General features: G+C 62.2%; 43 protein-coding genes and 1 tRNA gene. 12 read left to right on the forward strand and 32 right to left on the reverse strand.

The window, feature by feature from the left end; translation table 11 throughout:
- Positions 1-164 precede the first annotated feature (164 nt).
- The 15 genes from M3B90_RS08220 to M3B90_RS08290 form a co-directional block, all read right to left on the reverse strand.
- Positions 165-869 (reverse strand): class I SAM-dependent methyltransferase, encoded by a 705-nt coding sequence (locus tag M3B90_RS08220; RefSeq protein WP_259889772.1) that lies wholly within the window; start codon positions 867-869, stop codon positions 165-167.
- A 55-nt stretch (positions 870-924) separates the two neighbouring features.
- Positions 925-2,412, reverse strand: a complete 1,488-nt coding sequence (locus M3B90_RS08225; protein ID WP_259889773.1) for an NCS2 family permease — start codon at positions 2,410-2,412, stop codon at positions 925-927.
- Positions 2,413-2,492: 80 nt separating this feature from the next.
- Positions 2,493-3,266: a glucosamine-6-phosphate deaminase gene (gene nagB, locus M3B90_RS08230; protein ID WP_259889774.1), complete on the reverse strand. Its 774-nt coding sequence runs from the start codon at positions 3,264-3,266 to the stop codon at positions 2,493-2,495.
- Between the two features lie 190 nt (positions 3,267-3,456).
- Positions 3,457-4,809 carry an NAD(P)/FAD-dependent oxidoreductase gene (locus M3B90_RS08235; protein WP_259889776.1) on the reverse strand — a complete coding sequence of 451 codons (1,353 nt, stop codon included), beginning with the start codon at positions 4,807-4,809 and terminating at the stop codon, positions 3,457-3,459.
- 39 nt (positions 4,810-4,848) lie between these two features.
- Entirely contained in the window at positions 4,849-5,814 is a 966-nt protein-coding gene (locus tag M3B90_RS08240; RefSeq protein ID WP_259889777.1) for a Ppx/GppA phosphatase family protein, read from the reverse strand.
- Entirely contained in the window at positions 5,811-6,365 is a 555-nt protein-coding gene (locus tag M3B90_RS08245; RefSeq protein ID WP_259889778.1) for a DUF501 domain-containing protein, read from the reverse strand. The genes M3B90_RS08240 and M3B90_RS08245 overlap by 4 nt, the downstream gene beginning before the upstream one ends.
- A 34-nt stretch (positions 6,366-6,399) precedes the next feature.
- Positions 6,400-6,846 (reverse strand): septum formation initiator family protein, encoded by a 447-nt coding sequence (locus M3B90_RS08250; RefSeq protein ID WP_259889779.1) that lies wholly within the window; start codon positions 6,844-6,846, stop codon positions 6,400-6,402.
- Positions 6,847-7,045: 199 nt separating this feature from the next.
- Positions 7,046-8,326 carry a phosphopyruvate hydratase gene (gene eno / locus M3B90_RS08255; protein WP_259889780.1) on the reverse strand — a complete coding sequence of 427 codons (1,281 nt, stop codon included), beginning with the start codon at positions 8,324-8,326 and terminating at the stop codon, positions 7,046-7,048.
- 144 nt (positions 8,327-8,470) lie between these two features.
- Positions 8,471-9,487, reverse strand: coding sequence for a MazG nucleotide pyrophosphohydrolase domain-containing protein (locus M3B90_RS08260; protein ID WP_259889782.1), 1,017 nt, complete (start codon positions 9,485-9,487; stop codon positions 8,471-8,473).
- Positions 9,484-13,155, reverse strand: a complete 3,672-nt coding sequence (gene mfd / locus M3B90_RS08265; protein ID WP_259889783.1) for a transcription-repair coupling factor — start codon at positions 13,153-13,155, stop codon at positions 9,484-9,486. Before mfd ends, M3B90_RS08260 begins: the two co-directional genes overlap by 4 nt.
- Positions 13,152-13,754 (reverse strand): aminoacyl-tRNA hydrolase, encoded by a 603-nt coding sequence (gene pth, locus M3B90_RS08270; RefSeq protein WP_259889784.1) that lies wholly within the window; start codon positions 13,752-13,754, stop codon positions 13,152-13,154. The genes mfd and pth overlap by 4 nt, the downstream gene beginning before the upstream one ends.
- A gap of 149 nt (positions 13,755-13,903) precedes the next feature.
- Positions 13,904-14,530: a 50S ribosomal protein L25/general stress protein Ctc gene (locus tag M3B90_RS08275; RefSeq protein ID WP_259889785.1), complete on the reverse strand. Its 627-nt coding sequence runs from the start codon at positions 14,528-14,530 to the stop codon at positions 13,904-13,906.
- A gap of 223 nt (positions 14,531-14,753) precedes the next feature.
- Positions 14,754-15,734, reverse strand: a complete 981-nt coding sequence (locus M3B90_RS08280; protein WP_259889787.1) for a ribose-phosphate diphosphokinase — start codon at positions 15,732-15,734, stop codon at positions 14,754-14,756.
- A 4-nt stretch (positions 15,735-15,738) separates the two neighbouring features.
- Positions 15,739-17,199: a bifunctional UDP-N-acetylglucosamine diphosphorylase/glucosamine-1-phosphate N-acetyltransferase GlmU gene (glmU, locus tag M3B90_RS08285; protein ID WP_259889788.1), complete on the reverse strand. Its 1,461-nt coding sequence runs from the start codon at positions 17,197-17,199 to the stop codon at positions 15,739-15,741.
- 47 nt (positions 17,200-17,246) lie between these two features.
- A tRNA-Gln gene (locus M3B90_RS08290) sits at positions 17,247-17,318 on the reverse strand.
- A gap of 89 nt (positions 17,319-17,407) precedes the next feature.
- Here M3B90_RS08290 and M3B90_RS08295 point away from each other — a divergent pair.
- The 4 genes from M3B90_RS08295 (at position 17,408) to M3B90_RS08310 (ending at position 21,028) form a co-directional block, all read left to right on the forward strand.
- Complete coding sequence (locus M3B90_RS08295) at positions 17,408-18,067, forward strand: TetR/AcrR family transcriptional regulator (RefSeq protein WP_259889789.1); 660 nt, start codon at positions 17,408-17,410, stop codon at positions 18,065-18,067.
- A 71-nt stretch (positions 18,068-18,138) separates the two neighbouring features.
- Positions 18,139-19,356, forward strand: a complete 1,218-nt coding sequence (locus tag M3B90_RS08300) for an SPFH domain-containing protein (RefSeq protein ID WP_259889790.1) — start codon at positions 18,139-18,141, stop codon at positions 19,354-19,356.
- 68 nt (positions 19,357-19,424) lie between these two features.
- A complete protein-coding gene (locus M3B90_RS08305; RefSeq protein ID WP_259889791.1) occupies positions 19,425-20,699 on the forward strand; it encodes a TFIIB-type zinc ribbon-containing protein in 1,275 nt (424 codons plus the stop codon).
- Complete coding sequence (locus tag M3B90_RS08310; protein WP_259889792.1) at positions 20,696-21,028, forward strand: hypothetical protein; 333 nt, start codon at positions 20,696-20,698, stop codon at positions 21,026-21,028. The genes M3B90_RS08305 and M3B90_RS08310 overlap by 4 nt, the downstream gene beginning before the upstream one ends.
- Positions 21,029-21,034: 6 nt before the next feature.
- On the opposite strand, the gene M3B90_RS08315 is transcribed toward M3B90_RS08310, so the two are convergent.
- From M3B90_RS08315 to M3B90_RS08325, 3 genes are all read right to left on the reverse strand, one after another.
- Positions 21,035-22,837 carry an ABC-F family ATP-binding cassette domain-containing protein gene (locus M3B90_RS08315; RefSeq protein WP_259889793.1) on the reverse strand — a complete coding sequence of 601 codons (1,803 nt, stop codon included), beginning with the start codon at positions 22,835-22,837 and terminating at the stop codon, positions 21,035-21,037.
- A 61-nt stretch (positions 22,838-22,898) separates the two neighbouring features.
- Positions 22,899-23,798 carry a 16S rRNA (adenine(1518)-N(6)/adenine(1519)-N(6))-dimethyltransferase RsmA gene (gene rsmA, locus M3B90_RS08320; protein ID WP_259889794.1) on the reverse strand — a complete coding sequence of 300 codons (900 nt, stop codon included), beginning with the start codon at positions 23,796-23,798 and terminating at the stop codon, positions 22,899-22,901.
- On the reverse strand, positions 23,795-24,757 hold the full coding sequence (locus tag M3B90_RS08325) for a TatD family hydrolase (RefSeq protein ID WP_259889795.1): 963 nt from the start codon (positions 24,755-24,757) through the stop codon (positions 23,795-23,797). Before M3B90_RS08325 ends, rsmA begins: the two co-directional genes overlap by 4 nt.
- A 222-nt stretch (positions 24,758-24,979) precedes the next feature.
- Between M3B90_RS08325 and rpmF the strand changes: the two genes are divergently transcribed.
- A complete protein-coding gene (gene rpmF, locus M3B90_RS08330) occupies positions 24,980-25,150 on the forward strand; it encodes a 50S ribosomal protein L32 (RefSeq protein ID WP_074297124.1) in 171 nt (56 codons plus the stop codon).
- A 52-nt stretch (positions 25,151-25,202) separates the two neighbouring features.
- On the opposite strand, the gene rsmI is transcribed toward rpmF, so the two are convergent.
- Positions 25,203-26,069, reverse strand: a complete 867-nt coding sequence (rsmI, locus tag M3B90_RS08335; protein ID WP_259889796.1) for a 16S rRNA (cytidine(1402)-2'-O)-methyltransferase — start codon at positions 26,067-26,069, stop codon at positions 25,203-25,205.
- A gap of 37 nt (positions 26,070-26,106) precedes the next feature.
- Here rsmI and M3B90_RS08340 point away from each other — a divergent pair, with 37 nt between their 5' ends.
- Positions 26,107-27,696, forward strand: a complete 1,590-nt coding sequence (locus M3B90_RS08340; RefSeq protein ID WP_259889797.1) for a dolichyl-phosphate-mannose--protein mannosyltransferase — start codon at positions 26,107-26,109, stop codon at positions 27,694-27,696.
- Positions 27,697-27,715: 19 nt separating this feature from the next.
- Here the strand turns inward: M3B90_RS08340 and M3B90_RS08345 are convergent, their stop codons facing one another.
- The 11 genes from M3B90_RS08345 to M3B90_RS08395 all read right to left on the reverse strand — a co-directional run bounded on the left by M3B90_RS08345 (position 27,716) and on the right by M3B90_RS08395 (position 37,032).
- A complete protein-coding gene (locus M3B90_RS08345) occupies positions 27,716-28,183 on the reverse strand; it encodes an S-ribosylhomocysteine lyase (RefSeq protein WP_259889799.1) in 468 nt (155 codons plus the stop codon).
- A 39-nt stretch (positions 28,184-28,222) separates the two neighbouring features.
- On the reverse strand, positions 28,223-28,708 hold the full coding sequence (locus tag M3B90_RS08350; protein ID WP_259889801.1) for a LysR family transcriptional regulator: 486 nt from the start codon (positions 28,706-28,708) through the stop codon (positions 28,223-28,225).
- A gap of 119 nt (positions 28,709-28,827) precedes the next feature.
- A complete protein-coding gene (locus M3B90_RS08355; RefSeq protein ID WP_259889804.1) occupies positions 28,828-29,337 on the reverse strand; it encodes a DUF4870 domain-containing protein in 510 nt (169 codons plus the stop codon).
- Positions 29,330-30,229, reverse strand: coding sequence for an inositol monophosphatase (locus M3B90_RS08360; protein WP_259889806.1), 900 nt, complete (start codon positions 30,227-30,229; stop codon positions 29,330-29,332). Before M3B90_RS08360 ends, M3B90_RS08355 begins: the two co-directional genes overlap by 8 nt.
- Positions 30,230-30,301: 72 nt before the next feature.
- A complete protein-coding gene (locus M3B90_RS08365) occupies positions 30,302-31,321 on the reverse strand; it encodes an ABC transporter ATP-binding protein (protein WP_259889807.1) in 1,020 nt (339 codons plus the stop codon).
- Positions 31,318-32,130, reverse strand: a complete 813-nt coding sequence (gene modB, locus M3B90_RS08370; RefSeq protein WP_259889808.1) for a molybdate ABC transporter permease subunit — start codon at positions 32,128-32,130, stop codon at positions 31,318-31,320. Before modB ends, M3B90_RS08365 begins: the two co-directional genes overlap by 4 nt.
- A complete protein-coding gene (gene modA, locus M3B90_RS08375) occupies positions 32,127-32,924 on the reverse strand; it encodes a molybdate ABC transporter substrate-binding protein (RefSeq protein WP_259889809.1) in 798 nt (265 codons plus the stop codon). Before modA (M3B90_RS08375) ends, modB begins: the two co-directional genes overlap by 4 nt.
- A gap of 118 nt (positions 32,925-33,042) precedes the next feature.
- Positions 33,043-33,843, reverse strand: a complete 801-nt coding sequence (modA, locus tag M3B90_RS08380; protein ID WP_259889810.1) for a molybdate ABC transporter substrate-binding protein — start codon at positions 33,841-33,843, stop codon at positions 33,043-33,045.
- 4 nt (positions 33,844-33,847) lie between these two features.
- Complete coding sequence (locus tag M3B90_RS08385) at positions 33,848-35,176, reverse strand: D-arabinono-1,4-lactone oxidase (RefSeq protein ID WP_259889811.1); 1,329 nt, start codon at positions 35,174-35,176, stop codon at positions 33,848-33,850.
- A gap of 310 nt (positions 35,177-35,486) precedes the next feature.
- Complete coding sequence (locus tag M3B90_RS08390) at positions 35,487-36,377, reverse strand: hypothetical protein (RefSeq protein WP_259889812.1); 891 nt, start codon at positions 36,375-36,377, stop codon at positions 35,487-35,489.
- A gap of 73 nt (positions 36,378-36,450) precedes the next feature.
- Positions 36,451-37,032 (reverse strand): GNAT family N-acetyltransferase, encoded by a 582-nt coding sequence (locus M3B90_RS08395; RefSeq protein ID WP_259889813.1) that lies wholly within the window; start codon positions 37,030-37,032, stop codon positions 36,451-36,453.
- Positions 37,033-37,121: 89 nt separating this feature from the next.
- Here M3B90_RS08395 and M3B90_RS08400 point away from each other — a divergent pair, with 89 nt between their 5' ends.
- From M3B90_RS08400 to M3B90_RS08415, 4 genes are all read left to right on the forward strand, one after another.
- Positions 37,122-37,745, forward strand: coding sequence for a 5-formyltetrahydrofolate cyclo-ligase (locus tag M3B90_RS08400; RefSeq protein ID WP_259889814.1), 624 nt, complete (start codon positions 37,122-37,124; stop codon positions 37,743-37,745).
- A 95-nt stretch (positions 37,746-37,840) separates the two neighbouring features.
- Positions 37,841-38,518, forward strand: a complete 678-nt coding sequence (locus M3B90_RS08405) for an SAF domain-containing protein (protein ID WP_259889815.1) — start codon at positions 37,841-37,843, stop codon at positions 38,516-38,518.
- A 71-nt stretch (positions 38,519-38,589) separates the two neighbouring features.
- Complete coding sequence (gene mscL, locus M3B90_RS08410) at positions 38,590-38,988, forward strand: large conductance mechanosensitive channel protein MscL (RefSeq protein WP_259889816.1); 399 nt, start codon at positions 38,590-38,592, stop codon at positions 38,986-38,988.
- Positions 38,989-39,344: 356 nt separating this feature from the next.
- Complete coding sequence (locus tag M3B90_RS08415) at positions 39,345-40,139, forward strand: A/G-specific adenine glycosylase (RefSeq protein WP_259889817.1); 795 nt, start codon at positions 39,345-39,347, stop codon at positions 40,137-40,139.
- A gap of 26 nt (positions 40,140-40,165) precedes the next feature.
- Here the strand turns inward: M3B90_RS08415 and M3B90_RS08420 are convergent, their stop codons facing one another.
- Entirely contained in the window at positions 40,166-40,789 is a 624-nt protein-coding gene (locus M3B90_RS08420) for a DedA family protein (protein ID WP_259889818.1), read from the reverse strand.
- Between the two features lie 21 nt (positions 40,790-40,810).
- Positions 40,811-43,321: an ATP-dependent Clp protease ATP-binding subunit gene (locus tag M3B90_RS08425; protein WP_259889819.1), complete on the reverse strand. Its 2,511-nt coding sequence runs from the start codon at positions 43,319-43,321 to the stop codon at positions 40,811-40,813.
- Between the two features lie 175 nt (positions 43,322-43,496).
- Here M3B90_RS08425 and mqo point away from each other — a divergent pair, with 175 nt between their 5' ends.
- Together mqo and M3B90_RS08435 are read left to right on the forward strand one after the other, a co-directional pair.
- Complete coding sequence (gene mqo / locus M3B90_RS08430) at positions 43,497-44,987, forward strand: malate dehydrogenase (quinone) (protein ID WP_259889821.1); 1,491 nt, start codon at positions 43,497-43,499, stop codon at positions 44,985-44,987.
- 10 nt (positions 44,988-44,997) lie between these two features.
- Positions 44,998-45,912, forward strand: a complete 915-nt coding sequence (locus tag M3B90_RS08435; RefSeq protein WP_259889822.1) for an aldose 1-epimerase family protein — start codon at positions 44,998-45,000, stop codon at positions 45,910-45,912.
- Positions 45,913-45,999 lie beyond the last annotated feature (87 nt).

Raw genomic sequence — 45,999 nt, forward strand, 5'->3', positions numbered from 1 at the left:
ACAACGGGCGGTTCGGGACAAAAGGGCGGAAAGGCAACCGTGTCATTGATAGCGCGGAGCTCATGGGAGGGATGAGCTGTGCAAAGCAGTGGGAACACGAAAGCGCTAGTGAGAAAGGCGCGCTTGTGACGAAGTGCCGTGCAAAGAGGTGCGAGCACGAAGTGCTAGAGATCGGGCACGTAGCCCCTGTGAAGCGCGACAATGCCACCGGTGAGGTTTCGGTACTGCACGCGCTCGAGCCCCACCTCGAGAAACCACTCCCGCAGCCCCTCTTGATCGGGCCACGCGAGGATCGATTCGGCGAGATAACTGTAGGCCGCGCCGTTCGCCGAAACTTGCGACGCCACACGGGGAAGCATCCCCATGATGTAGCGGGAGTACACGTGCCTGAACGCGCGACTCTTCGGGGTCGAGAACTCGCACACGACCACCGATCCACCTGGCTTGACGACGCGCGCCATCTCGGCAATCGCCTTCTTCGGTTCTACGACATTGCGCAACCCGAAACTGATCACGGCCGCATCAAACGAATCCGGCTTAAATGGGAGGTTGGTGGCGTCGGCCCCTACGAACGGAATGTGTGGCTGCCGCTTGCGCCCCTCAGCCATCATGCCAGCCGAAAAATCCGAGGCGAGAACCTGAAGACCTTCGTTTGCGATTGCCGCGCTCGAGGTCCCGGTCCCCGCAGCGACGTCCAGTACACGAGCGCCGCTCCCCTTCTCCAGATCAAGCGCTTCGACCATCGCGGTGCGCCATCCGCGGTCCTGACCGAAGGCGAGGATGGTATTGAGGAGGTCGTAGCGCCCAGCGACGCCATCGAACATGGTCGAGACGTCTGCGGGCTTTTTCGTGAGATCGGCTCTGGTCATGGCTTCCATTGTGCCTGATCGGCAAACGGGAGGCGCTCAGCGGTTATCTGGCGCGTCAGAGCCCGAGCAGCCCCGCGAGGGCGTCGCGGAGGAAATACATGACGAAGAGCGCACTCACGACGTACATGAGCCAGTGCACCTTCTTTGCGTTGCCCACGACGATCTGGATGACCACGTACATGATGAAGCCAGCGCCCATTCCAACGGTAATCGAGTAGGCAAACGGCATGAGAATGATCGTGAGAAAGGCCGGGATGGCCTTCGTCAGGTCACTGAAGTCGATCTCGACGACCTGGCTCATCATAAGGAATCCGACGAGGACGAGGGCCGGCGTCGCTGCCTCGTAAGGCACGAGCGCGACGATCGGCGAGAGGAACATGGCGAAGAGGAAGCACAGACCCGTCACGATGGTCGCGAGGCCCGTGCGTGCGCCCTCTCCGACGCCGGTCGCGCTTTCCACGAAGCTCGTGTTGGAGGAGACACCACCAACACCACCCATGATCGCGCCAACGGAATCGGCGACGAGAACGCGCTGGCTGTTTTCGACGTCGCTGTTCTCGTCGACGAGGCCTGCTTCCGTTCCGATCGCGACCATCGTTCCCATCGTGTCGAAGAAGTCCGCGAGGAGGAGGGAGAACACGACGATGATGGCGCCGACAACTCCGATCGCACGTAAGCCGCCGATCGGATCTACCTGGAAAAGTGTGCCGAGATCGGGAAGCGCGAAGGCGTTCGCATTCAGGGCAGGGACGTTCATGGACCAGCCGTAAGGGTTCCCGGCATCGGCATCGGTCGCAGGGGCAAATTGGCCGATTCCGACGGTGTTCTCCACGACAATGGCGAGCACAGTTGCGGCGATGATCGCGATCAGGATCGCACCGGGAACTTTCCGTACCCAGAGAACAATCATGAGGATGAGGCCGAACACGAACACAGCCGTGGGCCAGCCAATGAGCGATCCCGAGTTACCGAGCTGCACAGGTGTGCCGCCGCCAGTTGTCACGAAACGTGCATTGATAAGGCCGATGAAGGCGATAAAAAGCCCCATGCCCACGGCAATGGCAGTCTTCAAGAACTGCGGAACCGCGCGGAACACCGCCCTACGGAATCCGGTGAGAACGAGCAGAAGAATGATCACACCTTCAATGAGGACGAGACCCATGGCACCGGCCCACGTCATGCCGGGCAGCGAAACGACGCCATAGGCCAGATAGGCGTTAAGTCCAAGACCCGCAGCCATCGCGAGGGGGAAGTTGGCCCAGGCACCCATGAAGATCGAGCAGACCGCGGCGACCAATGCCGTACCCGCGGCAACCGCGGGCATGTTCGGTTCGGTTCCGCCGCCGAGGTACATGCCTGTCGAATCCGGGACCGTGCCAATGATGAGCGGGTTGAGAACGATGATGTAGCACATTGCGAAGAACGTGACCATGCCGCCGCGAACTTCGCGACCCACGCTCGAACCGCGCTTCGAAATCGAGAAGAAAGAATCAAGGCGCGACGAAACCGCGCCCTTCGAGGGTGCATTTTGGGTTTGGGACATGCGGCCTATTGTAGGAAAAGCCCGGCCAAAGTGGCGCTTCGGGCCGGGCTAGGGAGACGAAGACCTCGCCTTGAGCGTACTTAGCTGCGGTTGGCGTCGATGAAGCGGTAATAGTCGAGATAGTCGAGCTTCGAGGCAGCGGCGCTATCTACGACGACGGTCGCATCTTCGTGCAGCTGGAGCGCGGTCGAGGTCCATCGCGCGCTCACTCCACCCTCGATCGTCTGCCTGATTGCTTCTGCCTTGTTCTCACCCGTAGCGATGAGGAGAAGCTTCTTGGCCTCGCGAATCGTGCCAACGCCCTGGCTGATCGCATGAACCGGAACGTCGTCCTTCGATTCGAAGAAGCGCGCGTTGTCGGCGATCGTTTTCGGAGTGAGAGTCACGAGGTGGGTTCGGGATGCGAGGGAGGTACCGGGCTCGTTGAAGCCGATATGTCCCGTCGCACCGACGCCGAGAAGCTGAAGATCCACGCCGCCAGCATCCTTAATCGCGGCGTCGTAACGCTCTGCCTCCGAAGCCGGATCCCCGGTGTCTCCGCGCGGGCAGAAGACCTTCTCGGGATCGAGATCAACCTTGTCCACAAGATGCTCGCGAATGAATCGCGCGTAACTCTGCGGGTGCTCGGGCGAAAGCCCCACGTACTCATCAAGCATGAAAACCGTGACGCCCGCAAAACTCAGCCCCTCCTCACGGTGACGGCGCGCAAGTTCGTCATAAGCGGCCACGGGTGAAGAGCCCGTCGCGAGACCAAGAGTGACCGGGCCCCCGTTTGCCTCACGGATCACCGCTTCAATGTGATCGGCAACGATCTGGCTCGCGTCTTCGGCATTGGGACGGATGTAAATCTCCATGGCTTCTCCGGCTCAGTTCGGGGGCGCGTGGGGTCCGACGCTTGCCGGCCCTCATCAACGCCCATGTTGTTCTCGCGCATGCGCTCTCACAAGCATAGATACTTCGCTTCGAGAGCGGCAAGGCCCGGCACCTGAGGGTGCCGGGCCTCGCTTCTCAGCGCGGGAAAACTAGGCGCTTATCCGAGAGAACTTACTTCTTCTTCGGCGTCGAAGCCGCCGCAAGCTCAAAGGCCTTGCGCGGTTCGCTCGTCTGCGCAATGCCAAGAATTTCGCGGTTGCCGAGGAGCGAGCTCGCCCAGCCTGCGACGACGCCAGCCTTGCGGCCAAGCGTGGGCATGGCGTAAACGTGGTAGGCGCGAGCGCCGAGCCATGCAGGCAGCCCCTTGAGTTCGACCTTCTTATCGCCGATGAAGAGCGTGCCAACGCCCTTGAACATGCCGAGGGTCGCCATCGTGCCGAGGTTTTTGTGGTAGTAGTCCACAAGCGGGCGCGAATCGATGGCTCGCGCGACGTTGTCGGCGAGGGTCTTGGCCTGGCGCACAGCGTGCTGCGCGTTCGGCGGGCACACCTTGCCCTCGCCCGAGGCGAGGTCCGGAACGGTCGTGCAGTCGCCCGCGGCGAAGACACCCTCGAGGGGGCCATCTTCGCTCTTGACGCGGAGGTCCGCGAGGCAGTCGAGACGCCCGGTCTGGTTGAGGGGCAGATCCGAGTTCTCGAGAACGGGGTTCGGCTTAATGCCGGCGCACCACACGATGAGGTCCGAAGCGAACTCGTCGCCATCGGAGGTCTTAACAATGCCGTTCTCGCACGAGTTGAGGAAGGTTTCGAGCTTAACCTCGATACCACGCTCGCGGAACTGCTTGAGGGCATACTTGCCGAGCTCTTCGCCAACCTCGGGGAGGATACGGCCCATGGCTTCGATCATGACGAAGCGGACGTCCGAAGGGTGGAGATCCGGGTAGTACTGGAGCGCCGCGGAGACCATGTCTTCCGCCTCTGCGATCGCTTCTGAGCCAGCGAAACCGCCACCCACGAAGGTGAAGGTCAAAAGGCGCTTGCGGGTTTCCGGGTCCTTGGTCGAGGCTGCCTCGGCAAGGTTGCTGAGGATTCGGTCGCGCACAGCAACGGCTTCCTCGACCCACTTGAAGCCGATCGCGTTCTCCGCGAGGCCAGGAATCGGAAGTGTGCGCGGAACGGAGCCAAGACCAACGACGAGGTAGTCGTAGCTGATCTCGATCGTCTCTTCGCCTTCAAGGGCTACGGTCACGACGCGCTCCGCGTGGGAGATCTTCTCCACCGCACCCGTCACAACCTTTGTGCCCTGCAGAACCTTACGGAGCGGAGCAAGGACGTTGCGCGGGTCGATCGCGCCTGCGCCAACCTCGGGCAGGAATGGCTGGTACGTGAGGTACGGTCGCGTATCCACGACCGTGATGGCAACGTTGTTGCCGGCCTTCTTTCGCAGCTCGGCTGCGACGTTCATGCCAACGCTTCCGCCGCCAAGAACGAGAACGTGCGGCTTATTTCCTGAATTGATGTTCATGTGTGTGAACTTGCCTTTCCACATCGCTAACGATGCAATTCAACCACGCTGGGGCTCTTCCAGTCTGAGTGAATCGAGCACGCTCATGGCGAGCCCGTCCAGGATGTCGTGTTCGCTTGTCGTGACGCGCTCAAGCCCGCCTTCGCGTGCCACGCGCTCAAGGATGCGCGCCCAAATAAGCGCCCCCGCGCCTATGACGTCGATCCGACCCGGGTGAATTGCAGGGAAAGCCGCAAGCTCCTCGGAAGTCGAACGCAGGATCCGATAGCTAAGCGCAGTGAAATCCTCGGCTTCGATACGTGCGCCATGACTCACCTCGGGCGTGTACTCCTCGAGCCCGAGGGCGACTGCGGTCAAAGTCGTCACCGTTCCCGCGACGCCAACGATGCCGCGGACCGATGCAAGATCGATAGTGCCCGCAGCCGAGTCGAGAAGCGCGTCGATATCGCGGGTCGCGGCCTCGATATCCCCCTCGCTTACGCGATCAGCGCTCAGATGCCGTTCAGTGAGGCGCACCGAGCCCATGTCGAGACTGATCTCAGCTCGGGGCTCGTCATCCCCGAATACGAGCTCGGTCGAGCCACCGCCGATGTCAACAATAAGGCGAGGCGACGGGCCCGGATCCGGCAGCGTTGCGACGGCGCCTCGGTAACTGAGACTCGCCTCTTCCGTCCCCTCGATCACCTCCGGCTCGATCCCGAGAATGTCTCTCACGCCATCGATAAACTCTGCGCGGTTCTCGGCATCACGGCTCGCGCTCGTCGCCGCGAAGCGAACGCCCTCGACTGCGCTCCCCTCGATGACCCGCGCGTATTCACGAGTGGCGGCGAGCGTACGCTCGATCGCCTCACGATCGAGTCGGCCGGTGCGATCAACCCCGTAGCCGAGGCGAACAATCTTCATGTCGCGCGCAATATCGCGCAGGGAACCGTCGGACTGCTCCTCCGCGATGAGGAGGCGAATCGAGTTTGTACCACAATCAATTGCGGCAACGCGGCGGCTCATGCGCCCTCCTCCTCGAGCATTGCGGGCGTGACCTCGCAGCGGCACTGCTCGATTGTCGTATCGGAAGCCGCCATCTCGAGGGCACGGTCGCCGAAGGGGTTCACGCCGGGGCCTTCGGCGAGAGCCTGGCCCACGACGGCATGGAGGCACTTCACGCGCGTAGGCATGCCGCCCGCGCTCACGCCTTCGATTTCTTCGGCACTACCGAGCTCGGCGCGACGCTCCAAGTAGCGCTCGTGAGCACGCGCATAGCTCTCTTGCAGCTCTTCGTTTCCCTCGAGCTCGGCCGTCCACTCGGCGAGCAGCCCGCGTGCCTCGAGCCGCGAACATGCCTCAACCATGGACGGCAGCGTGAGATAGAGACTCGTGGGAAACGGTGATCCGTCGGGAAGTCGCGGAGCAGTGCGGACAACAGCGGGAGCTCCGCACGCGCACCGCCGCGCGATCGAATGCACACCGCGCATGGTGCGACCAAGCTGCTGGGCCATGAGGGTGAGATCACGTTCGGATGCCTCGGTCTCGAACGGAAGCGGTTCAAGCGGTGTGGGCATGGAGCTCTATCGCCTTTCGATGATGTCGTGGCCCTCACGGGCCCAATTTATCGGCAGGATCCTCGGGCGGCGCTGCCTGGCTTGCGGCCACGAGAGAGTCCCACAGCGTACCGAACCACGCGGTCTTCGCACGCTGCTCCTCTTGGGCCGCCTGTTCCGTCTGGGGAACATCGGCGCCGCTCGAATCCGTCAAACGGTATTGCGTTTCCCCCGGGTACGCAAAAAGCAAACGTTCGCGCGCTTGAGCGGAGACAAACGTGGGGTCCTGCCAGCGCGCCACCTCGGCCTCGAGCCCCTCAACCTCACGTTCCTGCTCGGCGACTTGAGCCCGAAGGTTGCTGAGCCGCTGCTGCTGCATGACGTAGCCGTTGACGGTGGGAACGAGCGCTACGAGCGCGATGAGCGTAATCGCGAGCAGGACGAGTGAACGACCCGTAAGACCCGCGATTGGCGCAAGAGCCTTGCGCGCCCCGGCGCTCACCGCCCCCCTCGTTCGGAAAGCTGGCGAGGGCGAGGATTTCGCGCGCGCGGATGGCATGCGCCGCCGGTTTCGACGCGCAGCCGGTGCCGAAGGTGCGGCAGGTTTACGTCGCCGCGACGGCGAGGAGCGCCCCACCGGTGTAGGCGGGGCGCTCCTTCGGCTTCTTAGCGAATCAGGCATAAGCCCTATCGTAGATCGCTCACGCCTTGAAACGCGGGAATGCCGAGGCACCCGCGTACACGGCGGACTCACCGAGTTCATCCTCGATGCGGATGAGCTGGTTGTACTTGTTCACGCGTTCGCCTCGCGCGGGGGCGCCGGTCTTGATCTGGCCAGTGCCAAGCGCGACGGCGAGGTCGGCGATCGTCGTGTCTTCCGTCTCACCGGAACGGTGCGACATCATCGAGGCGAAGCCGTTGCGGGTCGCGAGATCCACGGCCTCGAACGTCTCGGTGAGGGTGCCGATCTGGTTGACCTTCACGAGGAGGGCGTTAGCAGCCCCCTTCTCGATGCCCTTGCCGAGGCGCACGGGGTTCGTCACGAAGAGGTCGTCGCCAACAAGCTGAACCTTCTCGCCGAGCTTCTCGGTGATGGCGACCCAGCCGTCCCAGTCTTCCTCGTCGAGCGGATCCTCGATCGAGACGAGCGGGTAGGCATCCACGAGCTCGCCGTAGTAGGCGATCATGTCCTCAGCCGACTTCTTCTCGCCCTCGAAGAGGTAGGAGCCATCCTCGAAGAACTCCGATGCGGCAACGTCAAGCGCGAGCGCGACATCCTTACCCGGGGTGAAGCCGGCCTTCTCGATGGCCTCAATGATGAGGTCGAGAGCAGCGCGGTTCGAGTCAAGGTTCGGGGCGAAGCCGCCCTCGTCGCCGAGACCGGTCGCGAGACCGCGGTCGTGGAGAACCTTCTTGAGGTTGTGGTAGACCTCGGCCCCCATGCGGACAGCCTCGACGAAAGTCGGGGCGCCGATCGGAGCGATCATGAACTCTTGGATGTCCACGTTCGAATCGGCGTGCGAGCCGCCGTTGAGAATGTTCATCATGGGAACGGGGAGCACGTGCGCATTCGGGCCGCCCACGTAGCGGTAGAGGGGAAGCTCGGCCTCAGCAGCGGCAGCCTTCGCCACAGCAATCGACACGCCGAGGATGGCGTTCGCGCCGATCTTGCCCTTGTTGTCAGTGCCGTCGGCCTCGATCATTGCGAGATCGATCGCACGCTGATCGGTGACGTCCATGCCCTCGATCTTCTCGGAAAGCTCCTCGGCGACGGCAGCAGCGGCCTGCGAGACGCCCTTGCCGAGGTAGCGGCCTTTGTCGCCATCGCGGCGTTCAACGGCCTCGAAGGCACCCGTCGAGGCGCCCGAGGGAACCTGGCCGAGGAACTGGTAGCCCTCGTCGGTCGTGAGAACGACCTCAACGGTGGGATTGCCGCGCGAGTCGAGAATCTCGCGACCGCGAACGTCGAAAATGAATGCCATGAGATGGCCTCCTTCGTCAGGATTTTCAAGTGGCGGGTCGCCTTTGACCTTCACCCTCAAGTCTAGTGTGAAATGTGTGATCTCTCTGAAGGGCCGCGCACACGTCGAGCGGAGCTCTTGAGTCCCAGGTCACAGGGTGGGACTTCAGTCGCCGCGCAACCGAGTGTCGATCTGAGCGAGGAGCGTACGCAGCGCCGATTCAGGATCCTCATCTCGTTTCGCTGCCGCAATCACAATTTCCATAAGCCGCGCCGCATCGCTTCCGGCCGAGGCGGTGTCCTCAAGAGCCTTGTGCAGTTCTGGCGCCCTTCCGGCTGCTTCGGCACGCGAGGCGATCTTGAAGGCGCGTTGGAGCGCAGGAAGCGCGAGCGGAATGCCCTCGCTGAGGGCGCGCCTCGGCTTTTCCTTTTTCTTGATCTCTTCCCATTGTGCCGTGATCTCCTCGACGCTTAGGTCCTCGCGCTCTGGCCCGAACACGTGAGGATTGCGCCGGTACATCTTCGCGTTGAGCGCACGCGCGACGGAGTCGAGAGTCCAGGGCTCCGCTTCTTCCATGCCGATGCGCGCGTGAAAGACGAGCTGAAAAAGTAGGTCACCACACTCATCGACGAGCGCAGGAGTGCGAAGATCCTCTCGCTCGAGCTCCTCGAGCACTTCGTGAGTCTCCTCGAGCAAGTAGCGTGCGAGCGAAGCGTGGGTCTGCTCGGCGCTCCACGGATCGCCTCCAGGGCTGCGCAGCTCATGCATGATGCGCACCGATTCCACGACAGCCGCACCGGGAGCCACGGGCGAGGCGAAAACAAAGTCGGCATCCACCCGGGCACCGATTTTCTCCTCGAGTGCGCGAAGGGTGTGCATCGGTGAGGGAAGGAAGGGGTGCTCGGAATCGCACAACCAGGCGCGATATTCCCCCGGGCAAGCGTCGGACCCCTCGAGCCACTCCCCCAGCGAGTGCATGAGTTCGTCGGCGCTCGCGCTCTCAAGCCGCACGCACTCGATCCCGGACTCGCGCACATGCGCCTCCCACGCCGGGTGCGCACACGAAAGCGCCACACTCGCGGCACCCCTGAGGGCATCCCAGCCTCGAGAGGTCATGAGCCCCGGTGCGTTGAGAGGTGAGACAGGGACAATTCGTAGCTCGCCCGCGAAGGCGCCGTTCATCGTGCATCACCCCGTCGGCCGAGCCCCGCCTGTCGGGTGCCCTGGGGCGCGTCGCGGCGCGAGCTCTCAAGTTTGCTTGAGCGCGGCGGGCGATTACCAAAGGAACGGGGGCGCGAGGGTTCCGACGGTTGCTCGGCCACCTCGATGCCGCGCTCTTTCGCCCATTCCGGCTTCAAGTGCGCAATCACGCCGCGGCAAAAGTCGAGCAGCTCCTCATCGGCAAGGGGGATACCGCCAATCCGCTGCGTGCGGGGGTGCGGGATGAGCACCTGGCGAAGGGCGGGCTTGAGCACTGTGCCCGGGTAGAGCCTGCGGAGCTTCAACTGGACGCTGTCCGTCACCTCGACGTGGGCAAAGCGGATCATCTTGCCCTGGACTTGCACCTCATCGATGCCGGCCTCGGAAGCATCGAGCCGGAAGAGCGCCACGTGAAAAAGCCGCTCGACTTCGGCCGGTGGCTTCCCGTAACGATCCTCGAACTCGGCACGCACACTCTCGAGCTCTTGCGCGTTCTTCGACGCAGAAATCTTGGAATAGGCCTCGAGGCGCAAACGCTCCGAGTCGATGTACTCGACCGGAATGTGGGCGTTGAGCGGAAGCTCCACTTTCGTTTCCTTTGTGACCTGGTCAAGTTCGCCCTTGAACGCGGCGACAGCCTCGCCGACCATACGCACGTAGAGGTCGAAGCCAACTCCGGCGATATGGCCCGACTGTTCTCCGCCGAGCAAGTTACCGGCGCCGCGGATTTCGAGATCTTTCATTGCCACCTGCATGCCGGCACCGAGCTCCGAATGCGTCGCAAGCGTCGTGAGGCGATCGTGCGCCGTTTCCGTGAGTGGCTTCGTAGGCGGGTACAGGAAGTAGGCATAGGCACGGTCGCGTGAGCGGCCCACGCGGCCGCGAAGCTGGTGAAGCTGCGAAAGACCAAAGCGGTCAGCGTTCTCGACGATGAGGGTGTTGGCGCTCGAAATATCGAGCCCCGTCTCCACGATCGTCGTACACACGAGTACGTCGAAACGCTTTTCCCAGAAATCGAGGATGACGCGCTCGAGCTGCGCTTCGTTGAGCTTCCCATGAGCGACTTCGACGCGTGCATCCGGCACAAGCTCGCGCAGGTGCTCGGCCGTGCGGTCGATGTCTTCAACGCGGTTGTGAATGTAGAAGACCTGGCCTTCTCGAAGAAGCTCACGCCTAATCGCAGCTTTGACCTGTGCATCTTCGTGCGCACCGACATAGGTGAGAACGGGGTGACGCTCCTCGGGCGCGGTTGCGAGGGTCGAGAGCTCCCTAATGCCTGTCACAGCCATCTCGAGAGTCCTCGGAATCGGAGTCGCCGACATCGAGAGCACGTCCACATTCGTTCGCAGCGCCTTGAGTGTCTCCTTATGCTCAACGCCGAAGCGCTGCTCTTCATCGACGATGATGAGGCCGAGGTCCTTGAAGCGCACCTGCCCCGTGATGAGCCGGTGGGTACCGATCACGACGTCAACTGAGCCATCCTTGAGCCCTTCGATAACGGCCTTCGACTCGGACGGGGTCTGGAATCGCGAAAGCCCTTTCACGTTCACGGGGAATCCCGCGTACCGCTCAGTGAACGTCTCGACGTGCTGCTGAGCGAGCAAAGTTGTGGGGCACAGCACCGCGACCTGCTTGCCATCCTGCACGGCCTTGAACGCCGCACGCACGGCAACTTCGGTTTTGCCGTAGCCCACGTCGCCGCACACGAGGCGGTCCATGGGCAAGGGCTTTTCCATATCGCGCTTGATGTCGTCAATTGTCGAAAGCTGGTCGGGTGTTTCCGTGTACTCGAAGGCATCCTCGAGCTCGTGCTGCCACGGCGTATCGGGAGAGAAGGCGAAACCAGAGCTGCGCTGGCGCTCGCTATAAAGCCTCACGAGCTCGTCGGCGATCTCCCGGATGGCCTTGCGTGCGCGCGATTTGGTCTTTGACCAGTCGCTACCGCCCATCTTGTTCACGCTTGGCGCTTCGCCACCGACGTACTTCGTGACCTGATCAAGCTGGTCGCTCGGCACGTAGAGCCGGTCCCCCGGCTGCCCTTTCTTCGAGCTTGCATACTCAATCACGAGATACTCACGAGTCGCGCGCTTGTCGCCCGTGCCCACTGTGCGGCTCGTCATCTCGACAAACCGGCCCACCCCGTGGTGATTATGAACTACGTAGTCTCCAGGCGACAGCTGAAGAGGATCAACACTGGCGCGCCTGCGGGAAGCAAGCTTCTTGGTGTGTGATCGTCGCGCGGCAGATTTGCCCGTCATGTCACGCTCGCACATGAGCATGAGCTTGACGTCCTCGAGGAGAACGCCCTCGGTAATCGGGCCGGTCGTGATATTGACGTGCGTGGACGAAAGCTCGTCATCGAGATCGGCGCTGAACCGCGCCGCCACCCCCGCCTCCGTGAGCGCATCGGCGATGTGGCGTCCGGTGCCCGCTCCCGCGGTCGTGAGCACGATCCGCCAGCCCTCGCCTATATGCTGCGCGAGGTCGCGCGCGGCGTTCGCAATGGAGCCACCGTAGCCCGGATGCGGCTTCGCACCCGATGAGAGGTCGGCATCAAGTCCAAACGGGGCGATGCGCGAAACCGGGATCCGTCGGATTTTGAGTTCCCCGAGCGTATCCTCAAGCGTTGCGAAGCTCGCTTGCGAGACGTCGATCGGAACCGCACCTCCCTGGGCGGCGCTCGACCAGGCTGCCTCGAGGAACTCATCAGTCGTGCGCACGAGCTCATCGACGCGAGCACGGATACGCTCGGGCTCGACAAGAACCACGCTTGACTCTTCCGGAAGCAGCTCCACAAGGCTCACCATCTCGCCCACGAGGAGCGGGGTAAGCGATTCCATTCCCTCGACCGCGATGCCCTCCGCAAGCCGTGCAAGGATATCGGCGGCGCCGGGAAGCTGATCGATCGCCTCGCGAGCCCTCTCGCGGACTTCAGCAGTGAGGAGAATTTCGCGGCATGCGGGTGCGTCAACCGCCTCGAGGGTCTCCTCCATGGAACGCTGATCTGCAACGGAGAAGTACCGGATCTCCTCGAGTTCATCCCCGAAGAAATCGAGGCGAACAGGGTGGGCGAGCGTCGGCGGGAACACGTCGACAATTCCGCCACGCACGGCGAACTCACCGCGAGCTGACACCATGTCCACACGTGAATATGCCGCCCCCACGAGCCGTTCGACGAGTTCGTCAATCTCGATGAATTCACCGCGTTCAAGGTGCACGGGCGCGAGGTTCTCGAGCCCCCGTGCCATGGGCTGCACGAGTGCCCTCACGGGCACCATGAGCACCTCCACCCCGCCTGTTTCCTCGGGATGCGCGAGCGTGTACAGGGTCGAAAGACGACGCGCAACCGTGTCGCTTCGTGGCGAAAGACGCTCGTGGGGCAGCGTTTCCCAGGCAGGGAATAGCGCCACCTTGGCACTCGGCACAAGGGACTCAATTTGAGCCGCGAGGTCTTCGGCTTCGCGTGTCGTGGCGGTCACTACGACGAGTGGGTCCGACGCCCCTCTGCGTGACGCCGCATCCGCGAGATAAAGGGGATGCATACCGCTTGGAGCAATAATCGAAAGGGCTTCGCCGGCGGAGCGAGCCTCAGCGAGCCGGGTGAGATCGTTTGACCGCGCGGCTGCGGCAAGAACGGGCGCGATGCTCACGGGCGAATCGCCTCTCGAGAGTGAAATTCTTGTTGCGTTTCCACGAGCCCCTTCTCCACGAGCATTTCGACGCACTGTCCCGCCGACGTCACGAGGTCCTCGAGAACCTTCCGCTCGGCCGCACTAAACGGCGCAAGAACGTAGTCGGCCGTGTCGCGGCCCTGCGGGGGCCGACCAACACCCACCCGTACGCGCAAGTAGTCCTTCGTGCCGAGCGTACGCGTAATGTCGCGCAGGCCGTTGTGGCCGCCCTCTCCCCCGCCGAATTTTGCCTTGATTGCGCCAAACTGCGTGTCGATTTCATCGTGCACAGCGACGATGTGTTCGGGATCGATGCCGTAATACTGCGCTAGGGCTGACACGGGTCCGCCAGACGTGTTCATATAGCAGCCGAGCTTCGCGAGAACCACCCTGCAGCCCGTGCCGGGAGGTCCCATGCGCCCTTCAATCACGGAAGCATTGGCCTTCTTGTGCCGTTTGAACGAAGCACCCGCCCAATCGGCAAGCCGATCGAGCACCATGTGCCCCACGTTGTGCCTCGTAGCCTCGTACTTGGGGCCCGGGTTCCCGAGGCCCACGATCAGCATCGTCTCGCTCACAGCTCCACTTTCACACCGTAATTAACGGAAACATTCCGTCGCGACGAAAGGCCGGCAACCGTCGGCCCCTCGACAGGCTACAGGGGCGCCGCACCTCGTGCGACGCCCCTGCCCCAAGTTTCACGATCCGCGTAGTCGCGGATCACTACTTACTCGTCGTCACCCTCCGACGACTTCTCGGCAGTCTCCTCTGCCTCTTCCTCGTCGTCCTCGGAGCCCGGGGTCTCGAGATCAGCCTCGTCAACCTGCGGCACCTGGATCGAAATAACGAGGTACTCGGGATCTGTCACGAGCTCGGCATCGCCAAGGTCGAGATCGCCGGCGTAAATCGCGTCGCCATCAACCTTGCCCTCAACGTCGACCACGATGTGCTCGGGCAGGCTGAGCGCGTCGGCAAGAATGGTGATCTCCTGGATGTCGACAACGGCGACGGCAGGCGACTGAGGCTCGCCCTCAACAATGACAGGAATATCAACCTCAACCTTTTCACCGCGCTTCACGATGAGGAGATCAACGTGAAGGATGTCGCGCGAAAGCGGGTGGCGCTGAATGTCCTTGATGATCGCGAGCTCATTTTCCGCATTCGGAATTTCGAGCTCGAGAAGAGCATTCGAGTTACGAGCCGCGAGAGCGGTCGCGTGATAGGGAAGCGCAAGGTGAACCGGCTCCGTGCCGTGGCCGTAGAGGACCGCGGGGATCTTGCTCTCAGCGCGAAGGCGACGAGCGTAACCCTTGCCGTAATCAGTGCGGATATCGACCTTGATGTTCTCGGCCATTGACAATCTCCTTGGGTGTGAAGCGGGGCGAGACGGCGCGCCCCGAGCACGCGCATGCATGCCCAAGGAAAGACCGCGTCGATAACGGAGTGGGCGCACGCCCCTCCCTCGCCGAAGTACCGTCCAAGCATAATGCACAGCCGCGCTCTCGGCAGGCTATGCAGGACGTGAAGCGAGGCACGTCACCTCATGCCGAAAGCGCGGCCGGTGAACGGGGAGCGATCTACGCGTCGCCGTCGAACAGCGACGTCACCGAGCCGTCGTCAAACACGGCTCGGATCGCGCGCGCCAGAAGCGGCGCGATCGAGAGGATGGTGAGTTTTTCAAACTGCTTCTCCTCGGGAACCGGGAGCGTGTTGGTCGCAATGACCTCACGTACGCCCGAGTTCTTGAGGCGCTCGACGGCTGGATCGGAAAAGATCGGGTGCGTCGTCGCGACGACGACAGACTTCGCGCCGTTCTTCGTGAGAGCTTCAACAGCCTGCACGATCGTGCCCGCCGTGTCGATCATGTCATCGACGAGGATGCAGGTCTTTCCTTCCACATCGCCGATGATGCGCTTCGCCACAGCTTGATTGGGCCGGCGAGGATCCCGCGACTTGTGCACGAAGGCGAGATTCACGCCACCGAGGCGCTTCGCCCACTTTTCGGCGACGCCGATGCGCCCGGCGTCCGGGGAAACGACGCACAGGTCTTCTTCGCCATAGGTCGACTCGACATACTTCGCGAGAATAGGCATCGCCATGAGGTGATCGACGGGACCGTCAAAGTAGCCCTGCACCTGCGGCGCGTGCAGGTCGACCGAAATGAGACGGTCAATGCCTGCAGTCTTGTAAAGATCCGCCACGAGGCGGGCCGAAATGGGCTCGCGACCGCGGTGCTTCTTGTCCTGACGCGCATACGGGTAACTCGGGGCGATGGCCGTGATGCGCTTGGCGGAAGCGCGCTTGAGCGCATCCACCATGATGAGGTGCTCCATGAGCCAATTGTTGATGGGCGCAGGATGGGACTGAAGCACGAAAACATCGGCACCTCGCACGCTTTCGCCGTAACGCACGTAAATCTCGCCGTTCGCGAAGTCCCAGGCGTCCATCGGAAGAAGCTCAACACCGAGTTCTTTTGCAACCTCCTCGGCGAGAACGGGGTGAGCACGCCCCGACACGAGAACGAGGTGCTTTTCTCCGCTAGTGATGATGCCACTCATCGTCTTAATTCTCCTCGGTGGTTGCGTTTCCAGGGTTGTGGTCAAGCGCGTCTTCGGCGGCTTCAGCCGCGGCGGTGCCCGCACGCTTGGTGAGCGTCCACCCCTCGATAATGCGAGGCTTCGTGTCGTTGACGGCAAGAGCGCCAGGTGGGACATCTTTCAGGACGACCGTCCCGGAGCCCGTCGCCGCTCCGTCTCCAATCGTTACGGGCGCGACAAGGATGCTGTCACTTCCCACGCGCACGTGTTTACCGACGACACTCTTGTGCTTCCTCACCCCATCGTAGTTCGCGAAAATAGTCGCCGCACCGATGTTCGTGCCTTCGCCAATCTCGGCGTCACCCACGTATGAGAGATGAGGAACTTTCGCTCCATCGCCAATATCCGCGTTCTTCGTTTCGCAAAAGCCGCCAATCTTGCCGGCTTTGCCGAGCACGGTTCCGGGGCGCACGTAGGTGAATGGCCCCACGGTTGCGCCTTCCCCGATCACGGCACCAAAGCCGTGGGTGCGCACGACCTCGGCCCGGTCGTGAATTCTCACGTCCGTCAAGGTGGTATCGGGCCCGACGATTGCCTCGCTACCAATGACGCAGTGCCCGTGAAGTTGCACGCCGGGGAGAATTGTCGTGTCCTGACCGATCTCGACATCGGGATCGATGAATGTCGAGCTCGGGTCAATAATGCTCACTCCCGCACGCATGTGGCGCACGAGGGTGCGTCGGTTCATCTCGGCACCAAGTTCGCTCAGCTGCACGCGATCGTTCGCACCTTCGACCTGGATCGCGTCGTCAGTGACGTAAGCGGTGACCTTCTTCCCTTCAGCGCGCGCGATGCCGGGGACGTCGGTCAGGTACATCTCGCCCTGCGAGTTATTCGTGCCGACCTTCGTGAGCGCTTCGCGCAGGAACTCGAGGTCAAAGGCGCAGATGCCCGAATTGATTTCGTTAATCCCGAGCTGTTCTTCACTCGCATCTTTGTGCTCGACGATGGCTTCAACCTGGGAGCCGTCGGCACTGCGCACGATTCGCCCGTAGCCCGTGGGATCCTCGACGCGCGCGGTAAGGATGGACACGCACGAACCGTTCTCTTCATGCGCCTCGACGAAAGCGCGAAGCGTGTCTCCTTCGAGAAGCGGCACGTCACCGTAGGTCACGAGAACAGTTCCGACGGCTGCTTTGACCTTTTCGAGACCACACTGCACGGCGCGGCCAGTACCGGGAATCTCGTCTTGGTCAGCGATCGTAACCCCGGGAGCGTTCTCCTCGAGGTGCGCCAGGACCTGCTCGCGCTTATGACGCACGACCGCAACGACTTCTCCAGCGCCGGTTGCGCGTGCCGCGGTGATCGCGTGCATGAGCATCGAGGTTCCGCACACGGGATGGAGAACCTTTGGCAGAGCGGATTTCATGCGGGTACCGGCTCCGGCCGCGAGGACGACGACGGCTGCGGGCGAATGAATTGCCACGGGAGGATGCTCCTTGTGTCCGGTGCGAGATTTCCGGTGATGGATCGTTCCGCGACCAGGACTCGAACCTGGAATACCAGAACCAAAAACTGGGGTGTTGCCGATTACACCATCGCGGATGGGCCCGAGGGCGCCGGGGACAAGCCTAGCCCCTCAAGCTGCGCGAAAGAAAACGACGCGTGTGTGATGTCGTGCGAAAATGTTGCACATGTCTGATTCTCGCTCTTCTCGCACTCGCTCGCCCCGGATGACGGGGCGGCAGCGCCGCGAGCAACTCCTCACCGTGGGCAGGTCGCTTTTCGCTCACAAGGGCTATGACGCAACGAGTGTCGAAGAAGTCGCATCGAAGGCGGGGGTTTCGAAACCAATCGTCTACGAGCACTTCGGGGGGAAAGAAGGGCTCTACGCCGTGATCGTGGATCGAGAAACGGATCACCTCCTGCGGGTTCTCGAGGACGCACTCAACGACGTCCATCAGCACCCGCGCGTCCTCGTCGAGAAAGCCGCGCTCGCCTTTCTTACCTATATCGAAGAAAACGAGGATGGGTTCCAGATCCTTGTACGTGACTCCCCGGCCTCGCAGACCTCTGGTACGTACTCCGCACTTCTCGTGGATGTCGCTAATCAGGTCGAAGACCTCCTCGTCAAGCACATGCGGGCACAGAAGTACACGTCGCTTTACGCCGCGATGTACGCGCAGATGCTCGTTGGAATCGTCTCCTACACCGGTCAATGGTGGCTCGAGGCAAGCCGCCCCTCGAAGGAGGTCGTAGCGAGCCACATCGTGAACCTCGCGTGGAATGGGCTCCGCGGCCTCGAAGCAAGCCCTCAGCTCCTCACGGTCGAGAAAAAGATCAAGGCGAAATAAACCCGGCCCACACCATTTTTCTGTGATCTACCCCCTATATGATTGGGGTGTCCCCTAGCAGAGGAGTTTTCGTGGGTTTCATCCAAGCTTTCAAGGACGCGCTCGGCGGCACCTTCGCCGATCAGTGGAAGGACTATCTCACCGTCCCCTCCGGTCTCGCGCCTACAGCCGCACTATTTCCCGCGGTTCCGCGCGGCACCAACGCCGGCCGCGGCTCGAACACGCGCGGCAGTGAGAACATCATCAGCAACGGTTCACGAATTGTCGTCCCCGCCGGGTATGGCCTCGTGACACTTCAGGACGGCCGCGTGACCGGCCTCGTCACCGAAGCCGGCGGCTACGAGTGGCGCTCAGACGACCCGAACTCGCGCACCATTTTCGCGAACGACGGAATCCTCGCCTCAACCCTCGGCACCTCGTGGGAGCGCTTCAAGTTCGGTGGCCAGCCCGGGTCTCAGCAGCTCGCGTTCTTCGTGAGCCTCAAGGAGCTTCCGAACAACCGCTTCGGCACGCAGTCCGAGATCTACTGGGACGACCAGTACATGAACGCCCAGGTTGGCGCCGTCGCACGCGGCACCTACACCATTCGCATCGTCGATCCGCTTCTTTTCATTCACAACTGGGTGCCTGCGGTCTACATTTCGGCAAATGCGCCGGTCTTCGACTTCACCGACACGGAAAATGACGCCGCGAACCAGCTGTTCCAGGAAGTCGTTTCCTCGCTCGCCCCGGCGTTCTCGCGCTACACGAACGATCCGGATAAGAACAATCGCATCACGAAGATCCAGTCGGATTCGCTCGGCCTCGCAGCCTCACTCTCGAGCGTCGTCGAGGAGAACTACCGCTGGACGACCGACCGTGGCCTCGTCATCGAAAAGGTCGCGATCGCTTCGATCGAATACGACGAAAACACGCGCAAGCTTCTCAAGGATGTCCAGGCTGCGGACGCACTTTCGGGCAACCGCAATCAGAGCTTCGTCAATCAAGCGGTCGCGCGCGGCGTGCAGTCGGCGGGCGAAAACGGTGGCGGGGGCACGGGACTCGCCATGATGGGGATGGGCGCCGGTGCCGTGGGAGGCTTCATGCAGCCTGCGCAAGCGTCGGGCCCCTTTGCCGCCCAGGGCCAATCCCCGCAGGGGCAGCAGAGCCAGCAGCCGGCTCACCAGAGTGCTCCCGGCGCCGAGGCGAGCCCCGCGGACAAGCTTGCCCAGTTCAAGGACATGCTCGACAAGGGCCTCATCACCGAAGAGGACTACGAGGCCGCGAAGAAGAAGGCACTCGGCCTTTGACATACGCACCAGGGTCAGGACCGGCCCCCATGCCTCACGAAGGCCGGGGGGCCGGTCCTGTGCGCCCGATGCCCGAAGGGGCGCCACATGTCAGCGGCCCCGACACAAACGACGCAAATGTCGTGAAGGGCCGCACCGCTTCCCACGACATTGTGAAAAGCCTCGTCGACCCGACAGCCGAACATGTGATCAACACCGCGAGCGGCAAATCCGACGGCTTCGATAAATGCCCGAGGTGCGGCTCCACCGACATCGGTTATTCACTCGAGCATCAAGCGCTCGTGTGCAGGTATTGCCGCTTTGAGTTCAACGAGAAAGTCGCCGAGCAAGCCTTCGGCCTCGACTCCCCCATCGAACAACTGCAGGGCGTCGTGCGCGGCTCGGGAACGCATGACATTGCCGTCGATGCGTCAGTTGTGACCCTCAAGTGTCAGGGCTGCGGCGCCGAGGTCGTGATCAAGGCGAACGAGTCACTCCAGGCGCGCTGCCACTGGTGTCGCCAAGTGCTCTCCATCAACCAGCAGATCCCGAACGGTGCTGTTCCCGACGCCGTTCTTCCTTTTGCGCTCACGCACGAGCAGGGCGTCGAGAAGGTGCGTGAGTTCGCGGGTGATCGCCGTTTCTTCGCGACCAGCCAGTTCAAGAAAAACTTCACCCCCGAAAACGTCGTGGGGGTCTATGTTCCCTACATGACCGTTGACGGCAACCTCACCGCGACAGTTGAGGGCCGCGGAGAAGTGACGCTTCGCCGCTACACGCGCCGCGTAAGCGAGGACCAAACCGAGCGAGTCTCCGATATTCGAGAGTACGCGCTTGGGCGCAAGTTCGATTTCACGGTCGACGATCTCATCGCCGAAACCAATAGCTCACGCGCGAACATGAACACGAGCGTGAATACCAACAACGTGCTCAACGCGATTCTGCCCTTCGACACGAAAAATGCGGTGGCGTACAACTCAAACTACCTCGCGGGTTTCACTTCGGAACGCCGCGATCTCGACATCGACGATATCGACGACACGGTCGAAAACAATTTCCTCTCGATAGCTCGTTCTCGCGCCGATCTCATGATTCGCGACTACGATCGCGGGGTGCGCTGGGAGAGTGAGGGCCTCGAAATTCACGGCACGCGCTGGGTCGCGCTCTATCTACCGATCTGGCTCTACAGCTACCAGGATGAGAACAACGGCATGATCCACTACATCGCGGTCAATGGTCGCAATGGCCGCACGATGGGGTCGGTGCCCGTCGATAAGCTCAAGCTTTTCGGCTGCGCAGCCATTGCTGCGGTCGCCACATTCGTGGTGACCTTCCCTCTCGCGATTGGAGCGGTTTTCGTATGAGCCACGCACTCACGGCAACGCACGAGGTACTCGCGTTCGGCCAGCTCCTCGCAGATTCGAGCTCCGGGAGCGAGGACGGGAGCGTTGCGGTCATTGCTGCGCCGTTCGTCCTCGCCTTCGTCGTCTTCACCTCGATCTATTCGTTCTTCTATTTGCGTTACCGCAACACCGACAAGAAGTACCGGTTCGAGCAGGAGACCCGCATCGGGGTGTCAAACGTGCAAGCGTTCGACCACGCTGGGGCGCGCCGCAACGGGGTGAAGAGCACCACGATGTCAGGGCGTAACAACGGCAATCCCCGTCAGCGCGTGCGCCGCATCTCTATTTGAGACCGCTCACGCACCCTCGACCTGTTCGAGGATGTCGAACCAACGCTCCTCGCATTCGGCGATCTCGTCCTCACGTTCGCTCGCTTTCTGACCGAGCGCGGTCAGTCCCTCGAAATCAGCAGGGTCGTGTTCTGCGAGTTCCGCATGGATTTTCGCAATTTGCCCGCGGAGCTTCTCGATGCGCCGCTCGAGCGCGCTCGCCTCTTTTTGGGCGGCCCGCAGCTGGGCGCCCGAAAGGCCGTCGTTCGAGCCCGAGGCACCGTCGGCTCCCGCGCTCCCCGAGGCTTCCGCCGCGCGTTCCCGCTCCTCCTTCGCACGCAGATCCAGGTATTCCTCGACTCCTCCGGGAAGGTGGCGGAGGGTTCCCCCGATGACCGCGTACTGCTGGTCGCTCACGCGCTCGAGTAGGTAACGATCGTGCGAGACGACTATGAGAGTTCCGGGCCACGAATCCAGCATGTCTTCCAGGGCCGTGAGCATATCCGTATCGACATCGTTTGTGGGCTCGTCCAGGATGAGCACATTCGGCTCGCTGAGCAACACAAGGAGCAATTGAAGGCGCCGACGCTGGCCACCCGATAAGTCACCCACACGCGTCGAGAGGTGGTCCTTGGCAAAGCCGAGCCGTTCGAGAAGTTTCGCGGGAGTGAAGTCTTTACCATCGATCGTAAAAGTCGTCTTCGTGCGCGCGAGCACGTCTCGAACGCGGTCGTTGGCGATGTCCTCGAGTTCACGGAACTGCTGGTCGAGCACGGCTACCTGGACGGTCTTTCCCCGTTTCACCCGACCTTCCGAGGCCTCAAGAGTGCCGGCGATGAGGCTGAGTAGCGTGGATTTGCCCGCGCCGTTAGCACCGAGGATGCCCGTTCGTTCCCCGGGCGCGATGCGCCACGTGACGTCCGAGAAAACCGTATTTTCACCGTAGCGCACGCTCACGTCGATGAGATCAATGACGTCCTTGCCGAGGCGGGCTGTCGCGAGACGCTTGAGTTCAAGGGGATTGCGCACCTCCGGAACATCGGCGATGAGGGCGTTTGCCGCCTCGATGCGAAAACGCGGCTTCGAGGTACGAGCGGGGGCTCCGCGCCTGAGCCACGCGAGCTCCTTGCGAGCGAGGTTCTGGCGTTTTTGCTCGGTTGCGGCTGCAATTCGGTCACGCTCAACGCGCTGAAGAACATAGGCGGCATAGCCGCCCTCGAACGGCTCGACGATCCCGTCGTGCACCTCCCACGTACTCGTGCACACTTCGTCGAGGAACCAGCGATCGTGGGTAATGACGATGAAAGCGCCCTGGCCCGCGCTCCACCGTCCCTTGATATGCCTCGCGAGCCAGTGAATTCCCTCGATGTCGAGGTGGTTGGTGGGCTCGTCGAGACCGATGACGTCCCAATCACCCACAAGGAGCTTCGCGAGTGCGACGCGTCGGCGCTGACCACCCGAGAGCGCGCCAATGCTTCGTTCGAAGGAGATATCGGAAAGGAGGCCGTTAATCACGTCGCGAATTTTCGCGTCCGAGGCCCACTCGTGTTCGGGAGCATCGCCCACGATTTCGTAGCGGACGCTCGCGTTTTCGTCGAGAGAGTCTGACTGAGAAAGCAAGCCCATTCGGACCCCGTTTCTCGGGGTGACGCGCCCGCTATACGGCTCTAGCTCACCGAACAGGAGCCGGATGAGGGAGCTCTTGCCATCGCCGTTGCGCCCCACGATTCCGATCCTGTCTCCCTCAAAAATACCGAGAGTTACGGAATCGAGCACGACCCGGTTGGGATATTGAAGATGCAGCTGTTCGGCGCCGAGAAGAAGACTCACACCGAGAGCCTACGCTCACGCGCTCACGCCTGTGAAATACGGTTGGCGCCGTTTCAGCCACCTAGCGAGGGGTATCACTCGCGGCGTTCGCGATCGCGATGAACTCCGCTATCTCGAGAGTTTCGCCGCGCCGCTGCGGATCGATGCCGGCGCACTCGAGGATCGCGCTAGCGCGCTCTCCGCCTCCCGCCCACGATTTGAGGGCGGCACGCAGAGTTTTTCGTCGTTGGAGGAAGGCCTGGTCGATCACCTTAAAAATCTCCTCGCGAGGCGCTTCCCCCTCGGCTTGCACCCGGTCGCGGCGCACGCGCACGAGGGCGCTATCGACGTTCGGCTCGGGCCAGAAGACTCGGCGCGAAATGCGGCCAGCGAGTTCGCTAGTGCCGTACCACGCCGCTTTCACGCTTGGCGCACCGTACACCTTCGAACCCGGTCGCGCGGCAATGCGCTCGGCGACCTCAAGCTGCACCATGACGAGCGCTTCCCTCACGGAATCGAATCGCTCGAAAACGGTCAGAAGGATCGGTGTCGCAACGTTGTACGGGAGATTCGCAACGAGCCGCGTGGGCTCGTGCCCCGCGGCTGCGGGGACGGGAAGCTGTGTAAGCGCGAGCGCATCACCCTCGACGAGAGCGAAACGCGCGCTCTCGAAGCCCTTGGCTTCGACAGTTCCCGGCAAAATTTCCGCGAGGGCAGAGTCTAGTTCGACTGCCCCGACACTGGCGCCTGCGTCGAGCAGCCCAAGTGTGAGAGAGCCGAGTCCCGGCCCCACCTCGAGCACCACATCGCCCTCGCGCACGCCTGAGCGTTCAACGATCACGCGCACGGTATTCGCATCGAGGAGAAAGTTCTGCCCGCGCTTCTTCGTGGGGGTGATCCCGCGGTAGGCGGCAAGCAAGCGAATGTCACGGGGCGTGAGCAGCCTCGTGCCCGCATCGAGCGCGGGATACGCCTCGCTCACCCTTCGGCCCCCGCGAAGCCATACACGTCACGCTCGGTCGCGAGGACTCCGGCGCACGCTTCTTCGAGGCTCATGCCCTTGGCCTCGGCAATCACGCGCATCGTGTGCGGAATGAGGTAGCTCGAGTTGGGCCGACCCCGGAAAGGCTCGGGGGTAAGGAAGGGTGCGTCGGTCTCGACCATAATCCGGTTGAGCGGCGTCACGGCGAGGGCCTCGCGCAAGTACGCAGCGTTCTTGAACGTCGATGTGCCAGAGAATGAAAGGTAGGCCCCGCGATCAAGCGCTTCGCGCGCGAATTCGGCATCGCCGCTGAAGCAGTGAAAAACCGTGCGCTCCGGTGCACCTTCCGCGTCTAGAACGTCGAGAACATCCCGGTGGGCGTCGCGATCGTGGATCTGCATGGGCAAACCCTTTTCCTTCGCGAGCGCGATGTGCATGCGGAAGCTCTGGATCTGGGCGTCTCGCTTTTCGGGCTTCTTCTTCGACGTGCGGAACCAGTCGAGACCCGTTTCTCCAACAGTCACCATCCCTGGGGCATCGAGGAGATCGGAGATTTCCGCGATTGCGTCTTCGAGGGAGCAAAGATTTTCCCCGTGGCGCCCCTTGCCGGAGACGACATGGTTCACGGCATCGTTCGGGTGGATCGAGACGCCTGCGCGAAGCCGCTCGGCGACAAACGCACGTTGTTCTTCAGGAATGTGCTCGCCGCGCATGACCTCGGCCGTCCAACGTGCCGAGGGAAGGTCACATCCAATCGTGATGATCCCGCGCACGCCCACGCGCTCGGCCCACGCGACATGCTCGTCTATCCCGCGCGAGCCTTCACCATCGGAGAAGTCCAGGTGAGCGTGGTTATCGATGACAGGACTAGGTAGGGGCTCGGGGTACTCCGGCCACGTGAGATCGCGGTGGTGCCCGCTTTCGGCGGTTGTGGAACGAGAGTTCACTGCCTTAGTCATAGGGTCAGTCTAGTGCGGGGCTAGGCGTCGGAACCCCGCAGATCCACCCGCGAAGCCTTGCCCGTGAAGCCCAACACACGAGAGCCCTGCCTCCGCGCGCAGCGCTCGAAAATATGCTTAGATTGATTTCTGTTGTGCGTGGGCACGCACCCTCGGTGAGCCTTTGATCGTCGTGCCCCTTCACCACCCCAATTTTTCAGCAGTTCGAGCAAGGAGCGCATCATGGCAGTGCCTAAGTATAAGATGTCCCGGGCCCGCACCCGTTCGCGCCGCGCGAACTGGAAGGCCGAGACCACCGATCTCGTGAAGGTCACCGTGCGCGGTCGCACCGCCTCGGTTCCGCGCCGCCTCGCGAAGGCGTACCAGCGCGGTCTCATCGAGATTGACGGCTGATTTCAGCATGTCGCGAAGGGCGCTCCACCTGCGGGTGGGGCGCCCTTTCGGTTTAATCCCTCTTGTGCTCGAGCGCCGCCTCGTAGAGATCTCGCGCTGAAACGCCTTCGCGCTCACGCGCCACGGCCTTGGCGGCATCTTTGAGACGCTCCCCCGCTTCTGCGCGAGCAAGGACGAGTGCGGCGAGGTCCGCCGGGTCCTCCTCCCGCGGCGGAGCGGGCTCGACAACGATCACGATTTCACCGAGAACATCGTTCGCACGCGCCCAATCAACGAGCTCAGCGAGCGATCCTCGAATGACCTCTTCATGGGTTTTCGTGAGTTCCCGAGCCACGCATGCCTCGCGTTTCTCTCCAAAAGCCTCGCCCATCGCTTCGAGACATTCGCGGGTGCGCCGAGGCGATTCAAAAAAGATGAGGGTGCGTTGTTCGCGCGCGAGAGCATTAAGTGCCGTCCGTCGCTTCCCTTCGGTTCGCGGAAGGAACCCCTCGAATGCGAAGCGGTCGGGCGCAATACCGGAATGCACGAGGGCGGTGAGCGGGGCCGAAGGACCGGGAAAAACATCCACCGCAATACCCTCGCGCTGCGCGGCATCGACGGCACGAAAACCAGGGTCGGAAACAACTGGCATGCCCGCGTCAGTCACGAGTAGCACCTTCTGGCCATCGCGTGCGGCATCGATCAGGGTTTCGGTGCGCTCAATCTCGTTGTGCTCGTGGTACGCGAGCACGCGCGCTTTAAGCCTTACGTCCAACTCCGTCGCGAGTCTTTTCACGCGGCGGGTATCTTCTGCGGCGATGAGATCGGCCTCGCCCAGCGCCGCGACGAGCCTGAACGACGCGTCGAGAGGATTGCCAATGGGCGTCGCGGCGAGTGCGATCGCGCCTGGCGTGAGCACGGGTCTATTCTCGGTTTCCACCGTGCGATCCTATCGTGCAGCCCTCTAGGATGGCCTGGTGAGTGAAACGACTGCAACGGCAACAAGCGGTTCCACCCTCGCGCCTGCGAAAGGTAAGCGCGCGGCGAGAACACCCTCCGGAAAATCGGGGTGGCCCTTCGGCCTGAGTGACCGGGTCGCGACGTGGATCCTTGCAGCGCTCCTCGCGATCTGGGCGGGAGCGCTGCGCCTCTACAACCTTGGCCACGTGAAAACCCTCATCTTTGATGAGGTGTACTACGTTCGCGACGCCTACACGCTCCTTCGAGAAGGAACCGAACACGCCTGGGCGAAAGACATTTCTAAGGCGGCGTTCGAGCGCGGTGATGTCGACTCATATCTGCCCGACCCCCAGTATGTTGTTCACCCGCCCGTTGGCAAATGGGTGATCGCGCTCGGGGAGTGGGCACTCGGTGCGGATAATCCGTGGGGTTGGCGCATTTCCGTGGCTCTTCTGGGGACGTTGAGCGTCGTCCTGCTGTTTTTTACGGTCCGACGCTTGCTGGGTAACACGGTGCTCGCGTTCATCGCCGGGTATCTGCTCTCGATTGATGGAGTGCACCTCACCCACTCCCGCACGAGCCTTCTCGACCTCACCCTCGGGTTCTTCTGCCTTCTCGCTTTCTATTTCCTCCTGCGCGATCGCGACCAGTTTCGCACTGCTCTCAGCCGCATCGAAGGGGCAGAGCGGGGTTTCGGGCACGTCATGGGGATTCGCTGGTGGCGGATTGCCGCGGGAATCTCGCTCGGCCTTGCGTGCGGCGTGAAGTGGTCGGGTCTCTACTTCGTCGCGGTCTTCGGCATCATGACCGTGCTGTGGGATTGGGCCGCGAGGAAGCGCTACGGCGATCCCCGGTGGAAGCTGCGCGGCTTCGCCCTCGACGCTATCCCCGCGTTTTTCGCAATCGTGGGTAGCGCGCTCGTCACGTATGTGTTCTCGTGGAGCGGGTGGTTCGCCTCTAAGGACGGCTACTTTCGCAACTGGGCCGAAGAAAACTCTCACGCGTCAAACCCCGTGAGCGAGGCACTCCTATCGTTATGGCACTACCACACGGAGGCGTATTCGTTCCACGTGGGGCTCGATTCGACTCACACGTATGGAGCGAAGCCCTGGCTGTGGCTCCTGCAGCTCCGCCCCACGAGCTTCTATTACGAGTCGTACACGTACGGCGAGGTGGGCTGCCAGGTTGAAAAGTGCTCGGCGGCCATCACGAATATCGGCAATCCGCTCATCTGGTGGTTCGGGACCTTCGCGCTTCTCGTGACGCTCGTGATCGCAATCGTCAAGCGCAACGGAACTGCGGCGGCGATTCTCTCGGGAATCATCGCTGGGTACGTGCCGTGGTTCCTGTATCTCGACCGCACGATCTTCCAGTTCTACTCGGTCGTTTTTGAGCCGTGGCTCATCATGGCGATCGTATTCGTATTCGCCCTCATGCTCGGTGGGCGCACAGCACCACGTACGAGAAAGCGCGTCGTAACACTCGCGATCGCCTCCCTCGTGGTCACGATGACGCTTGTGTCGATCTTCTGGTGGCCGCTGTGGACCGCCCAGGTCATTCCCTACGACCTGTGGCGGGCCCACATGTGGTTCGATTCCTGGGTCTAGCGGCGTCCCATCTGGTTCGTTAGGCAGCTGCCTCGACCTGGAGCCACTCGTTCTTCTTCGCGAGGAATGTCTTCGCCGCTTCCTTCGCTCCCTCGAGGCTGTGGTGAGCACCCCAGCCACACTGAATTTCGTTCGCAGCGGGAACCTCACTCGCGTTGAGAAGGTCGTTCAGGGTCGCTTCAACGAGCGGCGCAACCTCCTCGGGCGTGTGGTCGCCGCGCATGAGCATGTAGAAGCCCGTGCGGCAACCCATGGGCGAGATATCGAGAACATCCTCGCTGTGATTGCGCGAGAACTCCGCCATCATGTGCTCGAGCGAATGGACGGTTTCGGATTCGAGAGCATCCACGTTCGGCTGCGTGAAGCGAAGGTCAAACTTCGTGAGAACGGCCCCGCCGAGATCCTTGCGGTCAGCGACGCGGATGTACGGCGCTGCAACGACGCGGTGGTCAAGATTGAAGCTTTCAACATTCATACGGTCGTTCATCGTGACTCCTCAGTCTGTCGTGATGGTCTACGCGCCATCCTAACGACGCGAGCTACGGGCAGTGCGCCCGCGTACCACGCCTTGAAACTCCTGACGGATCTCGTCATCGGCCTCCTTCGGCCACACGAGTGCGATGCGTGTGCCCTCGCGTTCGGTAAGTGGCCGGTGCGTCACATCCTTGCGGGAATGGAGGCGTGCAAGGGACATGGGCATAACCGCGAAGCCATTGCCCGCAGCAACGGTCGCGACGGCCCCCTTCGCGCCGCCGCAATCAGCAAGGCAGAATTCGTGCTCGCCCTCAAGATCGCTCTCGGCGAGCTCGTCAAAGAGGCTCAGGGAGTTGTCCTTCGCAACGACTGCCACTGGGCGCTCCTCCCATAGCGGCACTGCGTGGACATCCTCGAGCGGGAGCGCGGGAGCATCACCCCTCGCGACATCGCCCCACGGCAGCCGGGCAAAAACCATGTCGACCGCACCGTTTCCGAGAGCCTCTTCTGGGGAGCGTTCGCCAAGGGAAATCAGCACCAATTCTTGCCGCGCCGGGTCGGTGCGCCAACGCCGGGCGAAGACGTCCGGTTCAATTCCGGGGACAAAACCCACACGTAGTGGAGGGATGTCCTCGTGGCGCGCGGCCTCACGTCGCGTCACTTGATAACCGCAACGGTAAAGGGATAGGTGTAGGCCTCACCGTTGTTCGCCTTCATCGCGGCGAGAATCGGCACCACAATCGTTGCTACAAGGATCGCGAGGCCGATGAGGGCGGCGATCACGAGGAAGAGGAGCGGAACGATGAGGAATGACAGGAATGTTCCAATAAAGAAGCAGACCCACGCGATGACGCTGTACACAAAAAGGTTGATAGCGAAGTTGAGCGCGCCTGCTGAGGCGTTGCGAACGAAGGGGCTTTTGTCACGATAGATCAGGTAAATCACCAGTGGCCCGACCCAGCCGAGCCAACCGGCGGAAACAACCGTGGCAATAAGAGTGCTGAGATGCGCGAGAATTGCCCATGTACGCTCATCGCTCGTGACGCCTCCGGCTCCCGTGAATCCGGTGCCTCCAGCGGTAGCTGTGCCATCACTTCCGCTGCCTGGGAACTGGTTCCCGGAAGTCGGGTTGCTAAAACCGTAAGGGTTCGAGGGCTGGTCACTCATCGTGTCCTCCTGCGTGAAGTAGAGATCGTTTCGATCGCGAATCGTGGATTGACTGGAGAAGCGAATCAAGTTCGGCATAGCGTTTGGCACTCGCGCACGCGACGTACGCAGGGCATTCCTGGGGCGGAAGCTCAGAATCGGCGCCGCTCTCGGGGCTGCATGTCCAGGTGCGTATGCTCCCGCCGGCTTTTTCCACGAGGTGAAAGCCAGCAGCGATGTCCCAGGGGTTGATGCGCGTGAGCGTCGTGGCATCAGCCCAACCCGCTGCTACGAAGCAGAGCTCGAGTGCGGCTGAACCGAGATTGCGGATTGCCCCTGCCTTCTCGAGGAGTGCGCGGCGCTCGCGTTCAGCAAAGTCGCGGTCGTCGCTCAAGTCGCGGAGCCCGGGGAAACCGGTGAGCACGAGAGCATCGGCAAAGTCACGCTCGGGGTTCGGGCCGAGGCGCTCATCGCCCAGGTACGCGCCGCTTGGATCGGACCAAAACTCGCGCCCAAGAGCGGGGGCGTTCACGACGCCGCCTACGAGAGAGCTTTTGACGGCGACGCCAATCGAAATACCGAAAAGCGGATTTCCCGTCGCGAAGTTCGAGGTGCCATCGATCGGGTCGACGTAGAACGTGACGGGCCCCGAGCCTTCGTGGGTTCCACCTTCTTCGCCGACGATGCTCGCCTCCGGGCACCGCTCGAGCAACACCTCGCGGATGCGATCCTCGCACGCGCGATCGTGAATCGTCACGATGTCGTGCGAGTTCGCCTTATATTCGCGCTCCACGGGGCCCCGGCCCACCTCTGCGAGGTAGCTCGCGGCAGCCCCAGCAGCTTCGCGCGCAATCGCCGCGAGCTCCGCATGGGCAGTTTCATCCTTTGCGATGGCTAAAGAATCCGTTTTCACGCCTCCATTCCATCACGAAGGCCTTCGTCAACCTGGAAGCATGCATCAACGGCACGGGCCCGAGCAGGGCCCTCAGTGTCGCGGCTCGACCCTGACGGGCGTCGCCTGTTCAATCGACGCGGCACGCCCCTCCGCGACCGTGTCACGCGCGTCGCTGAGCGTACTCAGCTCGACGGGGACATCTTCGAAGTACGCCACGGGGCAAGGTCCGATCCGGGAAATACCGCGAATGCGCCCTGCTCCGGCACCTGCGGCATGGTCGCCCGCACGAAGGCGTAGCGCGCGAGGATCGATCAGCGCTCGCCCGGGACCCGGACCGCACTCCCCCGTTGCCGTGAGCGGAACTCCCCCGCGCGTCACGAAAACCCCCTGCTCCTGCATCTCACCGTCAACCCATTGGAGACCTGCGAGTTCCGCGAGGAACTCGGACCTCGGGAATGAAAGGGCGTCGTCGGCACTGCGGGCTTCGACGACGTGACCATCCTCGAGCACGCACACGCGATCGGCCCACGCGAGAATATCGAGCACATCATGCGTCACGCACACAAGGGTCCGTGCCTGCGAGAGGTCAGCGACAAGGCCACGCATTTCCCTTGCGGCGCGAACGTCCAGTGCCGCAAGCGGCTCGTCCAGGAGCAGCACACGAGGCTCAACCGCAAGTGCCCGCGCGAGCGCACATTTTTGCGCTTGACCACCCGAAAGCGTGCGGGGTCGCCTGTCCTCGAGCCCCTTGAGACCCACCTTCGCCGCGAGTTCCCCCGCCATCTCGCGGGCCTTGCGCCGTTTCATCCCCTCACTCACAAGGCCGTAAGCGATGTTGTCAAGAACGCTCATGTGATCGAAGAGATGCGCTGATTGAGAGAGATAGGCAAAACCTCTCTTGTGCAGCGGTGTGCGGCTGAAATCCTCACCATCGATCGTCACGAGGATTTCGCCATCGCGCGGAGCGGCAAGGTGCCCGGCGAGCGCCTCGAGGATCGTGGACTTTCCGGCCCCATTCGGACCCACGAGCGCGATGTGCTCTCCGGGCTCGATCCGGATGCAAGCCTCAACTCCACGACCGGGAATACGAACCGCGAGCTCAAGACTCATCGAGCATCCGCCTCACGTCGAAGCGGGCCACGGGCATAGGCAAGAGAGACGACCACGAGTGAAAAAATGACGAGGATTATCGAGAGGCCCACGGCATCGGCAATGTCTCCCTCGCGGGCAAGGTAGATCTGCAGCGGGAGCGTGCGTGTCAAACCGGCGAGAGAGCCAGCAAACGTCAGCGTCGCCCCGAATTCACCGAGCGAACGTGCGAATGCCAAAGTTGCAGCGATAAGAATCGACGGTGTAAAGCGAGGAATGGTGACGGTTCGAAACACGCGCATCGGACGCGCGCCTAAGCTCGCCGCGGTACGTTCCTCGGCAAACCCACGCGCGCGAAACGCGCTTTCGAGAGTGAGGACCACAAACGGAAGCGAAACAAAAACCTGTGCGATAACGACCGCGCTTGTCGTGAAGACAACTCGGATGCCGGCGCTTTCTAAAAGTGGCGCCAGGAGACTTTGGCGCCCGTAGGCGAGCAGAAGAGCGATACCTGATACCACGGGAGGTAGCACGAGGGGCACGAGCACAAGTGCGCGCAAGAGCGCTGTGAGCGGACCCGAGGAGCGAGCAAGTTTGAGCGCGAGCGTGAGTCCCAGGGCAGTCGATATGAGGCACGCAAGCGTCGCCGTCACGAGAGAGAGAAATCCCGCCGTGCGATTCTCGGGTGCAGCAGCAAGATCGGCGAGACCGCTCCAGGGCGTCGCCCATGCAAGCGCGACGATCGGAAAAACAATGCTGAGGCCCGCCAGCACGGCGAGGAGCCCAACGAGTCTCGGGGTTCTCGCACTCTCACGATGCACCGGGCTCACTCCCCCTTTTGGAAACCAGCTTCCGCTAGCGCCTTTTGACCATCGTCGCTAAGGACGTAATCCACGAACTCCTGCGCAGCCTCGTTTCGCTTCGCCCTTTCAGCTTCTGCCGTCACGGCGATGGGGTACTCGTTCGCAAGCGATGCCGCCTCGGGGATTTCAACCCCATCAACTTTTTCGGGCGCGGAGGCAACATCTGTTTCGTACACAAACGCCACATCAGCCTCCCCGGCTTTCACGAGTCCAAGCGTGTCGGTTACCGAATTCTGCTCGGTATCAAACTCGATCTTGGGGTCTCCAGCATCGCTGAGCACCTTCTCCGTGAGGGCTCCGCAGGGCACCTCTCTCGAACATCTCACAACTACGAGCTCCGGCCGGGAAACAAGGTCATCGAGCCCCGTGATCTGCTTTGGGTTTCCCTTCGCGACCGCAATCTCGAGGGAATTACGGGCAAAAATACGAGGAGATGAGGAAACGAGGTCCTTTGATTCGGCCGTATCCATCCACTTCTTAGAAGCGGAGGCGAAAACATCCGCGGGAGCGCCGCTATCCATTTGAGTAACAAGATCCTGCGAACCGGCAAACGTGAAGACAACATCGATATCCGGATTCTTTGCTTCGAAGTGCTTCTCGAACTTCTCAAACGTGGTCTTGAGTGAGGCAGCAGCGAAAACCGTGATCTTCGTGCGCCCAGGGGAAGCGTCGGAACTCGCGCTTTCACCTGCGCTTCCGCACCCTGCGAGTGACGCCGCAGCCAACATTGCCGCGGCTCCAGCACCGGCCATGCGTTTCATCGAGGCCATCCTCCATGAAGGAAATCGACATTGGGAGTAGAGAACAGCCTATCGGAAGCGATTTCACTCCTCACGACCGCACGATCTGCGCGGGGCCGGTGCGGCAGGTGCATAGCGCTCACTTCACTGGTCGAAAGCCAGCATCAACGATCGTCATTTGCCCCTCGTGGCTGAGGACAAGGTCAACGTACTTCTGCGCGGCCTCGCTTCGATTGCTTTCCTTTGCGTCCTTCGTGACCGCAATTTCATACGTGTTCGAATGAAGATGCGCCCCCGCGAGCTCGATTCCGTCAACCTTGTCTTCAGCGGAAGCGACGTCGCTTTCATACACGATGGCGGCATCGGCCTCCCCCGCCTTCAGGAGCTCTAGAGCATCCCTGGAGGATTCCTTCTCCGTATCAAAACGGAGGTTCTCGAGAAAAGCGTTCCTCACGAGCTTATCCGTGGTCTCACCGCACGGAACCGCACTCGCGCACCGCACAGTGACAAGCTCGGGGCGCGCAGCGAGATCTGCGAGGTCTTCGATGTTCTTCGGATTCCCCTTCGCGACGGCGATCTCAAGTGTGTCAAGCGCAAAAACCTCGGACGAATGCTTCGGCACGAGCCCCTTGTCTTCCGCCTGATTGATCCACGTGGTCGAAGACGGCGCGAACACATCCGCGTGGGCACCGCCGTCCATCTGAGTGACAAGTTCCTCGGACTCGGCAAACGTCAAGACGACATCGAAGCGCGGATTTGCCGTTTCAAAATCCTTTTCGAGTTTCTCAAAGGAGCTCTTGAGCGAGGCTTCCGCGAAAACGGTGAGCTTCGTGCGAGCCGGCGAAGCGTGTGCCCCCGTACTTTCCCCACTTCCACTGCACCCCGCGAGTGGCACTCCAATGAGCGTTACTGCGGCTAGAGCGCTTGCCATGCGCTTCATCGCGTCATCCTCCAAGAAGCGAATCGAGATAGGGAGTTGAGAACAGCCTATCGGGATCGAGTTCATTCCTCACGGCTGCAAAATCATTCCAGCGTGGGTAGAGGCTCCGAAGTTCAGCTTCCTTCAGCCAGTGCATCTTGCCCCAGTGCGGCCGGCCCTCAAACTCAGCGAGAGTGTCGTGAACGAGGCGGAGATAGTCGTCGTTTTTCGCGTGACAAGGGTTGTGAGCGGCAATGTATACGGTGTCTCGTTCGCTCGCCGTCGAAAGCCACACGTCATCGGCTGCAGTTCGGCGAACTTTGAGCGGAAAGATGAGCGAGGGCGTCGAACGCTCGAGTGTGCGTGTGAGCGTGTCGAAGGCCTCGTCGAAACGGCAAGCGGGAATTGCCATTTCGCACTCGCGGAAACGCGTGCGGCGCGAGGTAACGAAGAGTCGGTAAGGCAGGTGCACCGCCTCTCCCGCAGGCATGAGCGTTGAAACCGCACCTGAGAGGGATCCCTTCGAAACCGGCACGGCCTGGACAAGTCGGTTCGCGAGCGCAAATGCGCCGTTCCCGACGACTTCGCTCTCGACAAAGTCGCGCACCCGCCCCATTCCTTTGCTCGACGACTCCGCGGGGACATGGTTGAGTTCGCGCACGACGGCTCTCTTCCCGCCGGGAACAAAGAAGAACTCCTGATGATCCTGGACGGCACTCGTCTCGAGGAATCTCGCAGCAGTCTCCTCGAGTGGCGCTGCGTACTCTCTCCTGTGGAGTTTGTAGAGCGGGATCGTGCGAAGCCGTACCTCGACAATGATGCCGAGGGCGCCAAGACCAAGCCGCGCGGCTTCGAAAAGCTTTACATTGTGCTCGCGGTCCGCCCACACGGCATCACCGTTCGCGAGCATGATCTTGAGACCGGTAACTAACCCGCAAACCCCCGTGAATCGTCCACCGGTTCCATGCGTGCCGGTACTGATCGCCCCTGAGATCGACTGCCGATCGATGTCGCCCATGACTTCAAGCGCGCGCGAGTGCCTCGCGAGTAACGGCCCAATTTCCCACAGGCGTGTGCCGCCGCGCAGTGTCACATCGCCCGTGTCTTTATCGATGCTCACGAGCCCGCGATACCGATCGAGGGTCAGGGTCACGCCGTTCGGCTTCGCAATTGGCGAAAAGGAGTGTCCGGCGCCCATCGCTCGAAGGGTCGTTCCATGGGCAGTTGCCCGCGCGATGTGGTGCACGATTTCCCGTTCGCTTCGAGGGTGCACAACTTCCGTGGGCGAGAACGCTACGTTTCCCGACCAGTTCGCGCGAATGTCGCGCGCCGAGCCCAAAGCGATCTTTGCCATGCTCTCAGCCTTCCCTCGTTGATCCGGAACCTAAATATACGCGCGCCCTAGGCCACGATAAGTAGGGGCGACATCAATAACCTCGACCCCTTTCACGACAACGTAGGCGCAAAGGTGCTCGGCTACCTCGTCAGCTTTCGCGTGTCGCGCCCATACGGTATCTCCTCACACGCAATCTTTCGGCAGTCGTCCCGCGCAACGGCGATTGCACCTCTCCTGCGCCTTCGAGGCCAACAAAGCCGAGAGAGCGCGAATTCCCCCGGCCCCGCTTGTGCTGACGCTGCCACCACGGTGCGAAGGTAAGCGAAGTTCAGGCGCGACGGCGCCGCATGACGTCGTCGACGGTAAGGCCCGAGCCGATCACCTGGGCGTTCGACGCGAGATACGTACCCTGTTCAACTTCAGACTCAGCCTCACGTTCCTCGACGTCTGCGGCTTCGAGGCTGCTCCCGGTCGAGAGTGCGCCGTAGCGGAAGTTCACGCGCGAGGCAAAGCGCTCGTCGGCGAGAGCCTTGCCTTTCCCCTCTTCACGCGCTTCGAGCACCTGGCGCAAGAAGGCCTCGTGACGCTCGGCAGGGCTCATCTCGATCGGGCGCGAGTTCTCTGTTTCCGACGCCCGCTCAAGCTCGGCTTGGCTAACGTCGGCGTCGTTTTCCTCTTCGACTTCGGAGGCGCTCTCCACGCGAGCTTCGGCCTCATTCACCTGCTCGGCATCGGTCACGGTTCGCGCGCGCAGTGCTCGCGTCACGCGGACGACGCCGAGATAGAGGCCAAGCGCGGCTACGGCCCCGAGCGGGAACCAGATGTTCGTGAGCGAAAGCGAGGTCGTTACGACGCTCACGAGGGTTGTCACCACGAGAATGGCGAGGAGGGACCTGACCGCGGTGCCGAGAACTGTGCGGGGCACGCGATCGTGCACGAAGTCGGTGCGCTCCTCTACGCCGAAACGCGGGCGCGAAGTTGGATCCGCAGGGCGGAGAAGGCTGCGGTTCTCGGGCATGTCTGTCACCTCGTGCGAGAGAGAAGTATAGGTGCGGCAGGCGTCTGTGACGTCCCGGGCACTCTCGGAGTGGCGCTGCTGCGCGACCCTTTCCGCCTCCCCGAGCGTGTACCGCCGATCGGCGGCCTTGGGAACGGCGTACAGCAGCCACATGCCCACGAGAAGGGCGATCAGCACCGCACCGAGATTAAAGCTGTTCACCCCTTGATCGTAGGGACCCTGCGGGCTTTAGCCCCGCACATTCGGCCGCGTGTCGCAGCCCGTAGGGCGCCCCTTACCGCACAGGAGGAACCCGGTCGAGCAAAAGGCCTCTTGCCGGGATCTCCTCGCGGGTAAGAGCGAACACCCGATGGTCGCGCCATGCCTCCGCAACATAAATGCAGCGCTCACGTGAGCCTTCTTCTCGAAGACCCAGCTTCTCCACTACCCTGAGGGAAGCGATATTTGAGGGCCGCACGAGAATTTCGACGCGATGAAGCCCTTCGCCGAGGAGCACTTCCTCGAGTGCGAGCGCGAGAGCACGGGGAGCAATTCCACGCCCCGCCCAATCGGGGGCTACCCAATAGCCCACCTGGGCGGTCGAAAGCGAACCGAACACAATCGGGGAAAACCCGATGTGCCCCACAAGCGTGCGGTTGTGAAAGATACCGAGGGAGGACCACGCGATTTCCGTTCCCTGGCGCCTAAGCACCCTGAACTGCATACCGTATGACGGATAGCCACGATCCTCCCACGCGGGATCTCGAGCTTCCCAGCGTTCGAGCCACTCGGCGCTGCGCTCGCGCACGCGCACATAGGCCTTGCGGTCGCGGCGCACGAATGGGCGCAGAGTGAGCGGGGCGTCGCGGAGTCTCATGAGGGGAAGCCTAGCGCTAGTCGAGGCACGTTGTGACTACTGAAGCGTGAAGGGTCGACCCGAAAATGGTGCTGTGGCACGATGTCCTCATGAACGAGAGCATCACGCCCGCAACGAAGCGAGCGCTTCGCCGCGAGATTCTTCGGTCCCGCCGAGAGACCTACGGAGGAGAGGCAGCGCGGGAAAGCGCCCGCCGAATCCGGGCCCAGCTCGAGAAAAGTATCGACCCATGGATTGACGCCGCGCGAGGCCCCCTCGTCATTGCGGGCTACGTTCCCGTGCCTGCCGAGGCAAGCGCTCTCGCGTGGCTGCGACGCAAGGCACGCGACGGTCACATCGTCATACTTCCCACCTACGAAGGGGAACTTCTCGGGTGGCGTGTGTGGGACGGGCACGAAACTCTCGTTCCTTCACGCGGCGCGAAGTTTGGCGCCGAACCCACGGGCGATTCCTACGGGACCGAGGGGCTCGCTCGCGCCGACCTCATCATCACGCCCGCCGTCGCCGTTGACCTTTCAGGAACGCGTCTCGGGCACGGTAAGGGATACTACGATCGAGCTCTCGCCCATGTGCGCGCCGAAACCCGCGTACTCACCCTCATCCACGAGACTGAACTCCTCGATCCCGGTACGCTGCCCCGTGAGCCCCACGATGTACAAATACCCGAGGTTCTCACCGAGGCAGGTCTCGCTGCCCTCAGCAGACCCGCCTAACCTCACGCCACGGCGCATGCTTCACAGCCGAGCTGCGTCCCCAACATCCCCTCCACGCGGCATTCGCGGCACGATTCATCCCTAACGTGGAGCGCATGGGAGAAGAATCATCGCTCGCGCGAGCTCGACGCGAACTTGCCACTGCTGCCCCTTACGTGCGGCGTGCCGTACGGAAGAATCGGGGGCTCGTAGCCCTCGTCATTGTCGCCGGGCTCGTGAGTTTCGGAGCACCGCCACTTGCCGCACATGTCCTCCCTGGAATCTCCGTGGTTGTTGCAGACCGTAATTTTTCGCCAGGCGAAACAATCGAGGTGGGAGACCTGACGACTGCGAAAGTACGGCCCGATCTTGTTCCCGAGGGCGCTGCTCGGAGTTCCCGCGAGGTCATGGGCAAAAGCACTGCGGGATCGATCCAAAAGGGAGCTCTCGTTCTCCGGGAGCACCTGCGGGAAGCCGAATCTGCGCTCGGCACCGAACGTGCCCTCGTTTCGATCCCCATTTCCGCCTCCAGCGTCGTTGACGGCGCCGAGCCCGGCACGCAGCTTCGTGTGTATTGCGAACGGCCGTCAAACTCCGAGGACGTCGCTCAGGCACCAAAGCTGAACGAAGTGCGTGCAGTCCTTCGCGAGCCACGTGTTCCCGAGGGCGGTGGCGTCGCCCCATTCGCTACGTCCGGTACTGCAATGGCGACAATCGAAATTGAGCGCGCGCAGGTTTCAACTATTGCGCATTGCACACTCGATGCGCCTCCATTTATCGCCGTGGTCGGCTAGTTTTGACTGCGCAGCGTTATTCCGGCATGCGCCGGGCTGCTCCGAACCCCCTTTACCGAAAGGACACGGCCGTGAACGGCTTCAAAGAATTCATCATGAAGGGCAACGTTCTCGACCTCGCGGTCGGCGTTGTCATCGGCGGCGCATTCACCGCCCTCATCAGCGCTTTCGTCGACCACCTCATCAACCCGGTCGTGGCCGTTTTTGGCGGCACGAACGTTGATGGCTTCGCATACCGCATCATCGCGGACAACCCGGCAACGACCCTCGACTTCGGCGCGCTCATCTCTGCAGTCATTGCCTTCCTCATCACCGCCGCAGTGGTGTACTTCGTGTTCGTTCTCCCCGTGAACAAGGCGCGCGAACTCGACAAGATGCGCCGCGGCATCACTGAAGAGGTCACGGAACTCACCGACATCGATCTCCTCACTGATATCCGCGACCTTCTCAAGGCACAGAACACAAAGTGAGGCTCGGCTCGCTTAAGCGAGTCAGCTACGCCCCCGGACGGACATGAGCACGCCTCTTCAGCGTGCTCATTCCCCGGGGGTTTCTCGTTGCCTTATGACAAAGCAGCGGGCACGAACGGTGGACCTCGTTCTTCACTAGCGTAGGCACCAGTTTCGTAGGTCCGTCCATCTCCTCAACATCGGCGGAGCCGAACGAAGCTCTAGGCTACGAGCGTTGATCCCCGGTAGCATGTGGCGATATGTGCCCTCGCCCCGATCTCTACGATCCCCTCGCCACGTGGTTCGCGAGCCAGCGCCGGCCCCTCCCATGGCGAGAGGAGGGCACAAGCGCGTGGGGCGTTCTCGTCAGTGAAATCATGAGCCAACAGACCCCCGTTTCCCGCGTCGTAGAACCGTGGCGTGCGTGGATGAAACGCTGGCCAACCCCGCACTCGCTCGCGCTCGCTGACTCGGCAGAGGTTTTGCGAGCATGGGGTTCCCTCGGCTACCCTCGCAGAGCTCTCAGGCTCCTCGATTGCGCTCGCACGATTGATCACGAGCACGGCGGAATGCTTCCCGTGGGGGTCGATGCCCTCAGAGAACTTCCGGGTATTGGCGACTACACGGCGGCAGCGGTCGCGAATTTCGCGCAGGAGCAGAAGGCATGCGTTCTCGACACCAACATCAGGCGCGTGCTCACGCGAGTCCTCGACGCAAAAGCCTCTCCTACCGCGTCCGTCACGAAACGTGACCGCGCCCGGTTCGGAGCTCTCGTTCCAGCTAGTGCCGAGAGCTCCCGAATCTGGAACGAGGGCGTCATGGAGCTCGGCGCGCTCGTATGCCGCGCCCGAAATCCCAGGTGCGAGGCCTGCCCACTCGCGGAGCAGTGCGCATGGCTCAAAGCAGGTCGGCCCGGGCTCGGCGAGCGCACGACGCGCCCGCAAGGTTACGAGGGAACCGACCGCCAAATTCGGGGCAGGATCCTCAAAACTCTGCGCGAAGGCGGGGAGGCCACCGTCGGATTTCTCGAGCGCGCAAGCGGGGCCGAACCGGAGCGCTTCACGCGTCTCCTTGCGGACCTCCTCGCGGAGGGCTTCGTTTCACAATCCGCGGGCGGGCTCATCACGCTTGGTGCAGGAACTCGTGCGGAAGGAACCGCCACGAGCGCGTAAGAAGGCGCGCGCGTGGGGACGGTGAGCTAAGCGCTTTCCGACGCTTGCTTTGCCTTGAGCGCGTGAAGTCTTCGCACGAGGCGCTCCACGAGGAGCGAAACGGCGAACGCCAACGCGAGGGCGGCGAGAATCCCGAGGAGTGGGTGTGCCTCAAACCACTGGCCCGCGATCGCCCCCACGAGGCACGAATACACGGCCCACAGGAAGGTCGCGAGGAGAATTTTCGGAGTGAAGAGGGAACGCGGATACCGCACCCCACCCGCGACGAGATTGACCGCCGTGCGCCCGAGCGGAATGAAACGGGCCGTCATGAGATACGTGAAAGCGTGCTTCTCAAGGCCACGTTCGGCGGCCTCAATCGCTCGGTGGCCGCGGCGCCCCTCATTGAAGAAGGCCAGCTTGCGCCACGGGAGAACGCGGCCGATCTGATACGTCACGTGGTCACCAATCGCTGCTCCGCCCCAACCGGAGAGGATGAGCACGATCAGCGAAGGCTTGCCCGAAGTCGCCCATAGGGATCCGAGCGAAACAAGCAATGATTCGCTCGGGACCGTGGGAAAGAAAGCGTCCACGAGAGAGAAGGCGGCTACCACGAGGTGGACCCACCACGCTTCTCCCGCGTGAACGACTATCTCTTCGACAACGTGCATGTCGCAGCTTACGCCAAGGTTTTATCCGGCGATGTCCTCGACCGAGATGTCCTCGGAAATCGGCTCGAGCGAGCCGTCCTCCTTCTTCGTGGCAAACGTGAAGATCCCGAGCGGGCCCTCGCCCTCGGCGTCGATCACGATCTCATCGCCCTCCTTCACCTGACCGAACAGGATCTTCTCACTGAGCGAATCCTCGATGTCGCGCTGGATCGCGCGGCGAAGCGGGCGGGCGCCGAGAACCGGGTCGTAGCCCTTCTCCGCGAGCAGGGTGCGGGCCTCGGGCGTGAGTGTGACCGACATGCCGCGCTCCGCGAGGCGCACGTCGAGGCGGCCAACCATGAGATCGACGATCTGCTTGATCTCCTCGCGCGAGAGCTGCGGGAACACAACGATGTCGTCAACACGGTTGAGGAACTCGGGGCGGAAGTGCTGCTTGAGTTCCTCGTTGACCTTCGCCTTCATACGCTCGTAACTCGTCGAGAGATCGCCACCGGCCTGGAAGCCGATCGAGACGCCCTTCGCGATGTCGCGCGTGCCGAGGTTCGTCGTCATGATGATGACCGTGTTCTTGAAGTCCACGACGCGGCCCTGCGAGTCCGTCAGGCGGCCGTCCTCGAGGATCTGCAGGAGCGAGTTGAAGATGTCGACGTGGGCCTTTTCGATCTCGTCGAAAAGCACGACGGAGAACGGCTTGCGGCGCACCTTCTCGGTGAGCTGCCCGCCCTCGTCGTAGCCGACGTAGCCGGGGGGCGAGCCAAACAGACGCGAAGCCGTGTGCTTCTCGCCGAACTCCGACATGTCGAGCGTGATGAGCGCATCCTCGTCACCGAACAGGAATTCGGCGAGGGCCTTCGCGAGCTCGGTCTTGCCCACGCCCGTGGGGCCGGCAAAGATAAACGAGCCACCCGGGCGCTTCGGATCCTTGAGGCCCGCGCGGGTCCTGCGGATCGACTGCGAAAGCGTCTTGATCGCTTCGTTCTGGCCAACGACGCGCTTGTGGAGCTCGTTTTCCATGTTGAGCAGTCGCGTGGACTCAGCCTCGTTGAGCCTGACGATCGGAATGCCGGTCGCGGCCGCAAGAACCTCGGCAATCACATCGTCGTTGACAATGCTGATCGCATCGGACTCGCCATTGCGCCACGCGTCTTCCTTGGCCTTGCGCTCCGCCGTGAGCTTCTGCTCATCGTCGCGAAGGCTCGCAGCCTTTTCGAAATCCTGCGCGTCGATCGCGGATTCCTTCGCGCGCTTCGCCTCCTCGATCTTCTGATCGTATTCCTTGAGCTCCGGCGGGGCCGAAAGTCGGCGAATGCGCAAGCGCGCACCCGCTTCGTCGATCAGGTCGATTGCCTTGTCGGGGAGGAAACGATCATTCACGTACCGCGCCGCGAGCTGGGCTGCCGCATCGAGCGCGTCGTCGGTAATCGTAACCTTGTGGAACGATTCGTAGCGATCGCGCAGGCCGCGAAGGATGTCGACGGTCTCTTCGACGCTCGGCTCGTCAACCTGGATCGGCTGGAAGCGACGCTCGAGAGCGGCATCCTTTTCGATGTGCTTGCGGTACTCCTCGAGAGTGGTGGCGCCGATGGTCTGGAGCTCGCCGCGGGCAAGCATCGGCTTGAGGATGTTCGCCGCGTCGATCGCGCCTTCTGCCGCGCCTGCACCCACGAGCGTGTGAATCTCGTCGATGAACAGCACGATGTCGCCGCGAGTCTTGATCTCCTTGAGCACCTTCTTGAGGCGCTCTTCGAAGTCGCCGCGGTAGCGCGAGCCCGCCACGAGCGAACCGAGATCGAGCGTGTACAGCTGCTTGTCCTTAAGGGTCTCGGGAACATCACCCGCGACGATCGACTGCGCGAGACCTTCGACGACGGCGCTTTTACCGACGCCCGGCTCGCCGATCAGGACGGGGTTGTTCTTCGTGCGGCGGCTCAGCACCTGCATGACGCGCTCAGCTTCGCGCTCACGGCCGATGACCGGGTCAAGCTCCTGGTCGCGCGCGGCCTGCGTAAGATTGCGGCCGAACTGGTCGAGCACGAGCGAGCCCGACGGAGTCCCCTCCTGATTGCCGCCACCGGCATTCACCGTTTCCTTGCCCTGGTAGCCCGAAAGCCTCTCGATGACCTCCTGACGTACGGCCGCGGGCTGGGCACCCATGCGGGTGAGGACTTTCACGGCAACGCCATCGCCCTCGCGCAAGAGCCCGAGGAGGATGTGCTCGGTGCCGATGTAGCCGTGGCCGAGCTGGAGCGCTTCGCGGAGGCTCAGTTCAAGCACCTTTTTCGCGCGCGGCGTGAACGGGATGTGACCCGTGGGTGCCTGGGTACCCTCCGTGATGATCTCGCGCACCTGCTCCCGCACGCCTTCGAGCGTGATTCCGAGCGATTCGAGAGCCTTCGCTCCCACGCCCTCACCCTCGTGGATAAGGCCGAGAAGGATGTGCTCGGTGCCGATGTAGTTGTGGTTGAGAAGGCGCGCTTCATCCTGCGCGAGCACGATGACTCGGCGGGCGCGATCGGTAAACCTCTCGAACATGAATCTCCCTTGGTGTTTCGGCGTTGCCTACGAGCCTACTACGCGCATCTACCCAGTGCGCCCTTGTTCGCCAGCGGGGTGAAAGGCCCGCCCCCAACCCCCTAGGATTGAGTGACACACCGCCGCTTTAAAGCGCCGCAGTCGTTTTCGCTAGATCGAAGGAGCACCTAAGCCCATGCGAGCTCACGAGCACTCGCCTCGCGCGAACGCGACTCTCGAGATCGAGCGCGCCGACGCCGTCCTCATCGGTGCCGGAATCGCCTCGGCAACCCTCGCGATGATGCTGAGCGAACTCGAACCGACGTGGCACATCGTGGTTCTCGAACGCCTGAGGAGCCCCGCGCTCGAATCCTCGCACGCCTGGAACAATGCCGGGACCGGCCACAGCGCCCTGTGCGAACTCAACTACACCCCCATCGATGCGCACGGCCGCGTCTCGATCAATAAAGCGGTCGCCATCAATGAAAAGTTTCAGGTCTCGCGAACGTGGTGGGCACACCTCGTCGAAAGCGGCACGCTCAATCACCCCGAGCGCTTCATCCGCACCGTTCCGCACATGAGCCTCGTCCACGGTGAAGAGAACCGGCGCTTCCTCAGGGCACGATTCGATGCACTCCGCACGCACCCCTTGTTTTCGTCGCTCGAATACACGGAAGACCCGGCCCGCCTCACCGAGTGGGCCCCGCTCGTCATGGAGGGCCGAGGCACGGGGACTTCCCTTTCCGCAACTCACTCGCTCGCGGGGACCGACATCGACTTCGGCTCCCTCACACGCGCGCTCCTCGACGCATCTCAGAAAAAAGGCACGAGCGTGCACTACGGCGCCGATGTTGTGGATTTGCGCCGCATGGGCAACGACTGGGGCGTCATGGCGTCCACGGGCGGAACAACCCGCGTCGTTCGCGCTCCATTCGTGTTCGTGGGTGCGGGCGGAGCTGCCCTCCCCCTCCTCCAACGCTCCGGGATCAACGAAATCCGCGGCTACGGCGGCTTCCCGATCTCCGGGCAGTGGCTTCGCTGCACGAACCCAGAGATCGCTGCGCGGCACGAAGCCAAGGTGTACGGGAAAGCAGCCGTCGGATCACCCCCGATGAGCGTCCCCCACCTCGATACGCGCTTCATAGGCGGCAAGCGCGAGCTCATGTTCGGGCCCTATGCGGGCTGGAGCCCGAAGTTCCTCAAATCGGGTTCCGCGACCGATCTTTTTCGTTCGGTCCGCCCCTCAAACGCCCTTCCCATGGCCTCGGTTGCGCCCGGCAACCTCGATCTCATCGCCTACCTCGCCTCGCAGGTCACTCAGAACTTCGAGGATCGTTTGGCAGCGCTCGCCGAGTACTTTCCGAACGCACAAGAAAAGGACTGGGAGCTCCTTACAGCCGGTCAGCGTGTCCAGGTCATTGCACCACTCTCGCGCACGCGCGGAACCCTCCAATTCGGAACCGAGCTCATTACGTCTTCCGATGGAAGCATGAGCGGGCTTCTTGGCGCGTCACCCGGTGCATCGACCGCAACGTCAATCATGCTCGACCTCCTCAAGCGAGCATTTCCCGAGCATGCGGACCGATGGGAACCAAAACTTCGCTCCATGTTCCCCGCCAACGACGATGCCGGAGAAAACCTCGCACGCACAAGCCGCATTCTTGGCCTCACAGAACCACACCGGTGAAAGGACATCCATGAGCATTTCGCACTCCCCCTTCAGAGGAACGATCGTCACCCTCTCGAACGCGAGCGCACGCGCCGAGCTTACGAGTGTGGGCGCCGCACTCAATCGCTTCTGCATCGGCGAGCGCGACTTTCTCGTGCCCAGCCCCCTCGACGATGTTCAGTTCGGCTATCGCGGCGGAATCATCGCTCCTTGGCCAAACCGAATTGGGGATGGATCTTACTCTTACGGAGGCGTGGAATACGAACTGCCTCTCAACGAACACGAACGCCGAAATGCCCTTCATGGACTCGTGTGCTGGAGCGACTTTGCAGTCGAAAACCATTCTGAAAACTCCGTCGAGTTTGTTCACCGCATTATTCCCGTGCCGGGTTATCCCTTCCCACTCGAGATCCGCGTGCGATACGTCCTCGACAAAGACGCCATTACCACGGAGGTGACTGCGACAAATCTCGGCGAGCGCCGAGCCCCTTACGGCGTATGCCCCCACCCTTATGTGGTGCCCGGCGAGGAAGAGATGAATGAGTGGGAGGCGCGCGTGCCCGCCTCCCACGTGCTCGAGGTAGACGAGCGTCTTCTTCCCGCCACGCTCTCGCCCCTCGAGAACCACCCCGAACTGAATCTTGATGGCTCCCCTATCGGCCAACGCTCGATCGACCACGCCTACACGGGATTTTCCGAAGGACGCATAACTGTACGGAGCGCGATTGGTGAAGTGTGGGTGGAGTTTGACCCTGTTTCTCTCCCGTGGGCACAAATCCACACCGCTGACCATCCCGATCCAGCAAAGAACCGCGCTGGTCTCGCCGTCGAACCCATGACGTGCCCGCCAGATGCCTTCCGCACGGGAGAGGACCTCATCCACCTCGCCCCGGGCGCATCGCACACCGCTTCGTGGACGATCGGGGCTCGAGTACTCGACTAATCGCGCAAAACACGAAAGCGGGGGGGGGGGGGGGGGGGCCCCGGGGCGCCGGGAGGGCCCCTCCACCTGGTACTCGCTGACACAGCC

This window comes from Dermabacter sp. p3-SID358, assembly GCF_025147465.1.
GTDB lineage: Bacteria > Actinomycetota > Actinomycetes > Actinomycetales > Dermabacteraceae > Dermabacter.

Excerpts from the sequence above, each read along its gene's own strand:
- M3B90_RS08425 (WP_259889819.1), bottom strand. The coding sequence starts at position 43,321 with ATGTTCGAGAGGTTTACCGATCGCGCCCGCCGAGTCATCGTGCTCGCG.
- M3B90_RS08405 (WP_259889815.1), top strand. The coding sequence starts at position 37,841 with ATGGGAGAAGAATCATCGCTCGCGCGAGCTCGACGCGAACTTGCCACT.
- M3B90_RS08395 (WP_259889813.1), bottom strand. The coding sequence starts at position 37,032 with ATGAGACTCCGCGACGCCCCGCTCACTCTGCGCCCATTCGTGCGCCGC.
- M3B90_RS08345 (WP_259889799.1), bottom strand. The coding sequence starts at position 28,183 with ATGAACGACCGTATGAATGTTGAAAGCTTCAATCTTGACCACCGCGTC.
- M3B90_RS08235 (WP_259889776.1), bottom strand. The coding sequence starts at position 4,809 with ATGAACATCAATTCAGGAAATAAGCCGCACGTTCTCGTTCTTGGCGGC.
- M3B90_RS08310 (WP_259889792.1), top strand. The coding sequence starts at position 20,696 with ATGAGCCACGCACTCACGGCAACGCACGAGGTACTCGCGTTCGGCCAG.
- modA (WP_259889809.1), bottom strand. The coding sequence starts at position 32,924 with ATGAAACGCATGGCCGGTGCTGGAGCCGCGGCAATGTTGGCTGCGGCG.
- M3B90_RS08295 (WP_259889789.1), top strand. The coding sequence starts at position 17,408 with ATGTCTGATTCTCGCTCTTCTCGCACTCGCTCGCCCCGGATGACGGGG.
- M3B90_RS08245 (WP_259889778.1), bottom strand. The coding sequence starts at position 6,365 with ATGCCCACACCGCTTGAACCGCTTCCGTTCGAGACCGAGGCATCCGAA.
- M3B90_RS08260 (WP_259889782.1), bottom strand. The coding sequence starts at position 9,487 with ATGAACGGCGCCTTCGCGGGCGAGCTACGAATTGTCCCTGTCTCACCT.
- M3B90_RS08275 (WP_259889785.1), bottom strand. The coding sequence starts at position 14,530 with ATGGCCGAGAACATCAAGGTCGATATCCGCACTGATTACGGCAAGGGT.
- nagB (WP_259889774.1), bottom strand. The coding sequence starts at position 3,266 with ATGGAGATTTACATCCGTCCCAATGCCGAAGACGCGAGCCAGATCGTT.
- M3B90_RS08305 (WP_259889791.1), top strand. The coding sequence starts at position 19,425 with ATGCCCGAAGGGGCGCCACATGTCAGCGGCCCCGACACAAACGACGCA.
- M3B90_RS08420 (WP_259889818.1), bottom strand. The coding sequence starts at position 40,789 with ATGCACGTTGTCGAAGAGATAGTCGTTCACGCGGGAGAAGCGTGGTGG.
- rpmF (WP_074297124.1), top strand. The coding sequence starts at position 24,980 with ATGGCAGTGCCTAAGTATAAGATGTCCCGGGCCCGCACCCGTTCGCGC.
- M3B90_RS08325 (WP_259889795.1), bottom strand. The coding sequence starts at position 24,757 with ATGACTAAGGCAGTGAACTCTCGTTCCACAACCGCCGAAAGCGGGCAC.
- M3B90_RS08355 (WP_259889804.1), bottom strand. The coding sequence starts at position 29,337 with ATGAGTGACCAGCCCTCGAACCCTTACGGTTTTAGCAACCCGACTTCC.
- eno (WP_259889780.1), bottom strand. The coding sequence starts at position 8,326 with ATGGCATTCATTTTCGACGTTCGCGGTCGCGAGATTCTCGACTCGCGC.
- M3B90_RS08220 (WP_259889772.1), bottom strand. The coding sequence starts at position 869 with ATGACCAGAGCCGATCTCACGAAAAAGCCCGCAGACGTCTCGACCATG.
- M3B90_RS08365 (WP_259889807.1), bottom strand. The coding sequence starts at position 31,321 with ATGAGTCTTGAGCTCGCGGTTCGTATTCCCGGTCGTGGAGTTGAGGCT.
- M3B90_RS08240 (WP_259889777.1), bottom strand. The coding sequence starts at position 5,814 with ATGAGCCGCCGCGTTGCCGCAATTGATTGTGGTACAAACTCGATTCGC.
- M3B90_RS08400 (WP_259889814.1), top strand. The coding sequence starts at position 37,122 with ATGAACGAGAGCATCACGCCCGCAACGAAGCGAGCGCTTCGCCGCGAG.
- M3B90_RS08280 (WP_259889787.1), bottom strand. The coding sequence starts at position 15,734 with ATGAGTGGCATCATCACTAGCGGAGAAAAGCACCTCGTTCTCGTGTCG.
- modA (WP_259889810.1), bottom strand. The coding sequence starts at position 33,843 with ATGAAGCGCATGGCAAGCGCTCTAGCCGCAGTAACGCTCATTGGAGTG.
- M3B90_RS08435 (WP_259889822.1), top strand. The coding sequence starts at position 44,998 with ATGAGCATTTCGCACTCCCCCTTCAGAGGAACGATCGTCACCCTCTCG.
- mqo (WP_259889821.1), top strand. The coding sequence starts at position 43,497 with ATGCGAGCTCACGAGCACTCGCCTCGCGCGAACGCGACTCTCGAGATC.
- M3B90_RS08415 (WP_259889817.1), top strand. The coding sequence starts at position 39,345 with ATGAGCCAACAGACCCCCGTTTCCCGCGTCGTAGAACCGTGGCGTGCG.
- M3B90_RS08385 (WP_259889811.1), bottom strand. The coding sequence starts at position 35,176 with ATGGCAAAGATCGCTTTGGGCTCGGCGCGCGACATTCGCGCGAACTGG.
- M3B90_RS08225 (WP_259889773.1), bottom strand. The coding sequence starts at position 2,412 with ATGTCCCAAACCCAAAATGCACCCTCGAAGGGCGCGGTTTCGTCGCGC.